The sequence below is a fragment of the Fibrobacter sp. UWCM genome (assembly GCF_900129735.1).
Lineage (GTDB): Bacteria > Fibrobacterota > Fibrobacteria > Fibrobacterales > Fibrobacteraceae > Fibrobacter.
On record NZ_FQWR01000006.1, the window covers coordinates 1 to 57671 of the forward strand.

General features: G+C 54.3%; 51 protein-coding genes (1 of these 51 running past the window's edge). 31 read left to right on the forward strand and 20 right to left on the reverse strand.

Going from position 1 to position 57671, the window contains the following annotated elements; translation table 11 throughout:
- Positions 1-354: 354 nt before the first annotated feature.
- The 29 genes from BUB22_RS05370 (at position 355) to BUB22_RS05510 (ending at position 28087) form a co-directional block, all read left to right on the forward strand.
- A complete protein-coding gene (locus BUB22_RS05370; protein WP_073114245.1) occupies positions 355-663 on the forward strand; it encodes a hypothetical protein in 309 nt (102 codons plus the stop codon).
- Positions 664-1121: 458 nt separating this feature from the next.
- Positions 1122-1310 (forward strand): hypothetical protein, encoded by a 189-nt coding sequence (locus tag BUB22_RS16315; RefSeq protein ID WP_139258738.1) that lies wholly within the window; start codon positions 1122-1124, stop codon positions 1308-1310.
- Positions 1303-1788: a DUF2335 domain-containing protein gene (locus BUB22_RS05380; RefSeq protein ID WP_073114247.1), complete on the forward strand. Its 486-nt coding sequence runs from the start codon at positions 1303-1305 to the stop codon at positions 1786-1788. Before BUB22_RS16315 ends, BUB22_RS05380 begins: the two co-directional genes overlap by 8 nt.
- A gap of 258 nt (positions 1789-2046) precedes the next feature.
- Complete coding sequence (locus BUB22_RS05385) at positions 2047-2247, forward strand: hypothetical protein (protein ID WP_073114248.1); 201 nt, start codon at positions 2047-2049, stop codon at positions 2245-2247.
- A gap of 2 nt (positions 2248-2249) precedes the next feature.
- The gene (locus tag BUB22_RS05390; RefSeq protein WP_073114249.1) at positions 2250-2978 is read left to right on the forward strand and encodes a hypothetical protein; all 729 of its coding nucleotides are present in this window, start codon (positions 2250-2252) and stop codon (positions 2976-2978) included.
- Between the two features lie 35 nt (positions 2979-3013).
- Positions 3014-3385: a hypothetical protein gene (locus BUB22_RS05395; protein WP_073114250.1), complete on the forward strand. Its 372-nt coding sequence runs from the start codon at positions 3014-3016 to the stop codon at positions 3383-3385.
- Complete coding sequence (locus BUB22_RS05400) at positions 3375-4823, forward strand: hypothetical protein (protein WP_073114251.1); 1449 nt, start codon at positions 3375-3377, stop codon at positions 4821-4823. The genes BUB22_RS05395 and BUB22_RS05400 overlap by 11 nt, the downstream gene beginning before the upstream one ends.
- A gap of 22 nt (positions 4824-4845) precedes the next feature.
- Positions 4846-5514 carry a hypothetical protein gene (locus tag BUB22_RS05405; RefSeq protein ID WP_073114252.1) on the forward strand — a complete coding sequence of 223 codons (669 nt, stop codon included), beginning with the start codon at positions 4846-4848 and terminating at the stop codon, positions 5512-5514.
- Positions 5501-7546, forward strand: coding sequence for a portal protein (locus BUB22_RS05410; RefSeq protein ID WP_073114253.1), 2046 nt, complete (start codon positions 5501-5503; stop codon positions 7544-7546). Before BUB22_RS05405 ends, BUB22_RS05410 begins: the two co-directional genes overlap by 14 nt.
- A 125-nt stretch (positions 7547-7671) precedes the next feature.
- On the forward strand, positions 7672-8658 hold the full coding sequence (locus BUB22_RS05415) for a hypothetical protein (RefSeq protein ID WP_073114254.1): 987 nt from the start codon (positions 7672-7674) through the stop codon (positions 8656-8658).
- A gap of 26 nt (positions 8659-8684) precedes the next feature.
- Positions 8685-9962, forward strand: coding sequence for a major capsid protein (locus BUB22_RS05420; protein WP_073114255.1), 1278 nt, complete (start codon positions 8685-8687; stop codon positions 9960-9962).
- Between the two features lie 76 nt (positions 9963-10038).
- Entirely contained in the window at positions 10039-10740 is a 702-nt protein-coding gene (locus tag BUB22_RS05425; RefSeq protein ID WP_073114256.1) for a hypothetical protein, read from the forward strand.
- Positions 10741-10743: 3 nt separating this feature from the next.
- A complete protein-coding gene (locus tag BUB22_RS05430; protein WP_139258742.1) occupies positions 10744-12471 on the forward strand; it encodes a hypothetical protein in 1728 nt (575 codons plus the stop codon).
- The gene (locus tag BUB22_RS05435) at positions 12471-12794 is read left to right on the forward strand and encodes a hypothetical protein (RefSeq protein ID WP_073114258.1); all 324 of its coding nucleotides are present in this window, start codon (positions 12471-12473) and stop codon (positions 12792-12794) included. The genes BUB22_RS05430 and BUB22_RS05435 overlap by 1 nt, the downstream gene beginning before the upstream one ends.
- A 37-nt stretch (positions 12795-12831) precedes the next feature.
- Positions 12832-13647 carry a glycine zipper domain-containing protein gene (locus tag BUB22_RS05440; protein WP_073114259.1) on the forward strand — a complete coding sequence of 272 codons (816 nt, stop codon included), beginning with the start codon at positions 12832-12834 and terminating at the stop codon, positions 13645-13647.
- A gap of 9 nt (positions 13648-13656) precedes the next feature.
- Positions 13657-14232 (forward strand): hypothetical protein, encoded by a 576-nt coding sequence (locus BUB22_RS05445; RefSeq protein ID WP_073114260.1) that lies wholly within the window; start codon positions 13657-13659, stop codon positions 14230-14232.
- A 1-nt stretch (position 14233) separates the two neighbouring features.
- The gene (locus BUB22_RS05450; RefSeq protein ID WP_073114261.1) at positions 14234-15157 is read left to right on the forward strand and encodes a hypothetical protein; all 924 of its coding nucleotides are present in this window, start codon (positions 14234-14236) and stop codon (positions 15155-15157) included.
- A 2-nt stretch (positions 15158-15159) separates the two neighbouring features.
- On the forward strand, positions 15160-17031 hold the full coding sequence (locus BUB22_RS05455; RefSeq protein WP_073114262.1) for a hypothetical protein: 1872 nt from the start codon (positions 15160-15162) through the stop codon (positions 17029-17031).
- A 236-nt stretch (positions 17032-17267) separates the two neighbouring features.
- Positions 17268-19076, forward strand: a complete 1809-nt coding sequence (locus BUB22_RS05460; RefSeq protein WP_139258744.1) for a hypothetical protein — start codon at positions 17268-17270, stop codon at positions 19074-19076.
- Positions 19076-21574 (forward strand): hypothetical protein, encoded by a 2499-nt coding sequence (locus BUB22_RS05465; protein ID WP_073114264.1) that lies wholly within the window; start codon positions 19076-19078, stop codon positions 21572-21574. The genes BUB22_RS05460 and BUB22_RS05465 overlap by 1 nt, the downstream gene beginning before the upstream one ends.
- A gap of 8 nt (positions 21575-21582) precedes the next feature.
- Positions 21583-22314: a hypothetical protein gene (locus BUB22_RS05470; protein WP_073114265.1), complete on the forward strand. Its 732-nt coding sequence runs from the start codon at positions 21583-21585 to the stop codon at positions 22312-22314.
- A 25-nt stretch (positions 22315-22339) separates the two neighbouring features.
- Entirely contained in the window at positions 22340-22606 is a 267-nt protein-coding gene (locus BUB22_RS05475) for a hypothetical protein (RefSeq protein WP_073114266.1), read from the forward strand.
- Positions 22603-23064, forward strand: coding sequence for a hypothetical protein (locus BUB22_RS05480; protein WP_073114267.1), 462 nt, complete (start codon positions 22603-22605; stop codon positions 23062-23064). The genes BUB22_RS05475 and BUB22_RS05480 overlap by 4 nt, the downstream gene beginning before the upstream one ends.
- Positions 23061-23465, forward strand: coding sequence for an NlpC/P60 family protein (locus BUB22_RS05485; protein WP_073114268.1), 405 nt, complete (start codon positions 23061-23063; stop codon positions 23463-23465). Before BUB22_RS05480 ends, BUB22_RS05485 begins: the two co-directional genes overlap by 4 nt.
- 269 nt (positions 23466-23734) lie before the next feature.
- On the forward strand, positions 23735-24286 hold the full coding sequence (locus tag BUB22_RS05490; RefSeq protein WP_073114269.1) for a hypothetical protein: 552 nt from the start codon (positions 23735-23737) through the stop codon (positions 24284-24286).
- Positions 24283-25149, forward strand: coding sequence for a PHP domain-containing protein (locus tag BUB22_RS05495; RefSeq protein WP_083535404.1), 867 nt, complete (start codon positions 24283-24285; stop codon positions 25147-25149). Before BUB22_RS05490 ends, BUB22_RS05495 begins: the two co-directional genes overlap by 4 nt.
- Entirely contained in the window at positions 25133-27160 is a 2028-nt protein-coding gene (locus BUB22_RS05500; protein WP_254794651.1) for a hypothetical protein, read from the forward strand. Before BUB22_RS05495 ends, BUB22_RS05500 begins: the two co-directional genes overlap by 17 nt.
- Before the next feature lie 19 nt (positions 27161-27179).
- Positions 27180-27374 (forward strand): hypothetical protein, encoded by a 195-nt coding sequence (locus BUB22_RS05505; RefSeq protein WP_073114271.1) that lies wholly within the window; start codon positions 27180-27182, stop codon positions 27372-27374.
- A gap of 8 nt (positions 27375-27382) precedes the next feature.
- Positions 27383-28087: a MauE/DoxX family redox-associated membrane protein gene (locus BUB22_RS05510; RefSeq protein ID WP_073114272.1), complete on the forward strand. Its 705-nt coding sequence runs from the start codon at positions 27383-27385 to the stop codon at positions 28085-28087.
- Positions 28088-28223: 136 nt separating this feature from the next.
- Here the strand turns inward: BUB22_RS05510 and prfB are convergent.
- The 8 genes from prfB to BUB22_RS05550 form a co-directional block, all read right to left on the reverse strand.
- Positions 28224-29331, reverse strand: a protein-coding gene (prfB, locus tag BUB22_RS05515) for a peptide chain release factor 2 (protein ID WP_139258746.1) whose coding sequence is annotated in 2 segments (ribosomal slippage) — positions 28224-29258 and positions 29260-29331 — 1107 coding nt in all. Because the reading frame shifts where the segments join, the coding sequence is not laid out codon by codon here.
- Positions 29331-30335, reverse strand: a complete 1005-nt coding sequence (locus BUB22_RS05520) for a peptidylprolyl isomerase (RefSeq protein ID WP_073114274.1) — start codon at positions 30333-30335, stop codon at positions 29331-29333. Before BUB22_RS05520 ends, prfB begins: the two co-directional genes overlap by 1 nt.
- 372 nt (positions 30336-30707) lie before the next feature.
- Positions 30708-31922, reverse strand: coding sequence for a hypothetical protein (locus BUB22_RS05525; protein WP_073114275.1), 1215 nt, complete (start codon positions 31920-31922; stop codon positions 30708-30710).
- A 307-nt stretch (positions 31923-32229) separates the two neighbouring features.
- The gene (locus BUB22_RS05530) at positions 32230-32925 is read right to left on the reverse strand and encodes a DUF2314 domain-containing protein (RefSeq protein WP_175547245.1); all 696 of its coding nucleotides are present in this window, start codon (positions 32923-32925) and stop codon (positions 32230-32232) included.
- A 312-nt stretch (positions 32926-33237) separates the two neighbouring features.
- Positions 33238-33921, reverse strand: a complete 684-nt coding sequence (locus BUB22_RS05535; RefSeq protein WP_073114277.1) for an AgmX/PglI C-terminal domain-containing protein — start codon at positions 33919-33921, stop codon at positions 33238-33240.
- Positions 33922-34232: 311 nt separating this feature from the next.
- Positions 34233-36746, reverse strand: a complete 2514-nt coding sequence (locus tag BUB22_RS05540) for a glycoside hydrolase family 94 protein (RefSeq protein ID WP_073114278.1) — start codon at positions 36744-36746, stop codon at positions 34233-34235.
- A gap of 118 nt (positions 36747-36864) precedes the next feature.
- Positions 36865-37473 carry a PadR family transcriptional regulator gene (locus BUB22_RS05545; protein ID WP_072810832.1) on the reverse strand — a complete coding sequence of 203 codons (609 nt, stop codon included), beginning with the start codon at positions 37471-37473 and terminating at the stop codon, positions 36865-36867.
- A gap of 284 nt (positions 37474-37757) precedes the next feature.
- Positions 37758-39620, reverse strand: a complete 1863-nt coding sequence (locus tag BUB22_RS05550) for a phosphoenolpyruvate carboxykinase (GTP) (protein ID WP_073114279.1) — start codon at positions 39618-39620, stop codon at positions 37758-37760.
- A gap of 248 nt (positions 39621-39868) precedes the next feature.
- On the opposite strand from BUB22_RS05550, the gene glgC reads away from it, so the two are divergent.
- Positions 39869-41119 carry a glucose-1-phosphate adenylyltransferase gene (gene glgC / locus BUB22_RS05555; RefSeq protein ID WP_073114280.1) on the forward strand — a complete coding sequence of 417 codons (1251 nt, stop codon included), beginning with the start codon at positions 39869-39871 and terminating at the stop codon, positions 41117-41119.
- A gap of 188 nt (positions 41120-41307) precedes the next feature.
- Here the strand turns inward: glgC and BUB22_RS05560 are convergent, their stop codons facing one another.
- A complete protein-coding gene (locus BUB22_RS05560) occupies positions 41308-42231 on the reverse strand; it encodes a sugar phosphate nucleotidyltransferase (protein ID WP_073114281.1) in 924 nt (307 codons plus the stop codon).
- 172 nt (positions 42232-42403) lie between these two features.
- Positions 42404-42838: an acyl-CoA thioesterase gene (locus BUB22_RS05565; RefSeq protein ID WP_072810841.1), complete on the reverse strand. Its 435-nt coding sequence runs from the start codon at positions 42836-42838 to the stop codon at positions 42404-42406.
- 194 nt (positions 42839-43032) lie between these two features.
- On the opposite strand from BUB22_RS05565, the gene glgB reads away from it, so the two are divergent.
- The gene (gene glgB / locus BUB22_RS05570) at positions 43033-45249 is read left to right on the forward strand and encodes a 1,4-alpha-glucan branching protein GlgB (protein WP_073114282.1); all 2217 of its coding nucleotides are present in this window, start codon (positions 43033-43035) and stop codon (positions 45247-45249) included.
- On the opposite strand, the gene BUB22_RS05575 is transcribed toward glgB, so the two are convergent.
- The 10 genes from BUB22_RS05575 to BUB22_RS05620 form a co-directional block, all read right to left on the reverse strand.
- Entirely contained in the window at positions 45250-46878 is a 1629-nt protein-coding gene (locus BUB22_RS05575) for a hypothetical protein (RefSeq protein ID WP_073114283.1), read from the reverse strand.
- A complete protein-coding gene (locus BUB22_RS05580) occupies positions 46875-48122 on the reverse strand; it encodes a hypothetical protein (RefSeq protein WP_175547246.1) in 1248 nt (415 codons plus the stop codon). The genes BUB22_RS05575 and BUB22_RS05580 overlap by 4 nt, the downstream gene beginning before the upstream one ends.
- Positions 48123-48316: 194 nt before the next feature.
- Positions 48317-49027 carry a hypothetical protein gene (locus BUB22_RS05585; RefSeq protein ID WP_139258750.1) on the reverse strand — a complete coding sequence of 237 codons (711 nt, stop codon included), beginning with the start codon at positions 49025-49027 and terminating at the stop codon, positions 48317-48319.
- Positions 49018-49650 carry a hypothetical protein gene (locus BUB22_RS05590; protein WP_139258752.1) on the reverse strand — a complete coding sequence of 211 codons (633 nt, stop codon included), beginning with the start codon at positions 49648-49650 and terminating at the stop codon, positions 49018-49020. Before BUB22_RS05590 ends, BUB22_RS05585 begins: the two co-directional genes overlap by 10 nt.
- Before the next feature lie 13 nt (positions 49651-49663).
- Positions 49664-50347, reverse strand: a complete 684-nt coding sequence (locus BUB22_RS05595; protein WP_139258754.1) for a hypothetical protein — start codon at positions 50345-50347, stop codon at positions 49664-49666.
- Between the two features lie 170 nt (positions 50348-50517).
- Positions 50518-51870 (reverse strand): Na+/H+ antiporter NhaC family protein, encoded by a 1353-nt coding sequence (locus BUB22_RS05600; protein WP_072810855.1) that lies wholly within the window; start codon positions 51868-51870, stop codon positions 50518-50520.
- Positions 51871-51886: 16 nt separating this feature from the next.
- Positions 51887-52456: a hypothetical protein gene (locus BUB22_RS05605; RefSeq protein WP_072810857.1), complete on the reverse strand. Its 570-nt coding sequence runs from the start codon at positions 52454-52456 to the stop codon at positions 51887-51889.
- Positions 52457-52589: 133 nt separating this feature from the next.
- Entirely contained in the window at positions 52590-55775 is a 3186-nt protein-coding gene (locus BUB22_RS05610; protein ID WP_073114288.1) for a carbohydrate binding domain-containing protein, read from the reverse strand.
- Positions 55776-55877: 102 nt separating this feature from the next.
- A complete protein-coding gene (locus BUB22_RS05615; protein ID WP_073114289.1) occupies positions 55878-56615 on the reverse strand; it encodes a DsbA family protein in 738 nt (245 codons plus the stop codon).
- 189 nt (positions 56616-56804) lie between these two features.
- On the reverse strand, positions 56805-57671 hold the final stretch of the coding sequence (locus BUB22_RS05620) for a glycoside hydrolase family 9 protein (RefSeq protein WP_139258756.1). The gene runs 888 nt beyond the window's last position; the window shows 867 of its 1755 coding nt (coding positions 889-1755); its start codon lies beyond the right edge, outside the window; the stop codon is at positions 56805-56807.

Here is a 57671-nt window from a genome sequence, read left to right on the forward strand (position 1 = left end):
TCTCTTCCTGTGGTATTCCTTGACCGCGTCGATGACGATTGCCGTGTTGCTTGTAGGCTCGATGTTTGCCGCCCGCACTTCCCTGATTTCGTCGAAGAGCGGCGTCATTTCGGGCGGAAGTTTAACTCCGATAGTTTCAGCCATTGTTCTTTCCTTGGTTTCTCTATTTCAAAGAATTGGTTTTTGATACAAAGAATATAGTATTTGAAATGAAGAAAGTCAAGAACTTTTTTCTCTTTTTTAAAGAAAAATCATCGCTAAATTGGAGAATTGGTTATTTTTAACGATATGGACGATTTAGAAAACAAATTTTTACAGAAAGTAAACCTGGATTTACTCCAAAAAGAGACCGGAATGGACTTGAAAGAACTTGCAAGCCTAGCCGGAATCGGTCCGAAAGTTATCTACAAGTGGCAATACATGCACAAGGACAGCAGCAGGCCTGATTACAATGCCGTTGTCAGACTGCTTGAAAAGGGCGCCACCGTGGAGACGCTGTTCGGCGTGGAATACAAGGGTCGCTCCGTCCCTGCCGAGGGGTCCGAGAACCCGGATCTCCAGGCGGGCGTGGTGAAGGTCCTTTCGGACATGAATTTCCGCGGGATTATCCGGGAAGAGGTCGAGCAGGCCATAGCCGACATGAAGGCGAAGGGCAAGCTCTAGCCCTGGAATCCGCCGGACTGCCGGGTCGTTTATGCAAGTTTATGCAACCGCATTACAACCGCATTTCGGTTGCTCTGCGGTGGTAATGCAAAACGATGCTCATATCATATCACCTCATTTCATTCCACTTCATATCATTTCATTTCATTCCATACCATATCATTGAGTCAATAACCATTTATCTCCCTTTAACCATCATCGTATTTATGTAAATATCCCTCTACTCAACTCTACGCGAGCCCGCGCGAGAGCCGAGGGGCTTATGGACGGAATTTTGGACCAGGAACTTGACATTTCACCCATTATGGACGATATATTTTACGTACGGACTGGTCTGCACGCACGAAATATTGTTAGATTTATACACGGACAAGCACTCAACCACGAACGGAGACAAACTGCTGTTGACTCAATTCCTAAAGTATTTTTTAGAAACTTTTAGAAAAGGATATGAAAAAATGGCTGATTTTGAAAAAAGAATTGTTTTGGCATCTGGTTTTGGAAATCTCGAGCCCGACGTCGAATCGCTGTTGGATGATGATTTTGTGAGCTCTTTGAGAAAGGAGCCTTTTCAAGGTGTTGAAGACTGTTTTTTGCATTCCGGGAGAATTATCGCCGATAAGGCTAGGGAACTGGTAAATGGATAAAAGTGAAAATATCGTAAATACATCGACGGATTTACAAAAGAAAGACACCCCAAATCCGGAAGTATTCAATAGAGAATCCCCAGAAAGTAAAGAAAAAGGGAAACACAAAATAGCGGCCGTGTCTGCTTATCAAGGCCCCATTCCTACTCCTGAAATGTTCATCGGCTACAAAGACGTAGCGCCTGATATGCCGGACAGGATTATGAAAATGGCAGAGCACGAGGACGAGCGTCAGACGGAAATCGTCAAAATAGAAGGAAGGAAAGTTGACGGAATCCTGGCCATCCAGAAAAGAGGCCAGCTGTTCACTCTCGTAATCATTGTTTTGTTAATCGCTGTCGCTGTGTTTTTTGTCGTTATCGACAAGAATTCCGCGGCGTTGATTGCTGGCATTGTCAGTGTCATTTATGCGCTGAAGGGCTTGTTTATCGGAAAGCCCCCTTCAAAGGCAAAGGATCCGGACGAACAGGAAAAATAGTTCCCGGCATTCTCCGTTCCGTTTTATGCCACTCTATGCCGCTCTGTTCCAGGGGCGGCTTTTTTTGCACATTTCCGCGATACGGGAGCGGACCCGTATCTACGGGAGAGACCCTTCTCATTGCAGGAGGGCTTTTTTTTGCGCGCTTGCACGGATGTCGTGACAACGCGCGCCATTACACGACAACGCACGACAACAAAATGACGTAGTTTGCCGCAGGGCATGTGCACGGGCCGTTTTTGATGGTAAACTTGTACCATGACCACTGCGAAAAAAGACAACAACGCCACCGCTAAGGTGAAGAAGGGCGAGGAACTGCTCGCCGTACTCAAGGAACTGCTGGCCGACGGGGCGAAAATCCTCGAGTCGGTCTCGGCTTTAAACGAACGGCTCGATGCGTTCGAGGAGAAACTCAACAGGGCTCTCCCGCCGAATCCGGGGCGTTTCACGAGGATATAGCCATGGCCCGCCTGGTACTCAACGGCGCCCTCAACAGGGCCGCAGGCGCCGCGGCAGGTACGGGTCCCGTGGCGGCTGCTACAGGGCCTAGGTACGCGTTCATCGCGCACCCCGCGTGCTGCGCTCGGTGCTCCGAGATGGATTCTAGACGCACGGGGCGCCTCTACACCATCGGCGACACCTGGAGGATTTCCCACATCAACTGCCTCTGCTCCACGGTGGAGGTACCTGCCGGTGTCGGGCTCGACCCGAAGAGCGTCATCGGCTTCGCCATGAACCCGGTCGGCGGCATCCTCCGTCGCGGATTCAACTTCGGCCAGAGCCTCGCCCCCGTGAAGCTCACGGCGAACAACTGGGAGAAGACGCTGGGAAAGGCCGCACGCATGGCGGAGCCCACGACGGCAGGCCGCCGCAAGGTTCTCGCCCGCGCCAAGATCACGGCGCAGAGGAAGGGCGCGTACAGGAAGGCGTTCAACAAGGCCGGGGACTCCTGGAACGACGTATTGGCACCGCAGCCCAAACCGAAGAAGGCGAGGCAGCCTGCGGGTGCCGTACGCGTCAGGAAGGCCCGCGCCGAGTCTCCAGTGTTCACGCCTACCGGAAGGGTCTCGAAGTCCTCGAAGGTGGACGTGAAGGCCCTGAAGAGGAAGGCCGCGAACGTGAAGGCCAGGCGCAACGCTTCCAGGGATACGAAGTCGCTGGCACGTCTTTTCGGTGCCACGATAAGGTAAAGATTTCAACACATTGACAGGCGAATCACAGGCGTATGGCTGGCAAGGGTGCAGATAGGGCCACCATGGCCCGCATAGGCAAGAAGACGCGGCTCAAGAAGAACGACCCGCGGTCTAAGGCCATATCCAGAAAGGGTGTCGCCGTACGCAAGGCACAGGCGGAGCTCCGTTCTTCCGACGCCATACTCGAGGCCGACAGGAACGGGACGCTCGCGAACCTATTCAGCAAGATGGTGGAAGCGGCCAACGGCCTGTTCGAGCAGGGCAAGTACGACAGCTTCCTGAAGCATGGCGCCGGCATACTCGAGATGGTAAACGGCAAGCAGATCAACATCAAGGCCGACGCAAACGTGAAGAGGGACATCATCATCAACTTCCGGAGGGCTACGCCGGAAGATGCCAAGTAGCGGACAGGTTCAGTGGCGATGGTACGACCCCGAATGGGAACCGGAGGAGAACGACAGCCCGGAGTATTTCGGTGTCGACGCCCCGATGTCCGGATTCCAGCTCGAATTCCTTGAACGCAACAACGACCCGCTGCTCATCCTGCAGACGGGAGTCGGCGCGGGAAAGACCCGTGTCGCGGCATGGTCCATCGTGCTCAAGATGCTCGACGGGTGGCGAGTCCTCGCCATCGCGCAGAACTCGAAGGCGCTCAAGAATGTCCTTTACCGTGACATAATCAAGATACTGATGACGGTCTTGCCGGACTACAGGCCGGACAGGTACTACAACAAGACCGACGGACACATAGGCATGCCGCCGGAATTCGGCGACGCGTGCTGCGACGGCGGTACCGACGAGAACCCGTCCGGCATCCTCGGGTACACGGAATACGACGGCGTGGTCTTCGACGAGGCCAGCCGAATCTGCCTCGAGATGCGCAACAATGCGGAAGACCGTAACCGCGGCAAGGGCATCGTCCCCTGGACTCGCTACCTTTCCTCCCCCAACATGGAACAGCCCGAGATGTGGTTCGCCGACGAGTGCCAGAAGCACCCGGACTGCGTCATACACGCGACAAGCCTGGACAACGAGTTCACGACCGAGGAATACAAGGCGCGACTGAAGGAACGCTACGTGGAGGGCTCCGACCTGTACAACCAGCAGGTACTCGGGCTCATCGTCGAGGGTGACGGCACCGACGCCGTCTTCCTCCGAGCCGTGCTCCAGAATTCCATGTGTATCCCGTTCAGCGACCGTTTCGCGGCCACGATGTACTGCGCGATAGGGGTAGACTGCGCACGATTCGGCGACGACAACACCGTCATCTGCATAAGGTTCGGCTACTGGTGCGGCGACGCGCTGAAGGTGCTGCACGGCCGCGACTCCTACGAGATTTCCGACGCTATCGACGATTTCTACGTACTGGCGAGGGAGAGGCGGGTAACTGTGAGACGCGAAAACATCGACATGGCCTATGGTTCGGGCGTGGTGGACGTGCGCCGCAGAAAGGGCCACAAGAACGTGAACGAGGTCGGGTTCGGCGACGGTCCAGCCGACAAGGAGCACTACCTGAACGTGCGTGCCGAGCTCTATTTCCGTGGGAAGGCATGGTTCAACGGCGGGGGAATCATCCGTGACGAGAAGCTCGCCGAGGAACTGCGGGCCCAGCGCTACCAGATCGTGAAGGAGGACAAGTTCAAGCTCGTGGACAAGGAAATCATCAAGGATTTCCTGGGACGCTCCCCGGACCGTTCGGACGCGTTCGCGCTCACGTTCTACGGCGGTGGCCCGAAGGCCGACCTGGTGAACGTGTCCGTCGACGAAATCGTGTCAGAACGGACAGGAAACCGGGGAAACGCTCCCCGCAAGCACGTTGGGAAGAAATTTGCAACACGGTAGAGTAAACTAGAGAGGAAAGACTATGGAACAGATGCCGACAATCAACGGAAGGGTCGACGAGACCTGGCTGGACGGTGTTCTCAGGGAGAACGCCATACGGTCCGCAAACCACGCGGAACTTACGCCTGAGTTCGGCGCGGTATGCATCCGTTTTACCGACGCGGTAATGTGCGACGAGAACTTCGGCTTCAAGAACTTCGACAAGATTACGAAGGCCGAAGTATGCAGCATCGTGTACCTGCATGTCTGTAACCAGGCTTCCAGGTACATGCCGTCGCAGTGCACGAAACCGAGCAACTGGATCTACACGCTCGTCAAGAACAAGATGATACAGGCGGTGAACGAGGTATTAAAAAGCGACCAGGTGTCGGAGGCCGTCGCCATCGTTGTAGGGCGCGACACGCTCACGAGGATGGACGGCATCGACAGGAACGCACCGGCGAACAGGGTACTTTCGGAAAAAATTGACGCCCTGCAGGATTTCCGGCTGAACCGGAATGTGAAGGAAAACCTATTCACGCAGGCGTGGCGAGAAAGCTGGTTCCGTCGCGACGGAAGGACTGTCCTCCAGAGGGCGCGCCGCCACAACAGGCTACAAGCGCTAAAGGTCGCCGAACAGGTGCATTTCTCGGAGTCGGAAAGGGACGAAATTTCAAAAATGATACAGGAGCGTAGAAATGGACGAAACTGAAGAACTTGAGGCAGTGGAAGCTGCAGTCGCCGAGATGAGCGATGACGAGCTCCAGGAATACAACGACGACCTCGTCGCCGAGGTGAAGGAATTCATCGAGCGTAATTCCGAGCGCAATTCCGACCAGGTGAAGCGCATCAAGGCCGACCGCGAGTTCGCAGCCGGCCAGCAGTGGGACAAGACGGACCGCACGAACCGCGGCGAGAACCGCATCGAGGAGGAAATCCCCGTTATCGAGAATCCCATCTCGGCGGTGGTGAACCCCATCTCCGCGAAGCCGTTCCGCTCTTCTGCCGAGCCGAAGCCGGAATACAAGGGCCTGTACGGCGAGGCCATCGCGACCCTTAACGAGAAGCTGTCGGACATCCAGGACACTTTCGAGATGCAGGAGGCCCACGACTCGGCCACGTACGACGAGGTGTGCGCCGGGCTCGGTTTCTGCTACGCGACGACCGAGGAAAACGAGGACGGCGAGGTGGTGGTTGGATACCACGCCATCGACGACGTGACGAAGGTCGTGTGGGATGCCGACGCCAAGTCCACGACCATGGCGGACGCGAAGGCTGCGGTCGTCATCGAGCTCATCAAGGAATCCGAGGCCGAGGAACGCTTCGGCACCGACATCTGGGGCGGGAAGCAGCCGCAGAAGACCACGCTCGTGGACCTTGGAGACGATTTCGCCATTCCGGAAGGACTCGTGCCGCTCCTCACCTACTTCCGCGTCGAAGGACACAACTGCGAGTTCCACCGCCTGATAGGAGAGCAGGTAGTCGAATCCGACCTCCTGGAAGGCGTCTCCCGCGTCCCGATTATCGCCTTTATCGGCGAGAAGAAGTGGTTCGGAGACGAGCACGGATTTGCCGGGCTCGTGCACAGGCTCCGCCCTATGCAGCGCCGTGCAAACTACGCCAACAGCCAGATGATGGAACGACTGGACCTCGTGCCGAAAGTCGGCTTCATGGGCCCTGCCGAGGCCATCGACGACTACGAGGACGAATGGGCCGAGGCGAACTATTCCACGGACGCCTACCTGCACTACCGCACGCACGACAAGGAAGGCCGTGAACTCAAGGAGCCGAAGCCGATACAGATGACAGCCCAGGTCGAGGACGTGCAGAATGTCATCAATTCCTCCATCCAGCTGATGCAGTTCGCTTCGGGCATTTCCCCTACCGGAATCGTTGACCAGACCATCCACGACCAGGTGACGGCCACCGAGTTCATGATCCGTACCGAATCGAGCCAGTCCAACGTATCGCACTACCTGAAGCACACGCGGGAATCCGTCAAGGCTTCCGGAAAGGTGCTCGCACAGATGATCATCATGGTGTACGGTCTCGACATTCCCGAAGGGGCCTACGAGATCAAGGTGGACGGCGGCTGCATCGAGCTCACCGAGATGGAAAGGGAGCGCAAGTTCCTCCTCGCCGTGATGCAGTTCGTACCGGAGGAAATGAAGGGCGTACTCGCCATAGGCCTGATGAATACCCTCGAATTCAAGCAGGCTCCCATACTCGCGCAGATGATGGTGAAGCTCCTGCCCCCCGCAGTGCAGGAAGCGTTCCTCGGCGGCGACCCAAAGGCGGCCCTCGCGGCGGCACAGCAGCAGCTTGTACAGGTTCAGCAACAGAACCAGCAGCTGTTGCAGCAGGTGCAGCAGCTCACCATCGAGTCCCAGCAGCTCCAGTTGCGTTCAAAGAGCGACCTCGCCATCAAGCAGATCGACGCCCAGACACAGCTGCAGAAGCAGAAGATGGCGAACGACAATGCCATTCTCCTCAAGCAGATGGAACTCCAGGCGAATGCCCAGAAGGAGCAGTTCAACGCCCAGGCGGATGCTGCCGCGCAGGACAAGGAAATCGTGGCGAAGGCGCAGGCCGACGCTGCGAAGGCCGAGCAGGACCTGAACGCCGAAGTGGCGAAGGCCACGGTGAACGCGAAGCTCGATATCGAGAAGAAACAGGCCGAGAAGGCCGCGGAAGCGTTGACGGCACCCGCCGTGGTTGCGCCACCGGACACTCCCGTGATGTAATTCCCCGACAAGGAAAACTGCCGATCCGTCCCCGTAAGGAGGGGGCGGATTTTTTTCGTAAAAAATCCGGTTTTTGCAACACCTTCCAATACACTACCCATTGAGGGCGATTTTGCCCGTATGACGTGGCGACGGTGAACGCGAAGGAACACATGAGCGAAGAAAACATCTTTGGAAACACTGCGGAAAAGTCCGGCGCAGGCAAAACCCCGGATTTCACGGTAACAACCGATGGTCCGAACGGGCCGGAGGACAAGGCCGCCAACGTGGACGGCTCAGGCAACGACAAGCCGAGACAGACAGGTCACGAAGACAGGGACCCCGAATACACCAGGTCCTTCAAGGAACGCGTGGACAGAATCCGCCGTAACGAGAAGGCGAGATTCGAGGCAGAACTGAGGAAACGTGACGAGGCCTGGGAGAAACGGTTCAAGGAATTCGAGGCCCGCTTCGGCGGAGACAAGCCCAAGTCCCTGAAGCGCGAAGATTTCAAGACGGACGAGGAATTCGCGGCTGCGAAGCGCGATGCCGCCATCGACGAAATCATGAAGCGCATGGAAGAACGCGCCAACGCGAAGGCAAAACAGGACGACGAAGCAAAAGCCGGCCAGGCCGAAGCGGAAGAAGTCCAGCGCAAGTTCGCGAAGAAGTTCCAGGAAAGCATGCAGCGCACGCTCTCCCAGGAACAGCAGCGGGCGGTAATCTCGGTCGTGAACGACGAGGACAGCGCCATCAACACGTTCCTCCAGACCAATGAAGGCTCCACGTTGCAGAAATGGCTCTTCGAAGACTGCGACATCCCCGCGGACGTAATCCTCTACCTGGAAAGCAACGCGGAAAAGATGGAACGGCTCGGGTCGCTCTCGCCAAGAAAGCAGATGGAACAGCTCGACATACTCGAGCGCTACCTCGCCAAGGCAGGAGCGGCTGCCCGCAAGAAGGGCCAGGACGGAAATCCCGGGAACCCCGACGGCAACCCCGACGACACGGACGGCAGAAAGCCTCCTGTCATCGGACAGTTCGGAGGCTCCAGCCGCGCGATTACCGAATTCTCGAAACTCTCCGACCAGGAAAGGGTATCGAGACTCATCAAGGCGATGCGCAGCCGATAAGAAGACTTTAACAAAGGACCAAGACAATGGCTAACAAACTTACCGTACAGTCCCTGAACGACAAGTTCACCGCTGCCGTGCTCGACAGCTCCAACTTCATCAAGGAATCTAAGAACTACGCGAAGGACCTCTTCAAGAAGGGTTCCCGCTCCGGCACCCGCGCCACGCTCTATTTCGACGGCATGGGCGAAACCGCCGTCAACGATGACGTCGAGAGCGAAAACGCCATGAGCGTCGCCAACATGAACGGCGACGTCAAGCAATACGGCGTGCCGCTCGTGGTCGGCAACGCCAAGGGCAAGGTCAGCTGGACCGTTGTCGAGGAACGCTTCAAGATGGGTACCGTCGATGAAGACCTCGTGAAGCCGACCGCCAACTCCATGGCCGAAAAACTCGTGCGCCAGGTCATCGACAACTCGTACCTGCGCTCCACCGGCGTGGTCGTTGCAGCAAAGGACGAAGCCACCGGTAACTCCGGCAATTTCCTCGCGCTCGCATCCGCACTCGCATCCCTGCGCAAGATGCGCACCGGCATGACCCTCGTGGGCCATCTCGATTCCGACACGATGGGCTACCTTTCCTCCCTGCCCGTCACCGCGGGCGTGGGTCACTTCGACGCCACCTCCGAAAAGCTCAAGGAACTCTATGGCGATGCCGCCATCGGCACGTTCCACCGTTGCCCCTTTATCGACGAACCGTTCATGTCGGTCGTCGAGACCGGTGACGATCCCGGTGCAAACTGCGCGGTCGCCGAAGACCTGGAACAGGATGCCATCCCCGATGCGTCCGACACCTGCACCCTTGTCATCGACGGAATCGCCGAAGGCGTCGATGTCATCAAGAAGGGTTCCGCATTCACCATCGAAGGCGTCAACCGCTGCACCGGTGCAGGCACCCCGCTCGTCAACTCCCCGTACGCGTTCGTCGTGCAGGAAGATGCCGAAGTCGCCGATGGCGAAGCCGAACTCAAGATTCTGCCGGTGTACTTTACTGGCGCTGGCTACATTCCGACCGTGTCCGTGGCCAAGATTGCCGAGGATGCGGCCATCACGTGGCTCACCGGAGCCGAAAAGAAGTACGCAGTCGGCATCGTCCGCGCACGCGAGGCCCTCAACTGGACCCCGATCGAAATGCTGGACATCAAGGGTTGCGAAAACGGCTCGACCACCGTGCCTACGATGTCGTTCCACACCGCATTCGACGGCGACTTCAACGAAGCCTCCAACGACGGACGTCTCGACACCCTCTTCTGCGGCAAGATTGTCGACCCGCGTCTCGTGCGCACCGTGTACTGGGAACTCTAGTAACGGATTTGTCTCTTCGCAGACGTTCCGGGCTGGTTGGCTTTGGCCAGCCGGCCCTTTTATTTAAGGAGACGAAATGTCAAAATCAATCCGCAAGATTGTCGGCGAGGCCTACCAGTTCATCGGGCTCGCACCGAACGGAATCCTACATGACGGCCAGGTGAGCGAGGGCGTGAACTTCGCAAACGAGGTCATCCGCAAGTACAACGAGTCCAGCCTCTTCCCGTTCACATTCGCTACAATGGACGCAGTCGTCAAGGGCGGGAAACTGACGATAACGAAGGATGCCGAGGAAGGGTGCGTCCAGGGCGACGTACCTGTCGGTATGGCCGCAGCCTACTGGAAGCATTCCGACACGGATATGGTCGAGCTCCGCGAACTGTCCTACCCCGACATCTTCCGAATGCGGAATCCGTCCACGTCTCCGGAATGGTTTTCGCTCGTCGTCGAGGACGACAACCGGGCCACGCTGCACTTTGACGCGCTTGGCACGTTCCGCGCGTTCCTGGTGTACCCGAAGAAGCTGTCGCGTCTCGAAATCGACGACATGTTCGTCGCTCCGGAAATATACGAGCAGGTCGTAAAGTACGGTGTGGTAGTCCGAGCGGCCACCAAGGCGACATTCGAGGAGACGGTAATCGCCGATTACAAGAACCTCCTCGACGACGCCGTTCGCGCAATCACGGACAGCAACGCGAGCAAACGCCCCGTAAAGCGGAAACTCCGCAGGCCTTACGACCGCCACGCCGAATTCAAGAACCCGAGAGTCTGGAGGTAAACGATGCCTTCTGTAATACCAGTACCCGGATTTCTCGGCGGGTCCTCGAAATCCGACGTCATGATGGATTCGCCCGAGGAACTGCTCAACATGTTCGTAGAGAAGAAGGAAGTCGCGGAACCACGTGGATATACGCAGAAAGTATTGCGTTCTGTCGAAGGAGAAAGGGCCGTACTCACATTTCCCTTTGAAACGCGTATCGGCTGCAGAGGGCTATTCACGGCCTCCGACGGCACAATGTTCGCGGCATTCGACGCATCGATCTACAGAATCACTCGAAATGACAACGGCATTCTCGAGAAGACCCTGATTTCCGCGGTAACCAGCAGGCCGTCCCAGGTCGTCTTCGCTGAAACCGGCGGAATCGACTCGCATGTCGTATGGGTCGACGGCAACTCGTTTCTGTACGCCTACTCGCTCAAGAACAGAGAGTACAGGCAGTTCAAGACGCCGCTTCGCGTGTACAAGTCGGCGGACAGCACCGACATCGGCGAGGAATACTCGACGCCGACTCATGTCGTGTGCATCGCGGGCGTCATCTGCATCAACGACAGCGAGAACGACACCTGGTACTACACCGACCCGTACGTGCTCGGCGGAACAGGCGACGAACGCGAGATTTACAAGCTCGTAAACGGCCAGGTACAGTACGAGAACGACGGCGTGACCGTTCAGACCGAAACGGTCAACATCGCAGCCGAAGCCGACAACGGCGTCAGCTACCTGTGGCTCGACCGATACAGCCTCCCGAAATTCCAGACGGCGGAATACGTGGCCGACCGCATCACGGCCATGGTGCTCTGCAACGACCGAATCTACTGCTTCGGCACGAAGTCGCTGCAGGTCTACACCCCGACAATGACCGAGGACGCCTACGGGAACTCCTACTCCGTGTTCAGTTCCACGGGTAACAATACCCGCGACAACGGCGCGGAAATCGGCGCAACGGTGGCCACACTAGGCGGGAAAGTGTTCTGGCTCGGTTCCAACACCATCGGCGACCACTCCGTATGGGTCTCCGACGGCGGCGCCCCGATCAGGGTGTCGTCAAACAACATCGAGCGCGAATTACGCAGTTTCGGCAACATCTCGGATGCTTACGGTTTCGCCTATGCCTACAACGGACACCAGTTCTACGTGCTGACCGTGCCGGGCGCAGACAGGACCTTCTGTTACGACGTGACGACGCAGGAATGGTTCGACCGCTCGACCCGCGACCCCGTTACGGGCAGGGACCGCTACTGGGCCCCGAGCTTCGCCACGGCGGCTTACGGCGAGATTTTTCTCGGTAGCTATTCTGCGGAATTCCTCATGCAGGTAGACCCCGACAAGTTCACCGACTTCCGTGACAACCCGATAATCAAGCGGCGCACTTCCCCCGTGTTCGTGAAGGACTTCGCACCGTTCAGGCTGGACGCCTTCTGGATGGAATGGAACACCGGCACGACCACGCAGAGCAACCCTGTCGAGAACGGCAACTACGTGTCGGCATTCAATCCTGTGGCCATGCTCGAATGCTCCAACGACGGCGGCAATACCTGGGGTATGGAACGCTGGGCGCACGGAGGCAAGATAGGCCAGTATTTCTGGCGGACGGAATGGCGAGGCGGGTTCCCCTGCGGAGGCTACCAGCTGCCCAGGATGTACGTGCTGAGGCTCACCATCAGCGACCCCGTGAAAGTGGTCATCACGGCCGCGAAGATGCAGATTACGCAGACGAGGAGACCCTGATGCTCACCAGGATAAACCCGAAGAAGGTTTTCGACGATACCGGGAAGGCCGTGACAGAAATCCAGTCCGCCATCGAGGGCGACTGGGGCAGGGAATCGCAGAAGGGGCTCCGCGTGGCGTACCTGGGCAAGTGCACGCTCATGTCTGGCCTTTTCGGAGCCGACGCCACGGCCGTGGAAGTCCCCACCATGCAGGAACGCTACCCGGCGTATTTCCTCGACACTAACGGAAACTCCCGAATGGCCGTCGTGGAACCGGGAAGCAGGTTCGTGAAGAAGCCGGAAGGAATTTCTGGCGGATTCGCGTTTTTTGCAATGGTCTAGGGTAAACTACAAGAGAAACTAAAAAAAGAGGTAAGAAATGGCTGGTGAAGCAATGAGCGGGGCCGCGACCGGGGCCGGGACGGGATTCCTTTTCGGCGGGCCTATCGGTGCCGCTATCGGAGGCGGTGCCGGGCTGCTGCTCGGTGGACTTTTCGGAAACAGCGCCCAGAACAAGCAGTCCGAGGCCATCAACAAGGCGCTCGGCACGCTTGACGATGCAAAAGGCTACATCGAGGGAGCGAAGGCGCAGAACGCGGCCCTTGCGGAGCAGGGGCTCGACCTTGCCGGTTCCCTGTGGGACCCGAACGGCACGCTCGTCGACAACTACAACAAGGCTCTTTCCGGAATGGAGGACCTCCAGGGTTACAACGCCGACAACCTGTTCAGCTACGACAAGACGATCCAGGATTTCTACGACCCTGCATTCCAGCTTTCTGTCGACATGGCCAACGACGCCATCAACAACTCCCAGGCGTTCGGCGGCAACATGTTCTCGAGCGACACTGCGAACAAGCTGGCCGCCAAGAACAACGTGCTCGCGACGCAGATGTACGACGACGCACGCGACGCCATGACTGCGGACAAGGGCCTGGAACAGTCCATCTGGGCGGGCAACGAGTCGGCGAAGCAGGCGGCAGCGAATTCCGCGGCCGACATTGCAGGCATGCGACTCAACGCCTACGGCACCGGAATGAGCAACCTCTCGGAAGCACAGCAGGGCTACCTCGGCCAGCTGATGGGCATCAACAGCGACTACGCGGGCGACATGACGGACTACCTCGGCGCAAAGGCCGGAATGCAGGCACAGGACCCCGGCGAGAACGAGTGGTGGGACATCTTCGACCTTTTCTAAGGAGTAAGTATGGCAAGGACATTCAATGCAGGCATCTGGGGCAATATCGGCGACGCGGTGGCGCGCGACAACATGCTCCGCAGGGAAAGCAACAGGGAAGCCATGGGAGGTCTCCTCGACATGGCCAAGTTCATCGAGAAGGCGAACGCGAACCGCAAGCTGCGCGAGGACTGGCAGAAGTATTTCGACGACAGGAAGGCGGCAGCGGATGCTGCGCTCGCGGAAGAAGCCGCGGCAGCCCGCAGCGATGCCCAGGAGGATCTCGACGCGGAAGAAAACCTCCAACTGCTCGAGGACTTGTATAAAGAAGACAGCAATGTCTTCGGCCTCGAGCAGCCCGAGGATGACATCGACGGCTCCATCTGGGACGGGCCGTTATCGACGGACAACCCCGTGAACAACGTGGTCCGCTTCGGTTTCGACCCCGTGACCGCAGCCGCGGACGCTGAATTCATGCAGGCGTTCGACCCGAATACTGCAACGCCTGAGGATATACGACGCGCACAGGCCATCGTCGGCACAGATGTGGATGGCAAATGGGGCAAGAAATCCCGCGCCGCCTACAACAAGTACATGGGGGTATAACATGGCCGGAATCAACGATCTTATCGACGAATACCTCGGCGTGGCAATTTCCCCCGAGGAAATGCGCGACCTCGCACTCATGCAGGTCAAGGACGCCTCCGTTCAGGACGACGCGGTGCAGAAGGCCGTGGCAAATGCCCAGGGCGTGGAAACACGCAACCGCTCCGCGCTCGAGGAATACCTCCGCATGGCCGACGAACAGGCCGCTGCCGAATCCCAGAGGGCGCTCGAGATGGCCCAGCAGCGCCTGAACGCCATCGACAACAACATGGCGCTCATCAGCACCACCATCGGCGTAGGCAAGGAAGGCAAGCAGAAACTCAAGAGCCTCGAGGCGGAGCGCCAGGCCATCCTGGAGGCATTCCCGCAACTCGGCAAGGCTCAGGAAGGCTCAGTCTCTATGGTGGACGACAACACCTTCGACATCGCGAAGATGCTCGAAAGCAAGGACTACTCCCCGGAAACCATCGCGAAGCTCTTCGAGACGAACGACCGCGATATTTGGGACCAGGCCCTCCGAACTGGCGACCTCGACCTTTACCAGGCGATGCTCGACAGCAAGCTCGGGGCGCTCCCGGAAGGCATGGCCGAAAAGATGCGCTACACCGTCGCAGGCATGCCCGAGACATCGAAGGCTCTGAAACTGAACGACAAGTACGCCCGCCTTCGCGGCATCCTCGGCGAGACGCAGGGCGACCTGAAGAAAAAGGACCGCGACGAAAAGGCCGCGGCGGACAAGGCAAAGAAGAACAAGGAAATAAGCGACGCTACTGCAGTGGGCAAGGCTCTGATAGCAAAGGATGCTACCGGGAACGAGTGGTACTCGCTGACCCAGGCCGAACGGGATAACCTGGTGAAACATATCGATGACTTGCCCGCAGACATCCGCTCGGAAGTGATGATATATGTCAACGCACTGAGGTGATCATGGCAGAAAAAAAGAACGAACTCTTCGAGAATGCGTGGAACCTTTATTCTAGGCCTGTACTTAGGAAAGCCATGCAGGAAAAGCTTCCCTATGTGGCGAAACTCTTTTCCAGTGGCAACAGGGCGCAGGCAGAGCAGGAGTTCAACGCCGCTCTGTTTTCGTCCACATACGGGACAAACCCATTCAAGAACGAGCTCGCATGGGCTGCGGCGGGAACAATTCCTATAAAAAAGGATGTCGTGAATGCCGTAGATGAGAAAGGTGTTTTAAACGACATAACCTCTGGAAAAAATATCTCAATGGATAAAGCCGCAAAGGAATTTTTTGTGGCAAATCCGGAATCAGCCAACGATGCGGAGAATTTTTACGCAAAGGTCGAATCGTTCAAGAAGCAGGGATACACCGACGACGAGTCGAAGATGTACGCCATGCCTGTAGACACGTTCAAGGGATTGAGTAAGGCCATTGACTCTAAGGCGCAGTACAGGTGGGCAGGCAAGGACAACAAGGTACATTCCGTAATCGAAGATTTTCATGACCGTCGTACAACCCCGAAGGAAGACGAAATCGTGACCGGCGACCTGGTAGAAAAACAGGACGCCGACAAGCTGATGCTTGCGAAGATGTTCGGCGGAAATACCAGCGAAGTAGTCGGAGACAACACGAACCTGAATACCCTAGAAGGATATGCCAAGGATTTAGGCTTTGTCGATTCCGATGCGCTTATAGAGTACCTTGCTAAAAGTTACGACCGTAGCAAACGCCTTAAAGAGCAAGAAGACGATGGACTTGCCACATGGGCAGCAAAAGGTTTATTTCTTGACAACGTAAGCAAAAAATGGGACGAAGGAATACCAGCAAGCACTGGCGACGTTTTGCATGATGCCGCGCTTGTCGGTCTTGAAATCACTCCACAGGGGAAAGCGGTTGGTTTAATCGGTCGTGGTGCAAAGGCAGTGCTTCCTAAAACGAAGACGTTGACTTTTCTTGAAAAAACAGCAACAAATCCAACTATAGGGTTTCTTGCGCGAAAAGCCGCTCTACCGACCGAGGCAGCTTTTATTGACGCTTCGTTCAGTGGTAAAGACGATGGCGTAGACCTTGGCGATATAGGGTCGCAGACTTTCGCAAACATGATGTTTGATGCAGCAGCCAATGGAACTATCCGCAGATTAGATCACTCTCTAAGGGGAATCCCGTCAATAGGGACTGGTTCGTTCCTGCTGTCAAACAAGAGCATCGCCAAGGATCTTGAAAAAAGAGCTTATGAAATGGCTCTCGAAAACGAGGCTGCGCAGGCGGCTCATAATTTGATGCTCAGAGTCAATCCTGATTTTAGGGCAAAACCGTCAATAATGTACGGAAAACTTTCAGGATACAAAAATTTCAATAAAAACTTTAATCTTGGTGGAGAATCTTTCAACCGCGTATTCAACGATGCCTGGAATAGCGCAAAACATGCTGGAGCAACAGTTGTCCCTACAGGAACGCCTTCGCTTAAGACAGCTTTAAAGTCCCTTGATTCATACAAAAAAACAGACGACTTCAAAAAGGCTGTCGAGGCTGCCGCATGGGAGAAGGCCGGGTACAAAGAAGGCAACCTCCTGAACGCATTCAGGGACGATCCGTACTCGTTCAATATAGGGCTTGAAAATGCCGATGCAGCAAAACAAGCTACCTTGATGCGGTTATACAACGATTACGCAAGAAAAAAGGAAGGAATGGATAAAGCAAAAGGATTCATGAAGTATGAAGCCGGTCCGTTCCTTCGCAATTACCTGGAGAACCTGTTCAGCGTGAAGAGAATCTATGGTCAAGGGCTGAACTACATGAAAAATGGAGCAGGTTTCAAGAAAGACGACGAAAAGTAAAAATACAAAACCCCGCTTTTGCGGGGTTTGCTGTTATCTGTCAAAATATCCTGTAGCTGCAAGGACAAGAAAAAGAGGGAGCCCGTATTTCAAGAATACAGACAAAAGGAGCAGGAACGCCTTTTCTTCTACACTTAGATCGTCGCGCATAATCTTATCCTCCGCTTCGTTGTTCCATAAATAAATATACACAAAAACCGCCGAAAATGCAACACTTTTCTGTACCCTTTCTGTGTATGCAGACGTTTTTCAACCCGACAACCCCGTTTTTCGATGCCGAGGGGCACCCCATGGTAGGCGCCAGGGTGTCCTTTTTGGACCTCTCGACCAACGCAAGCCTAATCGAACTCACCGACAGCGAGGGGACGTCCCTCCCCAACCCCCTATTCACGGGCAGCGACGGCCGCCTGAGGCTCGAAAACGGGAACGGGGCCCCTGCTGTCCCCTGCATCGCCGACGGACTCTCCTACAAGGTCGTGGTGGCCAAGAAGACGGGAGTCGAGCCCATCTTTATGGGCGGAATCCTCCAGAACCCGGAGGAACTGTACGAGGAACCGTTCATCGCGTTCGTCGTGACCGCCATGGGCGGTTCGGGAAGTGGTGCCGACACGGCAATAATCGGGAGCGTCGCCGACGTGCGCCTGGCAGACAAGACGCTCGGCGCCGTGGTCTGCTCCGGCTACTACGAAGAAGGCGACTGCCCCGCACGCGTGTTCACGTGGGTGGAATCGCAGGAGCCGCCACAGGACAACGGCATCAACATACTGCGCAATCCGGAAGACAACACCGGTTACTGGAAGATGTCGGACCCTCCGGCAGGCACGTGGGACGTGCGCATGGCGGGCGTGTTGGTTTCCGAAACACCCGAACTGAACGCGCAGCGGCTTACAGCCCTGTTGAACCTCGTTCCCTCGATATACTTCCCTACTGGAAACTGGGCTCTCGCTGGCGGTTTCACTTGCAAAGCGCTGGTCATTGAGTCAGGGGTGAGGTTTATCCCATCCGCGAATGATTACGACCGGGTTATTTACGCAGATATCCTGGAGAATCGCGGAGGCTATTTCTGTGCCTTCGGGGACAACAGTTCTGACAAGCGCGTACGCATCGTGACAAAGAGCCCGCTTCATACATCATGGTTCATGGGGACGCTGAACGAGTTCCTGTCAGATCCGGCAATTGCGACCGCAAAAGAAATTGTTTTTGATTCAAACTACAGAAACGGATCTACATCAATTACTATTTCAAATAAACTTGTGAAAATTTTCGACGGTGTAACCATCGGTAACACAATTAGGTTCTCCGACTGCATCATGATGTACTACGGCTTCGGTTCCCTGAAGGCAACCAGTTTCAGCATTTCAAGCGTCTCCGCCGGAGTCACACTCGACCTCGCTGGTTTACGGATGGGCGACTCAAATTCGAACGTGGAAGTCAACCGCGCAGGAATGGTCGCGAAGAATTCCGACGAGTCCTTTACAATGGCTATCGATTTCGAGAAGTTACAGTTTTCTGGAACGCAGGGACAATGTACGTTGCAACATTCGTCGATAGAATTTGCAGCAAGCGGAAACAAAAAAGCAACTCTTAGCGGAAACGGGCTTGTCGTATCTAAAGGAGAAGACGATGACGAAGAGATGGTTTCCATCGATAATCATGGAATAGACTCTACTAATCCGATAGAAATCAGGGAGGGTGCCTTAACTCCATGGACTAAAATAAACCCCAACAATTCTGAAATCATCAATGGCATATTCACTATCAACGACGACTACTTCGATACCTCCAAAAGGCTTTTCATAAATGCTCAACACGCAACTGATTATAGACATGGGTATAATATTAAAATTACTGCAGAAGCAATCCCTGGTCGAATAATTAGAGTCTACTGTAATGCAGACGACCCGTATGATTCTGCATTCGCTACAAGTCACATGGTTGGTGTTATGAACGCCAATAACCTATATCACACCACACTAATGGCTGGTGGAAGTGTAACCCTGAAAGCATATAATAATGGATGGGTACTAGACCCATGGAGCGTATAATGGCTGCACAACTCTCCCCTTCCCCGACACTCCGCTTTTACGGCACCGACGGCAAGCCGCTCGCTGGCGGTTTCCTCATCACGTACGATTACGTGACATCGCATCAAATCGCCACATGGGCAAACGCTGACATGTCGGCTCTTAATCCGTGTCAGATACAGCTCGACGCGAATGGCGAGCCCTCTCAGAACGGGGTCCCCGTGAAAGTGTTCCTGGAGGAAGGGCGCAGGTACAAGTTCCGCTGGTTCGACAGCGAGATGAACCCTGTCGGCTGCGCCCAGCCGGTTCAGACAGCATCCGTCCACTACGGCGACAACAACGTGTTCAACTACTATGCCGATGTGCAGGGGATTGACGACGAGATCGAGGTCACCCCCAGCACCGATCCGGAAACAGGGATAAGAAGTTTCTTTGTAGGCCTCGCAAGCTCTGTCAAGCAAGCCATCGAAAACCTGGTTTCCGGGCTCCTTGCCGCAAAGACGGAAGTCTTGCCGGGCCGAAACATCGATATCGACGAAGATACTGCAGAGGACGGACACACGGTCTATACCGTGAACGGCGTAGAAAGCGTCCCGAATGTCGAAATCATAAGCCCGGAGGGGACTCTGGATATCAGCGAGGAAACGGATCCCCAGACGAACACCAAGACATTTGAAATCGACGTGAAGAAGGCTTCCGGGGAAGACTTCTGGGGACACTTCCTGAACGCAGGCCAATGGAAAGAGGTGACGACTGCCGAGACGGTTCTTGACACGCCACAGAAGGTTCAGGGCGAAGGGAACATATCGATGCCGCTCCCCGCCGGCATATACGATTTCAAGATAGAGCTTGCAGGCTGTTTCGAACAACAGCAGATATCGACAACGTACCAGAAGTACGACCTGAAAATCAAGTACGGAAACCGTGAACTGCGCGCGCAATCCTTCCTTTTCGACAGTTCGATTCCCGATTTCCAGACGTTCTGGTGCGGTTCCGTCGTAAAGCTGGAAGAACCCGGCAACGTTACGTTTACGCTCAGGTGCATGGATCAAAACGGTTCCATGATGGCCAAGGTCTCGCACCTATTCGTCCATGCAATCGGTGGCATTTCCGGAGGCGGAGGCGGAGGCGGAACAGAATATTCCGCTGGTGCCGGTATCGACATCGACGAAGACAAGATTTCCGTTAAGGTCAAGGAAGGCGGAGGCCTTGCCATCGACGACGACACCAACGAACTTAAAATTGACCCCGAATCCGATGTCGGCGAGGTCGTCGAGGAAGTCCAGAAAATCACCGAAGACCTCGACAAGAAGCTGACGGTGAACTTCGATATGCCCGGAATTTCCGCCATGTTCGATTTTGCTGATTCAAACGTAACGACCCTATCCAATGGTGCGACGATGCTCTGCCAGGCGTTTACCGTCCCAATCAACAACAAGATTAGGGTTGTCGCCGCTGGTCAGGAAGACGCGACGTTACTCGGAATCTATGCCAAACAGGGATACGGCACCAAGATAATGCTGGCCCTTTACGCATTCGAGTTCCCGGACGAGGAACATCCCTACGGCACAACTGACTATGTTGGAGATACTGGCCCCGTGAGCGTTGCCAGCGGCCTGAACCAGTTTCCGCTGAAGAATATAAACCCGAACGTCGCCGAACTCGAAAGCGACAAGGTGTATTACGCCTGTCTTTATCTGCCGTCCCAACATTCCCAGGGGTTGCTTCTTGCTGGTTGCCCGGGCTATGGCGGCAATACGGTAAACGCGATTCCGAGGTTTACGGTCGGCGTGGAGAATATCCAGAACAACGGTTCCGAAATCAGCATGAACGACCCGACAAGTGGCCTTTACTACAACGACGGGAATGGTAACTACTACATCGGACCCTGGAGTGGCGGCTACAACGAAAGACCCTCCGTGCCCAGATTCTTCCTGCAAATACGTAACGGAGAAGTTGCCGTACCGGAAGAAACAGGGCCTTTCGACGTGGTGGATAACTTCACACTGAAGGCTACATCTACCGTTCAGACGATTTTCGGCAATTCCCTTACTCCGGCAAATTCGGGCATGGTATTCCAGGCGGTAACGCCCAAAGAGAATGTCTCGATTAAGAAATGGGTGGTGCTGGACACAAACCCGAACGACTATTCCAGATTCGGCGGCGACGTTTACAGTTCCGATTTCGGAACGCAGCTTTCAAGCATGGATAATTGCTCTGTAAATGTCACGCAATACGGGACCATTGGCGGCGTTACGCTCTATGCTCACGAATACACGCCGGGCACGCCTGTAAACTTGACGGCAAACACTACATACCGTTTCCCGTCTTGCAGCGTGGCCGGGGCTCTGTCTGCCGTTGTGGTTCAATACGATACTCCGGCTGTAGAAAAGACGCTCCACCTTTTCGAAAGCGCATACAACGTCAACCAATGGGTGCAGAACTATGTCCGTGCAAACGATGTCCAGGGACCGTACCTGAAGGTAGTTGATACAGATGACAACGAATACGTAATCTAGGAGGAACCATGAGCTTCATAAAGAAAATACTCGCGAACGTACGACAGAACCTGAGCGAGGAAGAAAAAAGCTTAGCCCGCGAAAATATCGGTGCGCAGCAGATGATTCTCGATTCTTCCAAATCGACTGAAGTAGAGGGCCCCCTCTCATTCGGCGATTCCGTAGCCACAGATTTTGGAGCAGGATTTAGTCGCGATCCGGAAACCGGACGCGTGTCGTTCGATACAGTAAATACGGCTCGTAGATTACCAGAAATTATCGCTGGCAAAAACATATCAATCAGGCGTCTCGGAATTAGCGACCCGGGCTTCGACTTTGACAAGGCTCAATACAGGATTTCCGCTGAGTTTCCCGAGCGTTTTTCCACGGGAGTCGACGTATCGAGTCCGGGTCAAACAACTACGCTATTCTCAGTCGAAGATTACGATTTTTCCGTTTCGAGCAACTTGTCCTCCGTTTCAATTCGTATCACGAATAACTCGGAAAACGACATGTCTGTAAAAGGCTTTGTCATCAAGGACTACCAGAACATGTCGAACATAGAAAGATACAACGATATCGATTTTACGGTAAGACACGGCGAAACAAAACACTTTTCTTCCATAACGCAATACGAGCTGACTTCAAACAATAACGGACGAATGGAATTCTCGCTTTGGTTCACAGACTGGGTTCTAAGATTCGTTATGCGAAAGACTGGTACGTGCGTTCTTGATATTCTAGTAGAACCTTTTACCTAAATCACCGTAGCATTCGTAAATAACTATGGAAACGCTTTCTATTTTCGAAGACATCGGCAACGTTCTCGGCTACCCTGCCATGCTGCTCGTATTCTGGCTCTTCATCCGCATCAAGGACCTAGAAAAAAGGATGAACGAAGGAAACGAAAGATTCGACAAGATCGAAGACGGCATGGACAAGATTGAAAACAGCATGAGCGAAATCAAGCACCAACTCGGTGTGATACAGGGACAGTTGTCGATGATTACGCGTAGTTGCCCGACTCACACGCCGGAAAAGAGGCCGCTATGAAAGTCTACTCCATCACCACATCGCCCGCTCCGCTAAAGGTGACGCCCATCGGCAATCGCCTCTACCGCGTGGCCGAGGACGTGACGATTCGAGTGAGTACGGATGAAGGCATGTGGGTATTCCGATTCTTCAAGGGGTTCACGACGAACTTCCGCAGCGGCGGGGTGCTAGTCGATTCTTTCATCGACCAAATCGGCGACGAGAAGAAGTCGCTCGTCTACCTCGTCCACGATGCGATATACACGCCGTGCCTCGCGCTCGGTTTTGAGCATCCCGTGTCGCGCCTGCTTGGCGACCAGTTTCTCCGTGCAGGCCTGCGATGGGCAAAGATGGGATCCTTCAAGGCGGCATGCGTCTACAACTCGGTGCGCATTTTCGGAGCTTCTGCATACGAAGAGGACGATGCGCTCACGAGCACCAATTCAAGGTTGTTTACATTCGAGTGGAGGGATAGATGACACTGTCAGAATATGCACTAAAGTTCGTTGGCCGGCCATACGTTTGGGGAGGTGACGGTTCTGGCAAATGCGGCGGCGGTTTCGACTGTTCCGGCCTCGTACTTGAAGGGCTTTGGGCTCTCGGACTATACGACGGCAAGGACGTGACCGCACAGGGGCTTCACGACACGCTTTGCAAGAAGGGGTGGAAGAATGTGCCGAAGGACTTCGTTTTCGATGGAGACATTCTTTTTTTCGGCAAGGCCGTAGACAAGATTACGCACACGGCAATCGCCATAGACAACAATCTGATGGTAGAGGCGTACGGAACAAGTAAATGTACCACGCCATCAAACTCCACTGGCAAGGTGCACGTGCGGCCCATTCGTGCGAACATCGTGGCGGCACTTAGAGCGTATTAGTCTCTCAACTTTCTCGCCGCATCCAACAACAAGGAACACGGCATCTGGTTCGAGTATTAGCGGTCTCTTGTGAGGTATGCACGAATTTATGCACTTTTAAATGCGAAATTTCCCGAAATTGTGCAACATATTACCAAATTAAAACAAGGTTAAACAACGCTAAACAATGGTATAAGATTGCATAAATTCGAGCATAGAGTGCAAAAACAAAGAAAATCGCCAAAAGAGGCTGTTAAATTTATATATTTCTCCCAAACATTGGAGTTCTCTTGAAACCGTCGCCATACTTTGCTGACCAGTTCCGCTTTTTCTTCAAACGATTCTCGGGTAACGAGGCGTTGTTCAAGTGGTTTCTGAAAAAGGCGGGCGAAGACTCCCAGGCATTCGATTTCCCCGGCGCGCTCAAGAACAACCCGAAAACGCTCGTGTTCCTCCCGCGCGATATGGAAAGTGCCGCAGGGTTTCTGCACAAGATGCCGAACACGTGGTTTGCAAACGTGCTCTGCGTCGCGCACGAATCGCTCCATGCACTGATTTCGGCCAAGCGCGCCCACGCCATATACTTCAGCGACTCTGAATGCCGCTTCGGCGAGCGCGTTTTCGACGAACTGGAACAGAAAATCCACGAATTTTCCCCCACGGTCTGCATCTACCTCGGGCAACCGTTCCTTCCCAGGCTCTACCTCGCCAAAAGCAGCGGGGCCGGACTGCGTATCGGTTTCAACTGCGAAGCCTATTACCCCTTCCTGAACATGAGCCTCACACCCGACCAGCTTAGCGAGGCGGAGCTCATCAGCGGCTACTACGGGGTAGGCAAGTGATCCGAGGGACAATCATAACAGAGAACGGCGGCTATGCGGACCTGCACCTGCACACGCGCCTTTCCGACGGCACGCTTTCCGTCGAGGAACTGCTCGCGCTCACCAAGCGCAAGGGCCTCCGGTGCATCTCCATCACCGACCACGACAACCTGGACAGCTACAAGATTGCCGAGGGGCCTGCCCGCGACATCGGGATAGAACTCATCCCGGGCATCGAAATTTCTGCCGTATGGCAGGGCAAAGACATCCACATACTCGGGTACTTCTGCGACCCCACGAACCTCGCCCTCAACATGGAACTCGAGGATTTCGCGAAGCAGCGAATCGCCCGCGTGAAGGCGATTATCAAGAAGTTGAACGCCCTCGGGATAGATATCACCTACGAGAAGGTGCATTCCTACTGCAAGGGAAAGGTCATCGGGCGCCCGCATATCGCCATGTCGCTCGTAGACGAGGAATACATCGGGAACTTTGCGGAAGCCTTCACCAAGTACCTGGGTGACGGCTGCGTCGCCTTCGTCGAAAAGAAGGGACTCAACCCGCAGCAGACCATCCGCCTCATCGAGAACGCGGGCGGAATTGCGGTCCTCGCCCACCCCTACAAGTCGGGCCTTTCCGACGAATTCATCGAAGACATGGTGGAATGGGGAATCAAGGGTATCGAGGTCTACAGCCCCGCACAGAAGGGCGCCGTGGGCCGCAAGTACAAGGAGATGGCCCAGCGCTTCGGGCTCGTGGGTACCGGCGGCTCGGACTTCCACACCGAAGGAGGCGCCTACCCTCCCGGCTGCATGAAGATGCCCTACACCGTGGTTCAAGCCCTCAAGGAATGTCGCGAGAAATCCCGTGCGGAATGGTTCTAGCATGAAGTTCGGCCAGATTCTCGCATACATGCTTTCGGCCCTCGCGCTAATTGCAACGGCAGCCGGCGCGCAGGTCATGAACCCCACGCCCTACGAAAAACCGAAGCCGCAGGATTCCGTGTGGTACGCGCCCGACCGCCCGAGCCCATCCGTGCGCGAGAACGACGCCGGCCGCTGGGGACTCGCCCATACCGAAGTCATGGAACGCCTCTACGACGTCTCGGGCCAAAAATCGGAATGGCTGCTCGGCACCTCCATCCTCGGGAATCCGGAACTCGACCCGTTCTCGATGGGGCTTTCAAACGTAAGCCAGCGCTACCCCTCCATGCTCTCGGGCATCTACACCACCCGCCTCGGGTTCGACCCCTCGCGCCTATCGCTCAACGGCGAGAACGGCATTCTGTTCGAGGAACGGCACGGCATTCCCGTAGATACCCCCATTACCGATGTCGCCTGGGAACGCGGGGCCTTCGACGGCAACGCACTGCACCTCGACTTCCGCAGGCTCGTTACCGACTCGGTGACGCTTGACTTCGGCGTGCAGAGCCGCTCCAACAAGAATTCCAAGGAATACGAGTACCAGAACGTCACCAGCTCGCCGTACTTTGCCCTCGGGCGCGACTCCACGAGCATTCCCTTTTCCGGCAGGAACATCGCCGTAAACACGATGCACGTGCAGCCCATGCTCACCTGGCGATTCGGGCTCGGAAAGGCGCACTTCAAGATGAACTACCTCTCGCTCGAGAACGCAGACCAAACAAGCTACAAGGTGCTGCTCGATACGCTCGACCTTTCCAAGCGCACATTCCAAAAACCGCACTACACCATGGACGAGAAGGCAATCACGTATGGTGGCGGCGTGGAGTTCTACCCCCTCAAGCGGCTCACCCTCGGGGCAAGTTTCCATTACGGCACGCACGAGATAGAATACGATTCGCTCGCAGCTATCGCCTACGATTCCAAGACCTGGACCGACACTCTCGGGGTCGAGCACACCGACAACATGTACTACGACACCACGTGGAAATTCACCTACAACACGATGCTCGGCGACGCCTTCGTGCGTTACGGCACGCTCCTCAACCCGACCATCCACTTCATGTACGAGTTCGTGAACACCGACGAGGAACGCCCCGAATTCAACAAGACTTACTACCAAGACAGGGAAATCGGCTACGGCGAAGTTTCTGACACCATCGGGTTTACGATGTTCCGCGTGCAGGGCGGCATGCAGCGCAACAGTTCCCTCAGGGACCAGGTAGATTTTGCCCCCGCATTCTCGGCCGACGTAAGCGTATTCCTGCCCTTTGACCTGCGGCTCAACGCCATGTTCCGCCACGACAACAAGTTCCCCGAGGTAAGGCAGCTCAAGTTCAACGAGACCGGAAGGCTATCGTTTGCGAACAAGGAACTCGAATTCGAAAAAAGGAACCGTGCGGCAGCCACCCTCGGCTGGTACTCGAAGGAAGTCTACTACGGGCTCGGCGTGCGCTACGAAAGCGCAAAAAACCTCATGAAACAACGTTGGGTCTTGGGCGAAGGCATGGAGTCCGTGCCTACGGCATTCCAGTGGACCAACCTCGACGAGGCATCGACCATCGACTGGATTATGAAGGTCGGGTTCAGGCTCGGGAACTGGAAATTCTACCTGGAACGCGGACAGGTCCTTGACCGCGACGAGCGCATCCTCGACGTGCAGGAGCTCTACTACAAGGGTTCCATCCACTGGCAGAACCGCTTTGTGCGCGACAGGCTCGGCGTGAGCGTCCGCGTGGACTGGCAGTGGTTCGGCACGCACTACGACTGCACCGTGAACGAGGAAGGCCTGCCCGAAATCGAGGAGATGAAGAAGTACCTCGCGCTTGATTTCGAGGCGCGCATGCAGATTCTCACCTTCGAGCTCTACAGCCGCATCGAGAACTTCAACCACAGCATCTACATGCCTGGTTCCGGATACACGCCCGAAGGACTCCGCTTCGCCTACGGCATCGTCTGGACCTTTGGGAACTAAATTTTATATATTCATCAATATGAAAGAACGCATCGAAAAGATTCCCGGACTTGTTATCGATTACCTCAAGTCACTCAACTGGGTCGTGTTGCTCGGCATCGCCCTCTTCTGCATCATTCTCGCCATCGTGAACAACATCCGCGTGGGTGAAGGCAAATCCGTCGAATGGATTGGCTCCCAGGACGTGATGGAAAAACCGGCGGACATCCTGTAGGGGGCAACATGATCGAATGCTTTGAAAAGAACAACATCAAGCGTACGATTGCCTCTGCGGTCGTCCTCCTTATTGCAACCTTCTTTGTCGCCTTCGGTGTGGCCGAAATCAGTTTCCCCGAAAGCATTCTCACATTCACCGACCACGATTGGCTTCTGGATATCTGGCCCAAGGCATACCGCTACAACATCCACCTGGGTGTCGCCGCCTGCGTGATATGCGGCCTGCTCGTAATTCCGGCCATCAAGCTGCAGAAGGATTTTGCCATCCGCGCCCTTGAAGTGCTCTGCAGGTTCGGCATCGGCGGCATGTTCATATTCGCCTCCATCTTCAAGATTCAGGACCCGCACCAGTTCGCGACTCTCGTAGCGCAGTACCAGTTCTTCTCGGCACTGCACGTGGATTTCGTGAACAACTTCTTCGCGCTAGTTTATCCGCAATTTGAACTCTGGTTCGGGCTTGCAATGATTTTCACGCCCTTCGTGAAAGAATCCGCGTTCGCCATCTTCTGGATGTTCGTGAGTTTCATCATCGCGCTCGCCTGGGCGCTCTGGAACGATTTGGGCATCACCTGCGGGTGCTTTGAACTCGAAGGCGCGCAGGACAAGGCTGAAGCCTGGACTAGCCTCATCCGCGACCTGATTCTCATCTGGCCCACGCTGTGGCTTGCAATGCGCAAGAACCGTAGCCTCATCGGCGTTTGGCGCCGATAAGACCGCGGCATCTGGAAAAAGTAGCGCGCAGAAACCCAATTGAAAAGCCCCAGCTCAACCGGGGCATTTTTCTTAATAGATGCCCGCCTTCGCGGGCATGACGAAGTATCCGCACCCGAGACGTCGAACGAGCGGTCTATTTATTCTCTTCGCTGGTGCTCAGCAAGTACGCGTCAATAAACGGCCTAATCTTGCCATCGAGCACGCCCGCGGTATCGGAGGTCTCGACACCTGTACGCAGGTCCTTCACCATCTGGTAGGGCTGCAGCACGTAACTACGGATCTGGCTCCCCCACTCGACCTTCTTCTTCTCGGCCATACGGGCATCGCGCTTCGCCTCTTCTTCCAGGCGGTAGTGCTCGGCCACCATGGTCTTGAGCATCTTGTAGCAGGTCTCGCGGTTCTGAATCTGGCTGCGTTCCGTCTGGCAGCTCGCCATGATACCCGTGGGCAAGTGCGTCATGCGTACCGCAGAGTCCGTCTTGTTGATGTACTGACCACCTGCGCCCGAAGAACGGTAGGTATCCACACGCACGTCAGCCATGTCCAGGTCGAATTCCACGTCCTCGTGCTCGGGGTACAGGTACACGGCGGTAAAGCTCGTGTGGCGGCGGGCATTCGCGTCGAACGGGCTGATGCGCACCAGGCGGTGCACGCCAATCTCCGAACGCAACAGGCCGTACGCGTTCTCGCAGGTCACCTCGATGGTGGCACTCTTGAGGCCTGCGTCTTCCGCCTCCTGGAAGTCCACCACCTTGAATTCCATGTTCTCGCGCTCGAAGAAGTGCGTGTACATGCGGAAGAGCATCAATGCCCAGTCCTGCGACTCGGTACCGCCCGCGCCCGGGTGAATCGACATCAGGCAACTGCAGGCGTCGTCCGGGCCGTTCAACATCTTCTTGAATTCCATCTTCTCGACACGCGCGCGCAAGTCGGCGACATCGTTCTCGATGGTCTTGGTCAGGTCGGCACATTCCTCGTCCTTGCTCATCTCGTAGAGTTCGGCAAGGTCATCGCAAGTCTGGGAGACCTCCTTCCAGGAATCGAGGAGGCCACGCAGGTTGCCGATTTTCTTCATCATGGACTGCGCCTTCTCCTGGTCGTTCCACAGGTTCGGGTCGGCAGAGTCCTTTTCGAGGACGTAGAGCTCTTCGGTCTTCGCCTCTAAGTCAAAGATACCCCCAGAGCTTGTCGATGCGGCTGCGCAGTTCGATAAGCCCGGTATGAGTAGTCTGGAAGGCCATTACTTGCCCCCGATGGCCTGCGGCGGGGTGTACTTCTTGTCGAGGTACTGAACCTTGTAGACCTTCGCAAGTTCGTCCAGGTAGCCCTTGAGCTTCATCTGGCGTTCCTGTTCGGCCTGGAGTCGCAGGTAGTATTCAATCTGGGCCTTGTAGCTTTCATACTTGCCGTCATTACGTTCGGCAAGCATAAAGATATACACGCCGTCCTTGTCGGTAATCACGTCGGTAATCTCGCCCACCTTGATCTTGTTCACGGCCTTCACGAAAGCATCACCCTTGGACTTCGCGACAAACTTCGGCATCACGCCGCCGGTCTTCTTCGCATCCTTGTCTTCGCTGTAGATGGCGGCAAGCTGGGCAAACGGAGCCTTCTTGGTACGCACCTGGGCGGCAAGGCCCTTCAGCATGTCCTTCGCGTCGTTGATTTCCTGAGCCTTCTTGCCCTTCGTAGAAATCCAGATTCGGGCACCGCTGATAGAGTCGTTAATGACAGCCTTTTCCTTGTTGAGTTCCCAGAAAGCCTTCTTCTTCTCTTCGGTCGGGTCCTTCGGGAACGGGACCTTCTTCGCAAGGAGTTCCTCGCTCTTCAGCTGGTCTTCAATCTTCTCGCGGAACTGGGCCATGGTCTGGCCGCTCTGCTTCAGCTGCTTCTGGAAGGCATCTTCGCTCGGGAACTGCTTCTTGAAGAGCGTCGCAAGGCTATCCACGCGGTTAGCGGGCACCTTGATGCCGAGCTTCTTGCATTCGAGCTTCACGAGTTCCTGGCCCACGAGGTTGTCAATAACCGCATAGCGGACCTGAGTCATGGTCTCGTCGTTCACCTTCTTGCCCTGGAACTGCTGCAAGGCAAGCGCCTGGGTCAAGCTATCAATACGACCCGCAGAAAAACCGACCTTTTCCACACGAATGACGTCGATGCTCTTGCTGTTGAGGAGTTGCGCCGAAGCAATGCCCGCGGCAAGCGCCACGGTAAGGACACCACGAGAAATAAGTTTAAGAGACATTATCTATCCTTGTTAAAAAATTCCGCGCTATAATATAGCAAAAGTGTGCAAGGCGAGTGAAGCAGGACTGCTTGCAGGCCTATTTCCGAGCCGCAGCCACGGACGCCGAAGGCGTCAAAATGGCGAGAGTCGCGCCAAAGCCCGAAGGGTTTTGGCATGACCGAGCCTAGCTATATGCACTCCGAAGGAGTGCCATATAGCAAAAGTGAGCAAGGCGAGTGAAGCAGGACTGCTCGCAGGCCTATTTCCGAGCCGCAGCCACGGACGCCAAAGGCGTCAAAAAGCGCCCCCAAAAATCGGGACGCCGTATAAAATCAGCTTCGTAGGTTTATTTTGCAGTTAAACAGGCGCTTGCACCCCTCGCACAAGCCCCTAGCAGCCCGCGACGTCGCCGTCGCGGTCACCGCTGCAAGTATTGCAAGAGGAAGTGTTTCCGCAGGGCAGCAGTTCCTCGGCTTCGTAAACCGGCTTGGTCTTCGTTTCGCCCGAATACTTGATGTACTTCACGTCGGCAAATGACCCGCCGAGAGTGAACGTGATGACGCCCATGGAGCCGCCGGTCGTCGTGCATCCCGGATACAGGACGGAGGCAATCAGGGTATCGCCCCTGAGTTCGGCGTTGAGCCCGTTGAAAGTGCAACGGTCGTCCACAAGCACGCCATCGTCACGGAAGGTAACGGACCCGCTAGCGCTTTCCACTTTCACGACGCGCGGAGCAACCGCCGGACCGCCGCGAAGCATGGCCGAGACGTCGGTCGCCTTTTCATTAATGTACGTGGTCGGAGGCGGCAAGTACACCCACTTGTTGTTTACGCACTGGTAAGCGCGGCCATAGAACTCCAGCAGGGTGTCCGTGTCGCAGGGCTCCAGGTCAGGCCTGCGGATTCCGTCGGGGATGCCGTCGCCATCGCAGTCGCTACCCGGAGGGCAGGCATTTGTGCGTGTCCAATAATTCGCGACACATCTGTAATCTTCACCGGTTGCGCAGTCGGTAGCGGCCTCACCGTTTCTTCCGACGCAGTTCCCTTCTGCGCTCATCCCGTCGAAATCGGTAATGTGTTCGCAGGTAGGCTTTATTTGCGTCCAGAGTCTGTCGCTGCATACATAGTCAGGGCCACCCTTGCAGTCAGGAACCACAGCGCCTTCTTCACTGCAATGGTTGCAGGCCTCGTTCGTCACCGGGCACAGGTCGCCTTCACAAGGCGGGCACATCTGATCCATGTCGATGCATTTTCCGGCAACACAATATTGCGTATAGCCCATCTTGCAGAGTTCCTCCTCGGTGTATCCGCATTCGGGCATGAATGCTTCACACTGCTTTTGCAGCAAGGAGCTGGAACTGGAGTTTTCCGCAATGTCGGAGCTGCTTTCGGGAACAGTCTCGCTGGAGGCGGGCTCGCCGTTGCTAGATTCGGGCGGAACGTCCCCGTTGCTCGAGGAACTTGCATCCGTGCTCTCGATGGCAGAGGACTTCTCGTCTCCGCCGGTCGGGGCGCTCGGGCTGTCGCTATCGCAGGCGGCAAAGATGAATGCGGCAAGCGCCACGGAGGCAATCCCGCAAGCAGGCTTAAGCATTTTCGTTTTCATACGTTTCTCCTTTTATCAAATCTAGTTTGTCCATTCGACAATCGTTTTTATCTATCTCAAATATATAACTTTTTTCGCAAAAGTCAATAGATTCATAGAACAAAATTTAAATAATTTCATCAAAATCGCTACATTTTTTATCATTTCATATCATTTTACTCTATATGCAACAAACATCGCACGCATATAGAACAATCCCCTTCACGAAGGTCGCCCAAATGTCTTGCGAGCCACAAAAAGAAAAAAAAAGCACAAAAAATCCGCCCCAAACGGAGCGGACTTCAAATTTCCTGCTTTCCTTAAAACGTCAGGGTTTGACCTCACCGGTTCGGAAGTCATAAATCCCGTATGTGAAAAACGGCTTCCCTTCCTCGAACTTCTGCCCTTCGCGTCGTTTCTTTTCGTACGAAGCCTTCAAGCGCTTTGCTATTTCCGCAATGGTTTCCTGCGATACAATCCCGTCTATGCTGTTCTGGTATTTCGCCGATTTGGCATCCTGGTACTTGAACTCAAACTTGCCCTTCTTGAACACCCCCTCGAAAAAGACACCGACAATTCCCGAATCAAACGCCTCGATGGCCTTCCCCACGAAATTACCTTCCTCGTTGCCCAAGGAATCCACGACGACCCAGTTCCTTATCTGGTCCTGCGTGAACGAAACTTCATCGCCCTTCTTGTATCCCTTCAGTAGCTGAATATCGTTAGTCACAATTCCCTGGAACCGATTTCCCAGGCATTGGGTGACAAAAACGAAAACCATCTCCTTCGTCCCGTCCTTGTCGACAAGATTAATCTGTACATCCAGCACACGTTTTTCGCGCACATAGTCGCCCGCGATGTATTTCTTCTTGACCGCAGGGAACGTCGCCCTAGCCTTTTCGATATACGGGGCAATGAGTTTTTCAATATCGGCGTTCATGTTGAACAACTTGTCCTCGGCTGCATGGCCGCACACGCAAAGCACCGCAAGCAGGGAAATCACGCGAAAAAGTCTAGAAAACATATTCATACCTCACTAAAAATAACACAAAAAACAAAAAAAAGGGTACCAAACGACTTATTTTGACGCACTTTGGTACCCATTTTCACACACAAACTAACACAAAATGATACATTCACAGCGTTCAAACACTGATATTGCAAAAAAAATGGGGATTAAAGCGACATTTTTTGAGTATTTCATCCCCACTAAAAGCAAAATTTGACTTTTTAGTACAAACAAGCTAACAAATTGGGTACCAAACAGGCGTTTTTTCAGCAGTTTAATCCCCAATTTCCACAAAAAAGCAAAAATCCGGCTCGTTAGGTATCGCCCTTAATCGCCCTGCTTCGTCGGCTCATTTTCATAAAATCTTATCGGGAAAGTCGCTACATCTTCCGAATTCTTTTTCGGAAAATTCCAGCGACTTACCGCTTTCCGGATTTCTTCGTCAAAAGCCCTATTGCCGGTAGTCGTTGAATCGATTTGGACATTTTGAACGGTACCGTCAGCATTGATATTCAACCGAAAAACAATCGTCCCGCTAAAACTGGGACTCTTCTTTAAATGTTTATTGTAAATATGGCGCAGTCCAGGAGTCCGCTGACGAATAGGCCGTAAAAACGAAACTCTATCATCATAGACGCCTCTTTCCAGACTCAATTCCTCAAAAGTAGGGGTTTTTGCGAATCCCTTTGCCTTTTCAATTATAAACTTTCCATCTTTGTCCCTTTCTAGACCTTTGGAACTACTTCTGACGACACCATACAGCATAGTCGTCCCATGCGTTGAAAGATTCCCCACCGACTTTAAAACACTGTCTATGGATGCTTTAAATACGCTATCCCTGCGCAGTTTTTCGGCATCTTCCTTTTTCACGTCCAAGGGCTGTTCCGCCTCGCCTTTTTCCTGCTCTAGGGATTTATCCGCATTCTTATCGCCATCAGAACAACCCGCCCACAGCACCGCCGCAGCCAAGAGCACAAAATTATTCCAGCATTTTCCAAATAAACTCGCCATATTTTATATATAGAAAAATCCGCCCCGTGAGAGGCGGACATAAATGTTTCTAGGAGGAGATCCCCGCCTACGCGGGGATGACAAACCTCTTCCGAAAAACGCAGAGAGCCTAGCGAGAGCAGGTCCTAATCTCATTCTTGTAACGGAAACAAGTTTCCGACAAGATTGGATTACGACATCCTTCGACGAACAATGGGCTACGCCCATTTCCCGCACTGAAGTGCGGAGTCTCAGTAGCGCCTTGACCGAAGGCGTACAAACGTACGACGAGAGTCAAGGCAACGCACTATCGCGACGGCTATATACGTTTCTTAGCCCATGGTGACTTCGACCTTGTGCACACCCTTCGTAAAGATCGGGGCAATGTTCGAGTCAATCTCCTTGCCGTCAACCACCATCTTGGCGACACCCTTGCAAATGTGCTTCGGGTTCTTCACCGTAATCTGGTAGGTTGCACCACGGAACTTACGGGTTGCTTCGAAGCCATCCCACTTGGAGGGGATGCAAGGATCAACCACGAGGCCCTTGTAGTTGGCACGGATACCGATGATGAACTGCGTGGCAGCCTGGTACGTCCAGGTGGAAGTACCGGAGAGCCATGCGTTACGGCCCATACCGAACTGCTTGTGTTCGTCACCGAGGATGTTCTGCGGATAGCAGTACGGTTCGGACTCGAACACGTCGAGGATGTCGTTCTTGGAAGCCGGGTTAATTTGGTTGTAGTACTGGAAGGCATTGTCGCCACGGCCGAGGATGGTTTCGGCAATCATCACCCACGGGTTGGTGTGGAGGAAGATACCGCCGTTTTCCTTGGCTCCGGGAGGATAGGTGGAGATGCCACCCACGGCCGGTTCAAAGCCGCGGTAACCCGGAGTGGAGCTCTTCACGCCGTACTTGGTGTTGAGGAGCTTGTTCAGGCTGTCCATGCCCTGCTTGGCGCGGTCGCCGTAAGCGATGCCGGCGATAACCGGCCAGGACTGGCCGTTGCAGTAGATCTTGCCGTACTTGGCCTTGGCGACACCGTAGCCGTTGCCGTCCTTGTCGAACCAGCGGGTCCACCACTTGCCGTCCCAGGCGCTCTTGTTGAAGGCGGCCTTGACGTCTTCGTACCAGCCCTTGTACATTTCGACGGCCTTCTTGTCGCCGAGGGCTTCTTCGATGTCCATCATTTCGAGCAGGGCCTTGGCGTACAAGGCGGTGTTGAACGTGGATTCTGCACCGAGGGGCAAGTTCATGCAGTCGTTCCAGTCAGCAAAGCCGAGGAGCGGGAGGTTGTGCTTGCCGAGGTGTTCACGGGTGAACTTCAGGGCGCGCTTCAAATGTTCGAGGACAGTACCCTTCGGACGGTCCTTGCGCTTCTTGCCGGCGACGTAGAACGGAATCTCTTCCTTGAGGAAATCCATCTTGCCGGTTTCCTTGAGGTAAGAAGCTACAGTGAGGATGATCCAGAGGTGGTCGTCGCCGTACCAGTCGGCATACATCGGATTGCCCTTGGCATCCTTGACGCCAGCCTTTTCGCGGGAGTCACCGGCGTTCGCTTCGTTGCCGTTGTCTTCGGCGAGGGCGAGCGGGGCGTACTGGTGCATGGCGTTACCTTCGGGGCGCTGCACGGAGATGAGGTTCTTGGTGAGGACCAGGGCTTCTTCCGGCATGTGGCTCATCACACCCATCAAGTCCTGCGTGGAGTCACGGTAACCGATACCGCGGCTGGTGCCGTAGCCCAGCTGGTACAGAGAGAGGTAGCGGCTCCAGTTCTTGGTGGTGTGGCACTGGCGCGGGTTGTGGACGTTCACCATCGTGTTGAACGATGCGTCCGGAGTCTTCACCTGGATCGTGGAGAGGTAGTTCTCCCAGAACTTGGCAAGTTCGTCGAAAGCCTTGTCGACGTTCTTCAGGTCGCGGTACTTGGCGATGGCCTTGGCAGCAACCTTGAGGCTCTGTTCCTGACCGAGCTGGGTGCAGCAACGGAAAGTCTTCTTGGCGGCAATCTTGCCACCGTGAATCATGAGGGCGGCGATGTTGTCGCCACGGTCGCATTCGCTGTTGGAAAGTTCCTTGTTGCCCAAGGAAAGCGGAGCGGCCCAGGAGCCCATTTCGTTCGCGCCGAGGAACACGCGGCGGTCACCGTCGAAGCTACCGACCTTGCAGTTAGCGGTCACGTAGTTCACGGCGTAGTCGCGCTTCATGTAGGCATACTGTTCGAGAACGACGTGGCCGTCCTTTTCCCAGTGGCCCTTGAGGGTCATGGTCTGCGGGACCCAGTCGGCGTTCGTGAGCTGCTTTTCAGCTTCGAAGTGGCTGAATTCATAGACCGGGATAATGTCCACTTCCTTGGCGGCACCACCGAGGTTCGTCACCTGGATGTCCTGGAGGAGAGTGTTGGAGCCCGTCGGCACGAAAATCGTGACCTGGGTGCGGAGTCCGCAGCATTCGGCGATCCAGCGCATGTAAGAAAGGCCCACGTGGCATTCCCACTTGTCCATCTTGGTGAGGGTGGGAACGACAAACGGAGAGAACACCGTGTAGCCCTTGGCTTCCTTGATACGGATATAGATGGTGCTGGCCTTGAAGTCAGAGCACGGCATCTGGGCGATGTACTTGGTGATACGGTTCAGGGCCGGGTCGCCCTTGCAAACCAGGGTACCGCCGGTAGTATCCACGATACCGCCGAAATTCAAGGTACCGACGTAGTTGCACCACTTGATCGGGGTTGCCGGCGTGGTGAGCACGTATTCTTTTGCAGCGTCATCGAAGTAGCCGTACTGGGCGGCCGGAGCCTTCTTGGAGGCGACCTTCTTGACACTCTTCTTCTGTTTTGTAGCCATTGTATCTCCGTAAGAGGGGGTTGTTAAATTTAACGCGGTAAATATAAAAAAATGTGAGGTGTGAAATGTGAGATGTGCAATTATTCATTACACATTACACATTTCACACTACACATTGTTATTGGTCTTTCTTCTGGTTGAAGTTCTCGAAGTCGCGGTTACCGAAGTTGATGTAGAAGTAGCCGTCGAGCTTCTTGTTGCGGATGGGGTCGCGCAGGATGCCGATGGCGGCTCGCACGTACTTGAGCTCCACAAGAATGTGGTCACGGCTCATGCAGTTGAGGAACGGGCCCTCGGGGTAAAGCGTCGGGCGCGGTTCTTCGGCAATCATCTTCTCCAGGCGCTCGATTTCCTGCACCAGACGGCGTTCGTGCGCCTCGAGGGTGCGGATGAGTTCCTTGTTCTCGGCACCGTAAAGGAAGGCGAAGCCCAAGGTGCGCGGGTCGTCGTTGAACCCGGTCAGGTGCTTCAGGACCTCCTTGCGGAGCACGTCCTTACCCTTCTCGGTGATGCTGTACATCATGCGTTCGGGGCGGTTCCCTTCGCGTTCGGTACGGCCCAGAATGCACTCGTTCTTCTCGAGCGTCGTCAGGCGGTTGTAAACGGTAGATGTGCTCAGGTTGGCCCAGCGGTCAAGTTCACGGGAACTGATTTCCGTGATAATGTCGTAGCCGCTACGCTCCTTCTCCAGGATCAGGCCCAGGAGGACCAGGTCGTATCGATTCATTTTATACCTTCTATTCCAAATTTCAGAATGCCAAAGGCACCCCTATTCCAACTTGGAATATATTATCATTTTTGCGAAAAAGTGTACTCGTTACAAAAAAATTTGCAATTTTTACATTATGTTTAGAAAAGTTTACTCACAAACAACAAGGAAGGGGCAGCAAGGGACGGCTTGGAGTCCGCCCTAATCTCCCCCAGTGCCCGCCCACATCTCATAAACAAAAATCCCCGCGGCCTTGCGGCCACGAGGACTTTTGTTAGGAGGAGACTTTTCCTAATAAGGCACTATGCCTTATTGAGACGATCCTGGATCATGTCGATGATTTCAGAGAGTTCCTTCGGGAGGTGCTTGCCGAACTTCGGATAGTGGTTTTCCTTAACGTCAGCGAGTTCCTTCTTCCAGCCTTCCACGTCAACCTTCGTGATCTGCGGGAGAGTTTCCTTATAGTAGTCAGCGAGACCATCAGTATTGATGGCGCCTTCCTTCGGCATGTAACCGATCGGAGTTTCGACAGCGTTGTCAACACCGTTGCAGCGGTCGAAGATCCAAGCGAGCACGCGGCTGTTGTCGCCGTAACCCGGCCACATGAAGCCACCCGGAAGCTTTTCGTTGTTGGCATCCTTGCGGAACCAGTTCACGTAGAAGATCTTCGGGAGCTTGTCTTCGGTAGACTTCTTACCGATTTCGATCCAGTGCTTGAAGTAGTCACCCATGTTGTAGCCGCAGAACGGGAGGATTGCGAACGGGTCGCGACGGATCTTACCGACCTGAGAGGCGTCAATCGTAGAGGCAGCCGTGATTTCGGAACCCACGATGGAGCCGAGGAACACGCCGTGGTTCCAGCTGAGGGACTGGTGAACCAGAGGAATGGTGGACGGACGACGGCCACCGAAGAGGATTGCAGAGATAGGCACGCCTGCCGGATCTTCCCATTCCTTGGCAATGCACGGGCACTGCTTGGCCGGAGCGGTGAAGCGAGCGTTCGGGTGAGCCATTTCTTCGCCCTTAGGAGCCTTGTCCTTCGGGAGAGCGTCACGGGTCTTGCCCTTCCAGTCAACGAGCTTGCCCTTAGCCGGGTAGCCGATGCCTTCCCACCACACGTCGCCGTCTTCAGTGAGAGCGCAGTTCGTGTAGATCGTGTTCTTTTCAGCAGAGATAAGAGCGTTCTTGTTGGATTCTGCAGAAGTACCCGGGGCAACGCCGAAGAAGCCGGCTTCCGGGTTGATAGCGTAGAGACGGCCATCCTTACCAAACTTCATCCATGCAATGTCGTCACCGATGGTTTCGACCTTCCAGCCCGGGATAGTCGGGATGAGCATGGCGAGGTTCGTCTTACCGCAAGCAGACGGGAATGCGCCAGTCACGTACTTGACTTCGCCCTTCGGGTTGGTGAGCTTGAGGATGAGCATGTGTTCAGCGAGCCAGCCTTCGTCGCGAGCGAGAACGGTAGCGATACGGAGAGCGAAGCACTTCTTACCGAGAAGAGCGTTTCCACCGTAGCCCGAACCGTACGACCAGATGAGGCGTTCTTCGGGGAACTGAGTGATGTACTTGTATTCAACGTCAGCGCAGGGCCAGATGCCGTTGTCGCTTTCGCATTCGCGGAGCGGCTTACCAACGGAGTGGAGGCACGGAACGAATTCAGCGTTCACGTCTGCATTGAAGATGTCGAGAACCTTCTTACCGGCGCGAGTCATGATGTCCATATTGAGAACAACGTATTCGGAGTCCGTGACTTCGATACCGTTCTTGGAGATCGGGGAACCGAGCGGGCCCATGCAGAACGGAATCACGTACATGGTACGGCCGTGCATACAACCCTTATAGAGCTTACGCATCGTCTGCTTGAGTTCAGACGGGTCGATCCAGTGGTTGGTCGGACCTGCATCTTCTTCCTTCACAGAGGAAATGAAGGTACGGGATTCGACGCGGGCCACGTCAGACGGGAGAGAACGGAACAGGTAGCAGTTTTCCTTCTTGGCGAGCTTCGTGGCGAGGCCAGCCTTGACGCACTTCTGCATAAGGGCATCGTATTCTTCCTTGGAGCCGTCAACGACAACGACGTTGTCCGGTTCGCACATGGCAATCATTTCATTCACCCAAGTACTGATCTTCGGGTGCTTGATATCGTTAAGGGTAAGACTCATTATGAGCTCCTGTTTGGTTTAACGTTAAGTTTCGATAATTTCGAACGCGGTAAAATTTACAAAAAAAATCCGCCATCCACCACTCGCGGTTCGGGCATTTTTTTGTCAAAAGGGTACAAGGCCCTGTTTTTTACGAAAAAATTCAATTTTTCAATAAAAACATTACATTTTGGCAAAAAATTACATAGATTAGGCTTGTATACACAAAAAGGGCGTAAAAGCCCGCGTAAATAGAGGTTATCGCTTATATGAGTTGGTCTTATTCCAGGGAACACCAGAAAAACATCCTTTGCATGATTATGGCAGGCGGCCAGGGTAGCCGCCTCCAGCCCCTCACCCGCGACCGCGCGAAGCCGGCCGTGCACTTTGGTGGAACTTACCGCATTATCGACTTCGTCCTGAACAACTTCATCAACTCAGGCATCTTCAAGATCAAGGTGCTTACGCAGTTCAAGAGCGATTCCCTGAACAAGCACATCTCCGCTGCGTGGAACCTGAATGCGAGCCTCGACCAGTACGTGGACCTGGTGCCCGCACAGATGCGTACCGGCGACGAATGGTACCGCGGTACCGCAGACGCGATTTTCCAGAACATCAACCTGATTACCGACGAGCGCCCGGACCTCGTGGCAATCTTCGGCGGCGACCACATCTACAAGATGGACATCAACCAGATGATTGATTTTCACCTGAGCCGCGCCGCGCTCCTGACCATCGCCGCCATTCCCGTACCCGTATCGAAAGCGAGCGAATTCGGTATCATCGAAGTGGACCAGGACAACCGCATGATCGGTTTCGAGGAAAAGCCAAAGAACCCGAAGGAAATGCCCGGCAACCCCGGCTGGTGCCTCGCGAGCATGGGCAACTACATCTTCACGAGCAAGTTCCTGGTGCGCGAACTTTTGAAGGGTGCAGAGAACGGCGCCACGGACTTCGGCAAGCACATCATTCCTAGTTTGTACAAAGAATACCCGGTGTACGTCTACGACTTCAACACGAACATCGTGCGCGGCGAGCAGGCCAGCACCAAGGGTTACTGGCGCGACGTGGGAACACTCGACGCCTTCTTCGAGGCGAACATGGACCTGTGTTCCGAAAACCCGCCGTTCGATTTGTACAACAATTACTGGCCTATCCGCACATTCAACTGGAACCAGCCGCCCGCCCGCTTCTTTGCCGGTGACGGCAACGCCCACCAGGGAGCGGCCATCGATTCCATCGTTTCTTCGGGTTGCATTATCGGCGGGGGCACCGTGGTAAAGAGCATTCTCTCCCCCGGCGTCACCATCCAGAAGGACGCCCTCGTGGAAGAATCCATCCTCTTCCCGAACGTGACCATCGGGCCGGGCGCAAAGGTGCGCCGCGCCATCGTCGAGAAGGGCCTGCACATTCCGGCCGGATTCCAGATCGGCTACGACCTGGAACGCGACAAGAAGCTCTTCCACGTGACAGAATCTGGCATCGTCGTCCTCGCGAAGGACACGATTATAAAGGCATAAAAACGTCACACCGAAGTCGCGGAAGCGACAAGCGTGTCCATGTATGTCGCAAGCAAGTAAAAACCCGCATCGGTTGATGCGGGTTTTCTTCAACACATAGGAGAATATGCAAACACCCCGCACGGGGCATTTTATCCCAAAAAGAAAGCCCCGCACAAGGCGGAGCGAAAACACGTATCTAGATAGCCTTACTTGTGAACCACGGCGTTCTTCACGACACCGCTAGAAATCTTCACGCCGTTCCAGACAATCGCATCGCGAATCTCGACACCGGAAAGTTCACAATCGTCACCGATGGCGACAAACGGGCCAATCTTGCAGCCGTGAATCTTCGCGTTCTTGCCGATGTAGCACGGCGGAATGATTTCCACGCCCGGAACATTCACGTCCTTGGAGTTGTCGTTGCGCTTCAGGATATGCGCGTTCGTATCGAGCAGCGTTTCCACGAGCCCGCAGTCGAGCCAGCGGGAAACCGGAGCCGTCTTGAACTTGCACCCCTGCTCAATCATCATCTCGAGCGCGTCGGTGAGCTGGAACTCACCCTTGGTGCGAATATCGTTATCCATCAGGTACTTGAGGGCTGCCTTCAGCGCCTTCACGTCCTTGATGTAGTAAATGCCCACGATGGCCTCATCGCTCACGAACTCCTGCGGCTTTTCCACAAGGCGATCAATAAGGCCTTCCTTGCCCACCACGGCAACGCCAAAGCGCTTCGGGTCCTCGACCTTGTAGGTGTACAGGATATTTTCCTGGGCATCGTTCAGGATATTCAGGTCCGCCTCGAAAAGCGTATCGCCCAGGATAATCAGGAGAGGCTCGTCGTCGTTCACGTACGGGAGCGCAAGGCTTACCGCCTCGCCCAGCCCCTGCGGGTTGGACTGCACCACGGTACGCACGGCGCCCCATTCGGGCTTCGTCTTGAGGTACTCGTCCATCTTTTCGGCCTTGTAGCCGGTAATGAAAATCGTCTCGGAAGGCTTGAGGCACGAAGCATCCTCGACAATCCAGTCGATAATTGTCTTGCCAGCCAAAGGCAGCAGGCACTTAGGGCGATCCTCGGTGTAAGGACGGAGTCTCAGACCATTTCCGGCGACAGGCAATACAATTTTCATTCAGAATTTCCTTCTATTCCATTTTTTTGCCTTCGGGCAAAAAACATATACAAAGGTAAAAGATAACAAAAAAATACTAATTTGTCTATCACCATTTTTTAGCAAAAAAAGCAAAAAAACGACACAATCAAAAAAATCACCCCATATTTGTACCATCGGGGTGTAGCCCGGTCTACGCCCCTTCGACGTACAACTTCTTCATCTCGTCGGTCAGGGCCATAGGGCGGCCGCGGTTCAGGTCCACGAGCACCCACTGCGTCTCGGATTCAAAAATCACCTTGCCGTCGGACACACGCTCGAACCTGCACTTGCGCAGGCTCGCCACGCGGCCATACGCCGCCACCCAAGTAGTCCCGCGGATTTCATCGCCCAGAAAAGCCTGGTTCTTGTACTCCACGTGCTGCACATGGATCATCCAGCCGGCGCCAAGGTTCTTCATGAGGGCCGTACCGCCGACGGAATCGGAATGGGCAATCGCAATATCCTGAATCCACTTGACCGACCATACGTTGTTAAAATGGTGGTTGTCGTCAATCATCTCAGGTGTCACCTTGAACACCTGCGTGAACTGCATCGGGTTCACCGTATCTTCCATTGCAATAGCCATAAAAACCTCCGTTTGGGGGAAAGATAAAAAACATGACCTTCAGCGAACAAAGAAACTTTAACAACTAGCGACTAATAACCAAGAACCAATGACTAATGACTAAAAACTATTGACCAAAAACCTTTTCTTTATGTTATATTTACAACGAAAAGTGCTACAGCCCGTTTTTTCGCGGGTTGTCTAAAGGAGTATTTATGGATTGGAACGACTTCACGAGCCTTTCTGCAGAAGACATGCAGGCTATCTGGGACTTCAAGACGAAGGACCCGTTCTCTATCTTGGGCATCCACCCGCTCGAGACGGACAAGGGTATCAAGACGGTCATCCGCACATACCAACCGCAGGCTGCCTACATCCGCGGTGAATCCTGCGATGGCGAAGTGGAATTCGACTTCATGAAGCTCGGCGACACCGGGTTCTTCGAGGCCATCCTCGACATGGACTACGAGCCGTTCTTCTACAACCTGATTATCAAGCAGGGCGACGGCATCGAGTACACGCTCACCGACCCGTACGCCTTCCAGCCCGTACTTACCGAATTCGACCGCCACCTGATTTCGACCGGCACGCACTACGAACTCTACCGCAAACTGGGCGCGAACCTCGTGGAGCACCAAGGATTCAAGGGCGTGCAGTTCGCCGTCTGGGCCCCGAACGCACACGCAGTTTCCGTCGTGGGCAACTTCAACAGCTGGGATGGCCGCCGCCACCAGATGCGCATGCTCGGCAGTTCCGGCATTTGGGAAATATTCATCCCGAACCTCGGCGAGAACGAACTCTACCGCTTCGAAATCCACGGCGCGGACGGAAACCTTCACGTAAAGATTGACCCGCTCGCGAAACTCGCGGAAGTCCGCCCGGCAACAGCCTCCATCACGACGCACCTCGACGGCTACGAATGGGGCGACGAACTCTACATGAAAACTCACTGGGCCACCAAGGTTTTCGGAAGCCCCATGAACATCTACGAGGTGCACGCCGGTTCCTGGAGGCGCGACCCCGCGAACCCCGACCGCTTCCTCAACTGGGACGAACTTTCCGAACGCCTTATTCCCTACCTGAAGGAGATGGGCTACACGCACGTGGAATTCCTGCCGCTCGCGGAACACCCGCTCGATGAATCTTGGGGCTACCAGGTGACCGGTTACTACTCCCCCACGAGCCGCTACGGTACGCCCGACCAGTTCCGCCACTTTGTGGACCTTTGCCACCAGAACGAAATCGGCGTGATTCTCGACTGGGTGCCGGCGCACTTCCCGAAGGACGCGCACGCACTCGGCCGCTTTGACGGCACAGCCTGCTACGAGCACGCCGACCCGCGCCAGGGCGAACACCCGCACTGGGGCACCTACATCTTTAACCTCGGCCGCAACGAAGTCAAGAACTTCCTTATCGCGAACGCGATGTACTGGCTCAAGGAATTCCACTGCGACGGCCTGCGCGTAGACGCCGTAGCATCGATGCTCTACCTCGACTACGGCAAGGGCCCCGGCCAGTGGGTGCCGAACAAGGACGGCGGCAACATCAACTACGATACCATCGAGTTCCTGAAGCACCTGAACAGCATCATGGGCCGTCTCACGCCGCACGCCATCCTGATTGCCGAAGAATCCACGAGTTTCCCCTCCATCACGCGCCCGCCAGAGCAGGGTGGCCTCGGATTCCACTACAAGTGGAACATGGGCTGGATGAACGACTTTTTGAGCTACATCGAGCACGAGCCCATCCACCGCAAGTACCACCACAACCAGCTGACATTCAGCATGATGTACGCCTACAGCGAGAACTTCATCCAGGTGTTCAGCCACGACGAGGTGGTCCACGGCAAGGGCTCCATGCTCCGCAAGATGCCGGGTGACAACTGGCAGCAGTTTGCGAACCTGCGACTCACCTACGCCTTCCAGTACGCGCACCCGGGCAAAAAACTCAACTTCATGGGCAACGAGTTCGGGCAGTGGCGCGAATGGAACGAGAAGCAGTCGCTCGACTGGCACCTCATCAGCTGGGACAGCCACGGAAAGCTCCTGCAGATGATGAAGACGCTCAACCACCTGTACAAGGAAAACGCACCCTTCTGGGAAATCGACCACTACCACACCGGTTTCGAGTGGATCTGGTGCGACGACGCCGACAATTCCATCGTGAGTTTCGTGCGCAAGGACGACCACGGGAACCAGATTCTGTGCGTGTTCAACTTCACGCCGGTGGTGCGCAACGACTACCGCCTGGGAGCGCCCGCACGCGGAGCCTGGAAGGAAATCTTCAACACGGATGCGGCCATGTTCGGCGGCTCTAACGTTGGGAACTTCGGCGAAGTCTGGACGCAGGATATCCCGTGGCAGAACAGGCAGTGGAGTCTGAACATTCAGCTCCCGCCGCTCGGCGCGCTGTACTTCAGACTGGAGCGCTAACTACCACCAGCATTCTAAATTCATATACCGTAGTTGCCTCTTTCTCGGTTTCTCGCTCTTTACCTGTCCCGGATTCATCGAGACAAGACGCCACGTTAATCCAAGGGAAACGTAGGGCGAGTAACCGTCAGCTTGAGCAATATCGGATACATCCATATTGTTAAGCCCGAATTTGAGCCGCAAGCCAAAGCGGCTATGTATGCGTGAACCTTCAACGGGCTTGCCAATGTAATTGGGGAACAGCAGGTCGAAATACATTCCCACCCCGTAGCGGAAGTACGATTCGCGTGAATAATCGTCAGCGTCTCCATAGTTATACTCAAACGTGGACACCCCGATAGATGCGAATGCAGCAGACTCCACGTACCCAGTTTTCAGCCACAAGAATCCGAACTGTACATTTGCAGAAAAATCGTTAGCCGAGCAGGAATCGCATTCGGTATCAAGCACGACAATTGACGAATTCATGCCAAATATCCACCGATTCATGAGAACGTTCGTCTCGAAATTCATATACAGTGAAGGGCTTACCCCAGAAAAATCTCCCCACAGGAAGGGACGTCCGAAATTTGTTGCAAAATCGAAAGCGAATTTATCTTCGGAAACGTACAAGCGTTCTGGAGGCTTATTTGCGGCAATTCGCTTAACCGTCTCGCAGACGCGCTCACGATTTTTTCCCGACAGGCCCTTCACCGATGCACAATACGAACCGTCTTCCACGAAATACTTTAACAAGGCGTTCAGGCGCGGGTCCAGCCCTTCCCCGTACTGAATGTTGTTGTAGCCGTCACGATAATACATTACGGAATCTTCATTTAGAATAAATTCATAATCCCGGTTCAAGACCTTAAGCAGAACGCGGGATCGGAGCGATAGGTCCGCTGAATCGGCCAAGGCGAGCGCGGCAGAATATTCACCCGCATTCACTAAGTCAAGCAGGCGTTTGCGCACGTCTATCGCATAATGCGGTTTAATATCGTACTTCACGCGGAATGGAAAGTACCGGACATTTTCAAGAGACGAATCCAGCGACGGCACCGGATCGGAGAATCCGTCCAAAAAGAAGATGTATTTATTCTGCGAATTAGTTTGTAGCGAATGCTCCGGGAAAGGAATAAGCGCGAGCCGCTGGACAAGCGACCAGCCCGTAGAATCCCCGGTAATATCCGTCCCTACATACGCAAAAGTGAATATGGACTTTTTCGCTTCCCCGCTCGGAGCGACCCACGCACCGGTAGCCCTGTCATAAACCTTCTCGACAAGCAAGGAGTAATTCACCAGGTAAAAGCCTGTATCCCATCCCGTCAGGTTACGCAGTTCAAACGTTTTGCGGAATATTTCGGGAGCGCGGGAAAGGTCCTTTTCCTGTCGATTCCTTTTCGTTTCTGCCCATCCGTGAAAGAAATTGAACAGGCGGGCGCTATCGCCTTCAAGCGTATATTTTCCGAGTTCTTCTTCAGGAACGATACGCATTCCCGTAATCGTCCCGTAAAATGCGGCAGGAGCTGTTTCAAGTTTCTTGACAACAGATTCCTGCTTGACAATGTCCCGGATAATCACGAAGTCGGCATTGGCAAAGGCAAGCGAAACTACAGCAAGCAAGAATAAGAAAAAGCGCTTCAGAATCATTTCGCACCCTCCCTATCGCTGTAATCGAATTCAAAGTTTTTTTGCTTGTATTCAAACAGAGCCAATTCCAGCGAGGCGTACAGAGTGTAGCCCGAAGCATCGACGACATCGTCTGCCCACATGTTCTTGATACCACCCCTGATTCTCAGTCCCACGCGGACCTTCTTGTAATCCATAAAGAAAACATCCACCATCGCACCAGCGCCAAAAGCCGGGAAGACCTGCGAGGAAAGGCTATTGTCATTATTGTCCGAATCGACATACTTCAAAGAACTGTAGCCCACTCCGCCCGAAACAAACGCCCTCAAGTTTACGTATTTCAAATCGAGGAAAGTATAGCCCAGATTGAAGTCCGCCGCAAGTGTTTGAAGTTCCAGGCTATCCTGTTCCCTGCATTCTCCCGTCTGAATGCCCAAATAAAAACCATAGGCAAGGCGGTTTCTGAACAAATCTAATTCCATACCGCCACCAAAGTTTATCCGGACCTTATCTGAAATATCCCCGAGCGGCACAGCAACCGGCGCCACGAAAGTCGCTCCAAAATAGTTTTTCAAGTCATAGCCAAACTTAGTCCAGAACCGCTCGACAAGATATTCCAGCTGTTCGCTCTTCTTTAACTGCGGCTTGTATTTTTCGATAAGTGCGGACACCTGTTCTCGACTCTCGAAAAGTGAAAGCAGCAATATGCGGACAAAGGCGCGGTCAGCTTCATCTGCGATTCGCCCGAGTTTTTTCTCGAGTTCGCCCGAAGTCCTCTGCGTCGCGATTTTTTCTAGGGCAGTTGCCCCGAATACTCCATCAACATACTTAGACGGATTGTACGTCTTCACGGAATCCAGATTGCACAGGAACTCGTAATCCCCGAGAAAGTATTTTACGAGAAACCTGTCCCGAAATACAATCTTCTTATACGTCGCCGTACTTTCGAATTCCCGAACTGTATCCCAAATCGCCTTGAAGTCGTCCATGCGATCTTCGGCCAAGGCAGAAGTAAGCGCCTTCTGCAAATATTCCGCAGAATCGTTTTCCCGCTGGATTTTCCTTTGCAATTCTGCGATGGCAGAATCCGAGTACGTTGCGCCAGGAGAACCGTGCCCGCGGGAATACGTCAGCTCCACGTTGTCTTGCACGAACAGGAACATCACCGAGTCGCGCGAGAGACCTTCTGCTGCATGCGAATAGCACAAGAACAGCGCTACAAGAGCACAAAACAAGAAGGCTTTTCTTTTCTGACAAACGCGCATAAAGGAAATATACAAAAACCTCAAGAAGCCACACAAAAAGCCCCGCCCGCGGAGCCTGGAAAGAAATCTTCAACACGGATGCGGCCATGTTCGGCGCACTGTACTTCAGGCTGGAGCGCTAGTTTGTCATCCCCGCCACCGAGCGGGGATCTCATATGAAACAGCCGCGGGTCAAAGCTGCAGCTGTTTCGTATTTACGGCAAGTCGAAATGCTCTAGCGGCAATTCAGAAGCATCCAACTCCAGGGGCTCATAGCCCTTGAAATCCTTGACATTCCTGTGGTACGTGATGGTATAGACCGGCATATCCAGCGGGAATATCATCTCGTTAATAAAGGTCCCATGTGCAGGCGTACCAACGCTCCTTTCTTCGAACTCCGCATGGATTTTCTTCGATTCCTCCGGCGTCAGTTTCCGATGAACGACAGCAGGGTCCGGTGTTTCCAAAAGCGAATCGCCGGAATAATAGACGTGCAGTTCCTTGCCAATCACCTTCGTGAAAACCGCCCTGAAGAAGGCTTCGTCAACAAGGTAGTCTATCTTATTGACATCGTGCCAGCCGTCTATTCTCCAGACGCATTTCGCATCGAAAGTTCCTTCCTTCGAGGGTTCAATCGATACGCCGACATCTCCGCACAATTCCATCGGAAGGACCCGTTTCTTTGCGTTCATCCCGTTGACAGCGCCGACAAGCAGGTCCTTGTTCCCGTAGCCATCCCGCAGGTACAGGTTCTCGTTTGTACGTACCACCACACCGAGTTCCCAGTAGAACTGCAACTTCACGTTTTCCGATGTCAGCAAGCCCCGAGCCGGCGTAAAGCCGTCACGGATATTCGTGCGCGGCAACAGCACATAGCACGAGGCAAGCGAGAGCGTTATCAACAGCAGGAGGATTCTCATTCGCATCTCGCGGCCCTCCTGTTGAAAAGCAATGCATCCAGCTTTTTCAGGCCCTGCTCAATAGTATCCAGGGGGTACGTCAACTTTTGCGAGTCGACCCGGAAATCCCTGAAGGCAAAATACTGCACCCGCTCCCCCTCCTTCTTGTAGCCGAGATAGAGAGGCATCTGCAAAGTATTGACCTCGTAATGGAAAGCTTTTGCGGAATCCGCCTTCGTGGGGATTACTACCGGGAATTCTGCCAGCGGCAAGCCCTCGATTTCATTATACGATGCAGAAACAAGCGTAAAGCGCTCCACGCATTTTTCAAAATCCCTGTAGCCCTTCAGGCCTTCGCGCTCCCGGAGGTACGCCTCGGGGTTACGCCAGCGCGATTCTTTCTGGCCAGGCTTCTGGTACAGCGTAGCGTCCCCGCCTTTCGCGACAAAAATCAGCCGGAGCGAATCTCCCCTCTCGCGGAAAATATAAAGCCCGTCGCCGTCCCAATCGATTTTTGCCTGCGAGAAAATTCCGTCTAGGGCGTTCTTCCTGAAGTTCACGCTAACCGGAGCATTCTTCTGGCCCTCCGGCGCAAAGAACCACGAAGTCTCGGCACAGGCTAGCCCTGCCATCAGAAACATTATAGCCACAAGCCTGCGCATATTAAAACCCCTCAAGCGAACATTCGTATCCGCTACACACAACCTTGCACACGCCCGAAATTCTTTCCAAGGTTGCCTTCACGCCCTTGTACAGCGTAAAATAATCCTTGATGAGTTCCTTCGGTTCGAACCACCGTTCAAGATAAAACAGGTGCAATACATCTAGGAACGTGCGGTTCTGATTTTCGTCTACGCGTACAATGTGGAGTCCGCCTTCTTCGGTACCGCCCCAGCCATCCACAATAGACATGCTGTTCCTTTCGAAGAACGTTTTCATCAGGGCTACGAGTTCCTCGGGAAATTCAGTCTTCTTCTTGCAGGCCTTTTGCAGTTGCGGGCGCATCTTTTCAATCGATTTTTCCCTAGCCTGGAGAGTATCCGCCTTCCACTGGTCCATATAATATCCCGAAACCAGCGCCTGCATGAAACTCACCTCCCCTTCATTCCCGGACAACGGCAAATACGCAAAGAAGGTTCCGCGCACCTTGTCATCGTACATGTAATTTCCGAGGACAATGTAATACCCCGGTTTCGACATGCCTATCGGCTCGCCAAAGTACAATTCATGCTTTCCAGAAGGGACCGTTCCATACCCGGTCGAGGGCGCAAACCTGCAAATGCACTTGCCCGCATAGCAGGAACAGAATCCTTCGGCACAGAGCACCAGGAGCAAAAGGCAGAACACCTTTCTGCAATTTATACAAACTTGCATAGCCCCAATATACAAAAAGCCCCGCCGCTCGGCGCCGTTTATTCCAGGCAGGAAAGACAATCTTGCACAAGATTCTCGAAAAGCATTAGAAACGGCAGGCACAAACGCCTGCCTTCTTTACTTTTCCAAAAACAATAAACAACTTAAACTTCCAAGTTCTTGTTCTTTCGCGGAGAAATCGCGATGAACACGAGCACGCTTATAAGCAACAAGAACGGATAGAACATGTAGGGAATCAAGTCGAACGCACTCACGCGAGCATCCGGCAAAGCAGAAGCAATCGCAGCAAGAGCCACCAGCATCTGCGCACCGTAAGGCAAAACGCCCTGCACCACGCAACTGAAAATATCCAAAAGCGAAGCCGTCTTCTTGGGAGAGATGCGGTATTCGTCGCCCATCTGCTTTGCAATCGGGCCCGCCATCACAATCGCCACCGTATTGTTCGCCGTTGCGATATCCAAAGCACTCACCAAAAGACCGACACCCACTTGTCCGCTGCGATGCCCCTTGAACACCTTGTGGATAAAGTCGAGCAGAGCCGCAAACCCGCCATGAATGCGGATAAGCCCGCACAAGGCGCTCACTAGCACCGCCACGAGAATCGTCTCGTACATGCCCGAAATACCTTTCCCGATATTCTGCAACAAGCCAATCATATCGAGCGGTCCGAAAGCAACCATAATGATTGAAGCAGCGACAATTCCCACCAAAAGCACAGTGAACACGTTAATCCCCGTGAGAGCCAACGCCAGCACCAAAACGTAGGGAATCAGTTGCACCAAGCTGTAAGAATTCTCGGCAACCGCACGAGCCTCCGTCGCGAACGAAATCGCCGTGATAATCGCCACCGCAAGAAGTGCCGCCGGTAGCGCAATAATAAAGTTCACATGGAACTTGTCCTTCATCTTGCAGCCCTGCGTCGAAGTCGCCGCAATCGTCGTATCCGAAATAAAACTCAAATTGTCGCCGAACATAGCGCCGCCAATCACCGTCGCCACGCAGAACGGAACGCCAAAGCCCGCCATCTGGGCCACCTCTACCGCAATCGGAGAAACCACAGCAATCGTCCCGACCGAAGTTCCCATCGCCGTAGAGACGAACGCCGCCACCACGAACAGCACCACCACCGCGAACTGCGCCGGGATAAAGTCTAGGAGCAAGTAAGCCGCAGCCGACGCACTCGAGCGCCCCAAAATCCCCGCGAAAATGCCTGCGCAAAGGAAGATGAGAATCATCAAGAAAATATTGCGGTCGCCCAGCGCCCCCGCCATGATGTTCATCTTCTTGTCGAAATTCAGCTTGCGGTTCTGCATGCACGCCACAAAAATCGCAATCAAGAACGCCGCCACGATAGGAATGTTGTAGAACCCCATAGAAATATGGAGAACGTATTCAAACGTAATGCCAAGCCCCAGATAAAGTACCAGGAACACGGCGACCGGCAAAAGGGCAATCGGGTTACCCTTGATTTTATCTTCAATGCGTTCGTTCTGCATGCAAAAAAGATAGAAATTACTTCTTCGGCTTAAACAAAGGCGGGGTCGTATAATGTTTTGGCCTGTATTTTTTCGGGACATCGTAGCCGAGTTTTAAAAGCATTCGGACATAATCTTCGTTCTTCATGCGCATCCTGGACTTTTTCAGGATGTTCAAGGTTCCGTATTTCTTTTCGTTCCGCAACACATCCAGAAGCCCATAAATAGAGATGCAAGAATAAGATAACGCACATGCAAAGGCATAAGCAAACTTATCTTGGGATGAAGGGAATCGACAAAAGAACACATAACTCAACACCATAACAGCCAACAAAACAAGCAAAATAATCACGCGGAATTTCCAATCGCAGCGAGCTATAAACCGTTTATCCAAGGCGGGCTCCAGCCGGCCGTATATAAGCTGTTCTCCCTTGCAATGCGGGCAAACAATAATGGGGCTCCCGAACATCAATGAATTTTTATCGTATGGATACGGGTGGTCTTCGCCACAAAGACGACAATGGAACTCGCCCACCTGCTCGTCGACGACACATTTCACTTCAAGTAAATCGCGGTTACTCCACTGGGATTCTTTCTTTTGACGCATAAATCACTCAAGTCCTTGCCGCGAAAATAGAAAAAAGAATTACATACAAAAAAAGAGCCCCGCCGGGATTTCCGGCGAGGCGAGTTTCTTTTCTTAATGGATCCTATCGGCCGTTGGCCTCCAGGATGACATCTTACTCAATCGTGATGAGCGTGATGGTGCGCTTGCCGACCTTGATCGGCTTGCTCACGTCAACACCCTTCTTGGCCTTCTTGGACGGATCGTTCGCCCAGCCTTCCTTGAGCTTTTCGGAGCTCTTGTCAAGCGTCTGGACAGTGGCCTTGCCCTTGAAGCCCGGAATGTCGAGCTTGAGTTCGTAGTCGCTGTACGGGCTCTTGTTGATCACGAGGAGGCTCTTCTTCTTGCCGTTTTCGGTGTAGTAGGTCGTGATGAGCGATTCCTTGTCACCGGTAATCACGGTCTTGAGGAGCTTGCCGCGGAGAGCGTCAGAAGCCATCTGGAATGCCCAGTAACTCGGGCGCGGGCAGTTCATGCAGTCTTCTGCAGAACGGGTCAGGTAACCGTAGTCACCGCCTTCCGGAGTGATGTCGTTGTGGATATCCCAGTACTGTGCGTTGTCCACGTTTTCGGTGGCAAGCATAGCGAGGTAGTCAGCAACGAACAGGCCGTTTTCGAGAGCGATGGTCTGCGGACCCGGGTTGAAGTCCACGGAGTTCCATTCGGTGAGCCAGAGTTCGAACTTCTTGTCCTTATTGAAGTGCTTGGTCCACTTGTCCACGAGCTTGTGCAGGCGGCTGTAGATAGGCACGAGGTCCTGCGGGGCGCTGAGCATGGCGAAGTCGTTTTCTTCACCGAAGTGCTGCGGGTAGTGGTGAACGATGATACCATCGGCAATGTCACCAGTTTCCTTGAGCACGTTGTCGTTCCACTGACCGTCGAGAACGCCGAGCACCGCCACCTTGATGGTCGGGTCAACCTTCTTCATGGCCTCGATAAACTTGCGAGCGCGCTTACCATAGATGGTACCGCCGTCCTTACCGTACTTTTCGTAGTACGGGTGCCAGTTACCGTAGACTTCGTTACCGATTTCCCAGTACTTGATGCCGGCCTTCTTGTCGATGTTGGTGTGCTTCACCCAGGCAGCGGCTTCCTGTTCGGTGCCGGAACCGAAGTTGACAGTGAACATGGCGTTGGAGCCAGTCTTCTTGAGCCATTCGAGGAATTCGTCGGTATCGACCATCCAGTCGTGGTTGTCGAGAATTTCCTTCCAGTGGTCGTCATCGGCACGGAGACCACCCGGGTAACGGATGATGCCGTGGTTGATGCGCTTCACGAAGTCGCGGGTCTGGACCTTGAACTTCGGATTGTCAAGCATGTCGCCATCCCAGAGGGCAGCGTTGATACCGAAGAGGCCGCCCGAGATGTTCGGGTTGATAACGTCGCCAGTACCCTTCACGTCGACCTTCACGACAGCCGGACGAGCGGCAGCCTTGACTTCGCGCTGGTTGGTGAGCTTGATGTTGTCGATTTCGAAGGAGCCGTTAGAACCTTCTCCACCCGGTTTGAAGTCAAGAGAAACGACGTTCTTGAGGTCGAACACGCCGTTTTCCTTGGCGTTAGGCGGCTGGTAGTACGGGAACTTGCTGAAGGTGCGGAACGGAACAATCACAGTGGTACGGCCGCGCGGCACACCGGTGTTGGACACGAAGAGCTCGTTGCCGGCGTCACCGATCTGGACCGTGATGGACTGCCATGCACGTTCAGAGTAGACGTCGAACATAATGCCCCAGTGGTTGGTCCAGTCGCGGAGCTTGGCGTCGTGAGCAGCAGTGTTCTTGGTGAAGTCGAGAACGAAGTCCACCCAGTCAGACATTTCGAAGTGCTTGATGAAGAGGGAGTTGCCATCGAGCTTGGAGCTCTTGTACGGCATCTCGATTTCGGCCTTGGACTTCGGGCCGAAAGACGGTTCCCACTTGTCCTTGGCAAACTTGCCTTCGAAGTCGGAGATAACCAGGTCCGGAGCCTTGGACTTCCAGTTGTCCCACTTGATATCCGGGTCAACCCAGTCGATGGTTTCGGTGAAGGTGATCTGGTCCACAAAGATGGTCACAGGAGCCGGCTTGCCCGGTTCGCCCTGATTTTCACCCTTGCCAACAGAGAAGCGGATTTCCTGAATCTTGTTCCACTGCACGTCCTTGGCGACTTCGGCCTGCTTGTTAGCATCCCAAGCCTTACCCTTGTCGACGAACTTCTTCAGAGGAATCTTCACGAGCTTCCAGTCGGTGCCGACCTTCGCGCCAGCAATCCAGTCGTTCAGGCTGACCTTGGTCTGGCTCTTGATGTCGTTGCCCTGGTTGTCGAGGATACCGACGTACACCTTTTCGCCGCCGAGCTTACCCTTAATCCAGAAGTAGAGACCGCCCTTGTTGCGGACCTTGGAAAGGTCGATGTACTTACCTTCACCGAGCGAGTAGGTCACGCCGGACCAGTCGTTGTTATCGATGTAGAGGGCGAGCACGTTCTTGTTGCCCGGGGTCTTGGACTGAGCTTCACGCTGGGCAGAAAGGCCACCATAGCTGTAGCTGAAGCCCTTGAGGCCGTCGGAGTAGAACGTACCGTTAGCCACCGGCTTGACCTTGCCGTCGAGCTTTTCGGGGTTCTTCGGGCCGTCGATGACGTCGTTGTTTTCATCCCAGTAAACAATCTGCTTCTTCGGGGCAGCCTTCTTGTTGCCCTTCACGATTTCGATGTTGTCCACCCAGATTTCGAAATCAGATGCGCCGCTCTTGTCGATGGAGAAGCGGATTTCTGCAATCTTGTCCCAGTCGATACGGGCCGGGAATTCAGACTTGCGGGTGTTGTCCCAGTAGAGACCGCGGTCCGGGAAGTCCACGAGAGGAATGGAAACCTTCTTCCAATCCGTCGTAACGGCACCGCCCTCGATGTACTTGTTCATCGGGAGCACGACCTGAGTTTTCTTGCCGTCAGAAACTTCTTCGTCAAGGAGGCCAATCTTCACGGCTTCGCCGCCCTTCTTGCCCTTGATCATGAATTCGACCTTGGAATCAAGCATGTACTTGTTCAGGTCGAAGAATTCGTTGTACAAGCAGACGGAAGCACCGGAGTATTCCTTCGGGTCCAGCTTGATGTTCAGGGCAGCCTTGGACTTGTAACCGCCATCCTTCGTGATGGTGATGCCCTTGCTAGAGCCACCGTAGGCGTAGTCGAAACCACCCGGACGGTACTGCTCGTCGAAGAACTTGTAGACGACCGTCTTCGGCTTCTTCGGCTGAGCCATTGCAGCCACGCTTACACCCAGGAGGATGACAGACGCGACTTTCAATGTTTGCTTAATCATATGTCGTTCCTTGTTTGTTGTTTGATTTTTTGCTTTAAATTTAAACTCTTAATGCGAAAAAGGGCACACGCCTAGACGTTTAAGCGTGTACACCTGAAAACACTACTTGGCTTCCTTGAGGAGTTTTTCCACGAGGTCCGGGCTGAAGCGGTCCTGACGCTTGCCGTTGATGTAGAAGTTCGGGGTACCCTGCACGCCGACCTTCACGCCCAACTGGAAGTCCTTGTCAATGCGTGCTTCCATGGCAGAGTCGAGGACCATGTCCTTCTTGAACTTCTCGATATCGAGGCCGATTTCGGTAGCAACTGCGATATAGACGGAATCGGAGAGTTCGCGGCTATGCGGAGCGAGGGCGTAGCGGTATTCCCAGAACTTGCCCTGCTTCTGGGCAGCGATGGAGGACGCGGCAGCGGCCTTGGCGTTGCTGTGGAAGCTGAGCGGGAAATGCTTGTAGACGAACTTGATCTTGTCCGGGTACTTCTCGTTGAGTTCCTTCATCACAGGAGCGATGCGGGAGCAGTACGGGCACTGGAATTCGGTGAATTCAACAATCGTGAGCTTCGGATCCTTGGTGTTGCCGAAAACCGGGCTGTCGTCAACGGGGATATCCCAGACCTTGTTGGCCTCTTCCATTTCTTTCTTGGCATCCTCGAGAGACATGCCTGCACGCTTTTCGAGAATGTAGGCAACAACTTCCATGTTTGCCTCCATTTCGGTCACCTTCTTTTCGAGGGAGTCGATGCGGGCCTGCTGGTTGAAAGAACCACCGGCAGAGGCCTGGTTGCAGGCGACGAAACTAGCGGCAAGAACTGCCATAGCGACGATAGAGATACGTTTCATGTTTTTCCTTTTAGTTGAATAAACCATCCAACGGGCGAAGTCCGCCCGCATTTTGATTGAAATATATAAAATAGTTGGCAGAAGGCAGAACTTAATTGGCTGATCTTAGCAGGTAGAAGGCTGTTTGTATTTACAAAAAAAGCGGGGGTAAAAAATACGCCCCGCAATCCAAAAAACCTTACTGAAATTTTACAAAGACTTCACCATGAAGGTATGGCGCGATTTTGCAGAAATTACGCGAACCTGGAGCACACCCTTCGCGCGGAGCGAAAGCGTCGCCGTGCCCTGCAGGCCCTTGAACTGTTCAACCATCTTGCCGGCGAGGTCGAACACCTGCACGTCAAATGCAGAAGCGTCCATACCCGAAAGCGTGATGGTAGAGCCGTTCTGGACAAGCGAAAAATCGGGAGCCTTCGCCACCACCGGCACCACGTCTACCGTATCCGGCTTTTCTTCCTCGCCAGGCATAGTGACGGGCGCCTTCTTGCTGAGGATGTACCCGAGCGCACCCACGAGAGGCGCGTTCATATCGACGCAGACCTCGTTCACGTTCCAGGCAGAAACAGTCCCGTTGTGGCTCCCGCTGTTAAAGTCTCCCGCGATAAGGCCACCTAGCAGCTTGTTCTTTTCGGGCGGCTGGAGTCCGGAATCCACCTCGCGGCCCGTATCCTCGTTGCCGTAGTACCCGCGATGGTGCGGGGACTTCGGGGCATTCGCGCCGTTCTTGGTAAACCCGACCACATAGGACTTCTTGTTGCTGTTGTCACCAAGCAGGTAAGCGACGTTCTTCTCGATAATGTCATCGAACTTGGTTTCGCCGTAGAAATTGGACATGAGCGCATACAGGAAAGCGCCACCCGCCGGAGAACGCACGGAGAAAGAGCCGCCACCGCCGGTTTCGCCCATGAAGATATCGTTCTTCGCCTTCTTCTTGTAGATGTTGTCGAGGAACTGTTCCGCATCGTAGAAGGAACCCGAGGAAGGCGCCCAGTGGAACACGCCCTCACCCATCACCACGGAAAGCGGGACGGCGTTCGAGTAGTTGAGGCGCGTGTA

Coding starts and splice junctions, on each gene's coding strand:
- BUB22_RS05370 (WP_073114245.1), top strand. CDS start 355: ATGGACTTGAAAGAACTTGCAAGCCTAGCCGGAATCGGTCCGAAAGTT.
- BUB22_RS16315 (WP_139258738.1), top strand. CDS start 1,122: ATGGCTGATTTTGAAAAAAGAATTGTTTTGGCATCTGGTTTTGGAAAT.
- BUB22_RS05380 (WP_073114247.1), top strand. CDS start 1,303: ATGGATAAAAGTGAAAATATCGTAAATACATCGACGGATTTACAAAAG.
- BUB22_RS05385 (WP_073114248.1), top strand. CDS start 2,047: ATGACCACTGCGAAAAAAGACAACAACGCCACCGCTAAGGTGAAGAAG.
- BUB22_RS05390 (WP_073114249.1), top strand. CDS start 2,250: ATGGCCCGCCTGGTACTCAACGGCGCCCTCAACAGGGCCGCAGGCGCC.
- BUB22_RS05395 (WP_073114250.1), top strand. CDS start 3,014: ATGGCTGGCAAGGGTGCAGATAGGGCCACCATGGCCCGCATAGGCAAG.
- BUB22_RS05400 (WP_073114251.1), top strand. CDS start 3,375: ATGCCAAGTAGCGGACAGGTTCAGTGGCGATGGTACGACCCCGAATGG.
- BUB22_RS05405 (WP_073114252.1), top strand. CDS start 4,846: ATGGAACAGATGCCGACAATCAACGGAAGGGTCGACGAGACCTGGCTG.
- BUB22_RS05410 (WP_073114253.1), top strand. CDS start 5,501: ATGGACGAAACTGAAGAACTTGAGGCAGTGGAAGCTGCAGTCGCCGAG.
- BUB22_RS05420 (WP_073114255.1), top strand. CDS start 8,685: ATGGCTAACAAACTTACCGTACAGTCCCTGAACGACAAGTTCACCGCT.
- BUB22_RS05425 (WP_073114256.1), top strand. CDS start 10,039: ATGTCAAAATCAATCCGCAAGATTGTCGGCGAGGCCTACCAGTTCATC.
- BUB22_RS05430 (WP_139258742.1), top strand. CDS start 10,744: ATGCCTTCTGTAATACCAGTACCCGGATTTCTCGGCGGGTCCTCGAAA.
- BUB22_RS05435 (WP_073114258.1), top strand. CDS start 12,471: ATGCTCACCAGGATAAACCCGAAGAAGGTTTTCGACGATACCGGGAAG.
- BUB22_RS05440 (WP_073114259.1), top strand. CDS start 12,832: ATGGCTGGTGAAGCAATGAGCGGGGCCGCGACCGGGGCCGGGACGGGA.
- BUB22_RS05445 (WP_073114260.1), top strand. CDS start 13,657: ATGGCAAGGACATTCAATGCAGGCATCTGGGGCAATATCGGCGACGCG.
- BUB22_RS05450 (WP_073114261.1), top strand. CDS start 14,234: ATGGCCGGAATCAACGATCTTATCGACGAATACCTCGGCGTGGCAATT.
- BUB22_RS05455 (WP_073114262.1), top strand. CDS start 15,160: ATGGCAGAAAAAAAGAACGAACTCTTCGAGAATGCGTGGAACCTTTAT.
- BUB22_RS05460 (WP_139258744.1), top strand. CDS start 17,268: ATGCAGACGTTTTTCAACCCGACAACCCCGTTTTTCGATGCCGAGGGG.
- BUB22_RS05465 (WP_073114264.1), top strand. CDS start 19,076: ATGGCTGCACAACTCTCCCCTTCCCCGACACTCCGCTTTTACGGCACC.
- BUB22_RS05470 (WP_073114265.1), top strand. CDS start 21,583: ATGAGCTTCATAAAGAAAATACTCGCGAACGTACGACAGAACCTGAGC.
- BUB22_RS05475 (WP_073114266.1), top strand. CDS start 22,340: ATGGAAACGCTTTCTATTTTCGAAGACATCGGCAACGTTCTCGGCTAC.
- BUB22_RS05480 (WP_073114267.1), top strand. CDS start 22,603: ATGAAAGTCTACTCCATCACCACATCGCCCGCTCCGCTAAAGGTGACG.
- BUB22_RS05485 (WP_073114268.1), top strand. CDS start 23,061: ATGACACTGTCAGAATATGCACTAAAGTTCGTTGGCCGGCCATACGTT.
- BUB22_RS05505 (WP_073114271.1), top strand. CDS start 27,180: ATGAAAGAACGCATCGAAAAGATTCCCGGACTTGTTATCGATTACCTC.
- BUB22_RS05510 (WP_073114272.1), top strand. CDS start 27,383: ATGATCGAATGCTTTGAAAAGAACAACATCAAGCGTACGATTGCCTCT.
- BUB22_RS05520 (WP_073114274.1), bottom strand. CDS start 30,335: ATGTCTCTTAAACTTATTTCTCGTGGTGTCCTTACCGTGGCGCTTGCC.
- BUB22_RS05525 (WP_073114275.1), bottom strand. CDS start 31,922: ATGAAAACGAAAATGCTTAAGCCTGCTTGCGGGATTGCCTCCGTGGCG.
- BUB22_RS05530 (WP_175547245.1), bottom strand. CDS start 32,925: ATGTTTTCTAGACTTTTTCGCGTGATTTCCCTGCTTGCGGTGCTTTGC.
- BUB22_RS05535 (WP_073114277.1), bottom strand. CDS start 33,921: ATGGCGAGTTTATTTGGAAAATGCTGGAATAATTTTGTGCTCTTGGCT.
- BUB22_RS05540 (WP_073114278.1), bottom strand. CDS start 36,746: ATGGCTACAAAACAGAAGAAGAGTGTCAAGAAGGTCGCCTCCAAGAAG.
- BUB22_RS05545 (WP_072810832.1), bottom strand. CDS start 37,473: ATGAATCGATACGACCTGGTCCTCCTGGGCCTGATCCTGGAGAAGGAG.
- BUB22_RS05550 (WP_073114279.1), bottom strand. CDS start 39,620: ATGAGTCTTACCCTTAACGATATCAAGCACCCGAAGATCAGTACTTGG.
- glgC (WP_073114280.1), top strand. CDS start 39,869: ATGAGTTGGTCTTATTCCAGGGAACACCAGAAAAACATCCTTTGCATG.
- BUB22_RS05560 (WP_073114281.1), bottom strand. CDS start 42,231: ATGAAAATTGTATTGCCTGTCGCCGGAAATGGTCTGAGACTCCGTCCT.
- BUB22_RS05565 (WP_072810841.1), bottom strand. CDS start 42,838: ATGGCTATTGCAATGGAAGATACGGTGAACCCGATGCAGTTCACGCAG.
- glgB (WP_073114282.1), top strand. CDS start 43,033: ATGGATTGGAACGACTTCACGAGCCTTTCTGCAGAAGACATGCAGGCT.
- BUB22_RS05575 (WP_073114283.1), bottom strand. CDS start 46,878: ATGATTCTGAAGCGCTTTTTCTTATTCTTGCTTGCTGTAGTTTCGCTT.
- BUB22_RS05580 (WP_175547246.1), bottom strand. CDS start 48,122: ATGCGCGTTTGTCAGAAAAGAAAAGCCTTCTTGTTTTGTGCTCTTGTA.
- BUB22_RS05585 (WP_139258750.1), bottom strand. CDS start 49,027: ATGCGAATGAGAATCCTCCTGCTGTTGATAACGCTCTCGCTTGCCTCG.
- BUB22_RS05600 (WP_072810855.1), bottom strand. CDS start 51,870: ATGCAGAACGAACGCATTGAAGATAAAATCAAGGGTAACCCGATTGCC.
- BUB22_RS05605 (WP_072810857.1), bottom strand. CDS start 52,456: ATGCGTCAAAAGAAAGAATCCCAGTGGAGTAACCGCGATTTACTTGAA.
- BUB22_RS05610 (WP_073114288.1), bottom strand. CDS start 55,775: ATGATTAAGCAAACATTGAAAGTCGCGTCTGTCATCCTCCTGGGTGTA.
- BUB22_RS05615 (WP_073114289.1), bottom strand. CDS start 56,615: ATGAAACGTATCTCTATCGTCGCTATGGCAGTTCTTGCCGCTAGTTTC.